Consider the following 57,671-nt stretch of genomic DNA (forward strand, 5'->3'; position numbering starts at 1 on the left):
ACGCTCTTCAAGATACCGTCTGTGGAGCAATTGACGATATCTCTCATCGCCAGGCCGCAGCGTGCTTCACCGCCGCCGGATATGAACCAGACTGATCGGATTATGCTCTAGGAGATTGCCAGACGGCAAGCCATCCCGACCACCGCCGATCATAAGTGGCCAGAGCGTCCGAAGCACCGAAAAAAGGGGAGGCGCATCAATCCGTCAGGCTACGGCGCCGTGAGGAAGATCAAGGCAGGAGGCGTCATATCATCGTAGACACGCAAGATTTGCTGATGAGCGCCATCATCTATGCGGCAGATATTCAGGATCGCGATGGCGGCGTGATGCTGATGAGCACGATGTTCGGCCTGTTTCCATTTCTGGTGAAACTCTATGCCGACGGCGGCTACCAAGGCCCGAAGTTCCAGCAGGGAATGGCGACCGTCTGCCGCCGGATCAACGTGGAGATCGTAAGGCGGTACCGACGTCGGCAAGTTCATCGTGCTCCCCAGGTGCTGGATCGTCGAGAGAAGCATTGCGTAGCTCAACCATTGTCGAAGACCGGGAATGCCTGAACCGAAGCGCACTCGCTTTTATCAACAGGGCTTCCGTGAGGCTGATGGGCAGAAAGCTCTGCCAAACAACAATATGATCCTGGAGAGACTTTCAGAGACGGTTAGGAAATTCGCCATCTGACGCCAAATCGGCCTTACTGAGCGCGCACATAGCATCAGAAAGTAGCGGATTTCCACCATTCCCGTGTTAATGTGGAGGTCCTTCTCCGTGCTCATTTCGGCGTTACCGGCCTTTTCCAAAAGGGCACTCAGGGCTCGACGGATTATTGGACTAGTTTACGGAACGCGTGTAGCAGGTTGTCCTGTCTGGTGTTTATAATGGTTGCAATGACGGGGAGCCGGAGTGAGTATTTTAGTAACTGGCGCTGCTGGCTTTATAGGAGCAAGAGTCTGTCAGGCATTGCTAGAGCAAGATCATGATGTCATTGGAATTGATAATTTAAATAGTTATTATGATGTTTTTTTAAAAAAAGAGCGTCTTTCCAGATTGATTTCAAAAAAAAACTTTATCTTTAAAGAAGTTGATTTTGAATATATTGATCTGATTAGCTTGTTTAGTAGTCGCCAGTTGAATGATGTGACGATTGTGCTGCATTTTGCAGCGCAGGCTGGTGTACGGCACTCGATGGAAGCGCCTATTGATTTCATTAATACTAATATTAAAGGCCATGTTGCAATATTGGAATTCGCTAAAAAACTGGTTAATCTCAGGCATCTGATCTACGCGTCTTCTTCGTCAGTCTATGGCCGTAATGCAGAGTTACCTTTTCGCGAAAGTGACAGGGTGGATCGTCCCGGGTCGGTATATGCCGCCTCAAAGCGCGCTGCTGAACTAATGTCGGATTGTTATCAGCATCTTTATGGTCTCCCACAAACGGGTTTGCGGTTCTTTACGGTATACGGACCATGGGGCAGGCCTGATATGGCGTATTTTAAATTTGCCCGGGCAATTATGCGAGGTGAGACACTTACTTTATACGAAGGTAAAGATCTTGCCCGTGACTTTACTTACATTGATGACGTTGTTGACGCTGTATTGAAGATATTGGCTGTCCCTCCTCCTTCTGATCGGTCCCGAATTCTGAATGTTGGCAACAGTTCCCCTGAGGCAGTTTTGCATCTTGTTACTCTCTTAGAGAGGTTCCTGAACCGCAAAGCATCTGTTTCCGTGACGTCGCGGCCTGCTGCGGATGTAGAGACAACATGGGCATCCATTGATGCAATTGAACAACTTGTGGGCTGGAAGCCAAAAATTACTCTGGAAGAAGGAATAAATCGTTTTTCAGGGTGGTTTCTGGGTTGTAAATATACATGAATTTATAATTCTATTGTATGTTGTTTTCCGTTTTTAAATCTGTAGGGTTCTAAAAACCCCTTGGTTTTGAGGCACACTCTGTGATTCCATTTTTCCGGTTCTGATTGGAGGAATGGCGGTATGAAACGGCCCGGTTTCTTTGACGTTGAAGAGCGTCTGTCTCGCCTGAGTGGTCTTGGCGATCAGCTTGAAGCATTTTCCCGGACTGTGGGTTTTGAAGTGTTTCGACCTGATCTGGACAAGGCTCTGGCCTATGCGAATGGAAGCAAAAGCGGCCGTCCGCCCTTTGATCCGGACGCTGAACAATCTCTCCGACGAACGGACGGAATACCTGATCAACGACCGCCTGTCTTTTATGCGTTTCCCTGGTCTGGGCCTGTCGGATCGGGTGCCCGATGCCAAAACGATCTGACTGTTTCGTGAGCGTCTGACGCAGGCTGGCGCGATTGAAAGACTGTTCGACCGCTTCGATGCCATACTGCGGAATGCCGGTTATCGGCCGAAGTCAGGCCAGATCCTGGACGCAACCCTGGTGGCGCCTCCAAAGCAGCGCAATACCAATGGGGAAAAGGCGGATCTCCGGGCAGGGCGTATTCCCGAAGACTGGAAAGACAGGCCGGTAAAAGTGTCGCACAGGGACAGGCATGCGCGATGGACGCTGAAGCTCACCAAAGCGAAGCGGCAGGATGATGGAACGATCCCGTCAACGGAGCTCGCCATCCCGTTCTGTGGCTATAGATCGCATATTTCCATCGACCGGAAGTTCCGGTTGATCCGGAAGTGGAAAGCGACAGATGCAGCGGCCAGCAATGGTGCGAGATTGAGAGAAGGGCAGCTCGACCGCAGCAATACCGCGTCTGATGTCTGGGCCGATACGGCCTGTCGGTCAAAAGCCAATGAAGCCTTCATGGAAAAGCATGGCTTTGTCTCAAAGGTTCACAGGAAAAAGCCGCATCTCAAGCCTATGCCGCGGCATATCCAGAGATCAAATGCCGGAAAATCCGTCGTCCGGTCCCGTGTCGGGCATGCCTTTGCTGATCAGCAATCACAGACGGGACTGTTTGTCCGGACAGTGGGCATTGCCCGTGCCACCATGAGGATCGGGCTGGCCAATATCGTCTGCAACATGCGCCGCTTTCTATTCCTGGAGCGGATCAGCGCCGCCGCGTAGAAAACCAGGGCACAATGCCCCCCGCTCTGCCCCAGATGCAGAGCGAAAGTCATCACCCAGAACCATCAATACCTGCTCGTTGCAGTCCAAAATCAGGACACAATGCCTTCAATCAACGGTTCTTCGATCCCTCCAGGTTCAGTTCCAGCACGCAATAGATGCGATAGACGCGCTTGTGGTTCCATGGATGGCCCTTCACGTTGCGCAAATGCAAAAAACACAGGCCAAAGCCCCAGGTCTTTCGGGTCTTGGTCAGCCCAACGAGCAGATCGGAAATCTTCTCATTCTCGTCCTTCAGCTTTGGGCTGTAGCGGTCACAACTCTTGCTGACTTGGTGTTGCGCCACCGCGTTCCTGGCCATCTCGCGCCGTTGAGATGGGCGCGTCATTTTTTCCGAGCCTCTCCTTCAGCAGGTCGGCCGGCATGCTGAGGTCCGCATACATCCGCTTCAGCCGAGGATTCTCATCTCCATGGCCTTCATCTGGCTGACCAGCGAGGCATCCATCCCACCATACTTCGCACGCCATTTGTAAAACGCCGCTCTGCTCATGCCGTGCGCCCGGCACAACTTGGCTACCAGCATCCCACCTTCGGCCTGACACAGGATCTCGAGGATCTACGCTTCAGTATATCGGCTTACTTTCATTCGGAATCTCCTCGTTCATCTTACCGGCCTCGGCGTTATGATCCCGGAGCGCCAACACGACAGGTTACCAGAGATTTTTTCTCCCGGATTGCTCAATACACCATTTTGAGGTCAACTACCGACCGAACAAACCCCCGTTCATGGGGAAAAATATCGAGGAGAAAGAGGCCGTGAGTAGCGCCGAAGACCTGACGTTTACCCACCTTCCACATCCAGATCCGACCTCGCCGGAAAAGCGGGCGGAACTGATGGCTAATCCATCATTCGGGCGTGTTGCCACCGATCACATGGTCATGATTCGCTACAAGGAAGGCAAAGGCTGGTATGACGCTCAGGTTATGCCCCGCGGCCCGCTCACGCTCGATCCATCTGCTGCCGTCCTGCATTATGCTCAGGAAATCTTTGAAGGTTTGAAGGCCTTCCGCACCAGCGAAGGCGGCATTGCCATCTTCCGTCCGGAAGCCAACGCGCAACGCTTTCAGAAATCGGCCGAACGCATGGCCATGCCACAACTTCCCGCCAAACTGTTCATCGAAGCGGTTGATCTATTTGTTAAAGCTGATCAGGATTGGGTGCCTGAAGGTGAGAATGCCAGCCTCTATATTCGCCCTTTTATGTTCGCGAATGATGCCTTTCTCGGCGTGAAGCCAGCCTCCGAATATATTTTTCTCGTCATCGGGGCGCCCGTTGGCGCCTATTTTAGCAGCGGAGCGGTGACCGTCTGGGTATCTGAGACCTACACCCGTGCAGCCCCGGGCGGCACAGGCGCCGCCAAATGCGGAGGCAACTATGCTGGCAGCCTCCTTGCTCAGGCCGAAGCCAAATACAATGGCTGCGATCAGGTTGTGTTTCTCGACGCCGTCAAACATCGTTTTGTCGAGGAAATGGGCGGCATGAATATTTTCTTTGTGTTTGAAGACGGTTCCATCGCCACACCTCCGCTCACAGGAACTATCCTGCCGGGTATCACGCGTGACTCAATTCTGACCATAGCCAGTGAAAACGGCCTTACAGTTCGTGAAGAGCCCTATGCCATCGACCAATGGCTCGAAGATGCAAAATCAGGCCATCTTACCGAGGCTTTCGCCTGCGGGACCGCCGCTGCCATCTCGCCGATCGGCACGGTGAAAACTCGCGAAGGAGAAGTTAAGATCGGTAGTGGCACAAGCGCCGGCCAAGTGACCGGAGCGCTGCGGACTGCCTTGCTTGGCACCCAGCGTGGCCGTGTCCCAGACAGCCATAACTGGGTTCATCGGGTGATCTGAGAGCCTGATTCGAAAGTTTTTGAGCAATACGAGGATGTTGTGATTCATTCGTCTTTGCGAAGAGATGGAGTGAATGGTGACATAAACTGGTATTGCCCGACGCGAGCATAGCCGGGAGGGGCTGCGATATCCATCGGACATGACGGACGCTGAGTGGGCACTGGTGGAGGCATTCGTGCCTCTGGCAAAACGGGGCGACCGTCCCCGGACGACAGATATGCGCGAGGTCGTGAATGCGATACTTTATATTGCGTCAAGTTGGCGTGCATGGTGTCTCCTCCCGAAATATTTTCCACCGGTATCGACCGTTCGACGCTGCTTTTTACGCGTGGCGTGATGCCGGTCTGTTCGAAGCGATGAACACGATGCTGGTCATGAACCTGCGGGAAATCCAGGGGAGCGAAGCCTCTCTCAGTGCGGGAGTGATATTGACAGCCAGATTTCGGGCTATGACGCAGGCAGGAGGGTCAAAGGGCACAAGCGACATATCCTGACCGGATACTTGCGGCTTCCTGATCTTCCTCCGTATCCATACCGCTGACATTCAGGATCGCGACGGTGCCGTCGATGTGCTGGCAGCGATAGGCAGGCGCTTTCCGTGGCCTTCCGGCATATCTTTGCCGATGAGCGGCTACGCAGGCGACACATTGCGCTCTGCCCTCGTCGGCACGGGCGAATGGATTATTGTGAGATCATCAGGTGTTCGGATACTGCCAGGAGGTTCGAGGTTTTGCCCCGCCGGCAGGTTGTGGAACGAACCTTCGCATGGCCCGGTCGCTGCAGACAGCTCGCCAGAGATCGGGAAAAATCCATTGCCTCGTCCGCCGCCTGGACTTTGATCGCCTCAATCCGCATGCTCACCCGCAGAACCGCAAGGCAGTGTAGTGCTGAATAACTTTCGAAGCAGGCTCTGAACCCAACAGAAGGTGGAGAATTTGCCGGAAATCAACTTTCCGGATAATTGTATTCGCACCTTCTCCTATGCTCGGAAAGCCACTTTATAAAAACGGTTCCATTAAGGCGCTTTCGAGCAGGATTTTATAACCCGATATTTTTTAAGTGATGACACATTCTTTCTCTGCCTTCTGGTCATAGGAAGGCAGGACAGAGGCATGGTCACTTCCCGTCACGTAGTCCTGTAATTCCTGTGCCTCATGTTCCGCATTTTCAGCACGTAGTTTTACGATATCTCCAATGCTAACCAGACCGGTTAGTTTACCATCTTCAAGAACCGGTACATGACGGCTACGGGAATAAGTCATCCGGCAGGCAACATCGTAAATACTGTCATCTGACGTGGCAGTCGGTATGCCCGTCAGCATAATGTCCTTTGCAACCAGAGAAGAGATGTCCTTGCCTCGTTTAGACAAGGCACTGACGATAACTCTTTCTGAGATAAGTCCAGCGAGCTTGCCGTCTGAATCGACGACTGGCACGCCACCGATATTGTGCCTGATCAGTGTATCGGCGACGGACAGGACCGGATCGTCCTCTCTCACTGTGATGACCACACGCCCCTTTCGGGCCAGGATATGAAACACCTGAGAAGACATGGGAAAAATCCTTTCTGTGTAATGATGGAGGGAGGGTCACCAAACTGTTTCATGGAGAAATGTCGTGAATGGCATATCTCATAGCTGTGTCGATGTCTGGTGCGATTGTGTTCGCTGAGCGAGGTATAATCGTGACAGGCGCGGGAAGAATCGGACGGATCAGCCTGGCAGGGAAAAGGCCGCCAACAATAACAATTATTGTGAGAACGAGCGCCAGACCCGTGAGTTCCGGATAATTCTTCCTGTTATATGTAACAATTTGAACAATGTCCGGTGTCATCATGGTGCGTATGACATTCAGGTAATAATATAATCCGATGACACTTCCGATGACCAAAGCAGCAAGAAGAAGATCGCGCTGACGTTCGACACTTGCTGCTGCAATTTCAAATTTTGCAAAAAATCCAATCCCGGGCGGAATACCGGCAAGCGAGAGAAGCATGAGTGACATTATGACGGCGAGAAAGGGATGAGAAAAGAAGAGTCCTTTCCAGTCTGCAATACTGGTTCCGTCAGTATCGCCATTTGCCGCGAGTGCGCTAATGACAGAAAAGACACCAAGAGTGCTCGCAGTATAGGCAGCCAGATAGACTACTATAGCGCCGGACTGAAGCTGACCAGGTGAAAGAAAAGCCATCAGGAGATAACCCACATGAGCGATGGATGAACATGCCATGAGACGGGTGAGACTGGTCTGCCGCAGAGCCAGAAGGTTGCCTCCCAGGATAGTCAGAATGATGACGGCAGTCATCGTGTCATTCAGAAAAGGTTGCATCTCTCCCGCACTGAAATACCGGACAAGAGAAGAAAAAATCGCGATTTTTGATACAACTGCTATGAAAGCTGCAACCGGGGTGGAGGCACCTTCCATAACATCCGGAATCCACATGTGGAACGGAACAGCTGAGAGTTTGAAGAAAATTCCGACAAGAATCATGGTTGCGGCAGCTATAGGTATTCCGTGGCTGATACCGTCTGTCGCAACCGGGGGAGAAAAGTAAAGAGAACCGGTTGCGGCGTAAGCCAGTCCGATACCAAAAAGAAGAATTGCGGAAGAAATACCGGACAAAATGAGATACTTCATCGAGGCTTCACTTGATGCAGTGAGGTGATGATGACGTGCGGCGACAAGGCCAATCAGGGAAATTCCCAGGATTTCCAGCCCGAGAAAAAAAGGAATGTAGTTCGCACTGAAAACCATGGAAGTCGCGCCAAGCGTGCCAAGCAAAAGAAGCAGAGGATATTCATCTGTCGGATGCGCTGTATCGTGTAACAGATTTCGCCAGGACAGGCCAAGGATACAGATAGAGGAGAGCAGGATCAGCGCGGTCGTATAGTCTGCCCAGCGGTCCTGGATGAAGAGTGTCGCTACGCCATGCTGACCTGTCGTCAGATGATGATCTGTCCCGGCAAGCGCAAGCAGCAAGGTAAGAAGGCCAATCGAGAGACTAAGCGTAATGGATCGTCGCCAGGCGATGGAAACAAGCATGAGCATCGTTCCGGACGAGAGAACGAGCAGTGGTGATGGAACAAAGAGATCATGAGCGATCATGGAGGGCTCTCCACTTTGTCTGGTTCGGCTGTGATGGAGAGTGGAGAGGGCGTGGAAAATGTCATGAAAGGCTGCGGATAAAGACCCAGCACGACAAGGAAAATCATGATGCTACCCAGAATAATCATGTGTCTCGCCGGGAAATCCGTCACAGGCTGCTGGTCTGCACGCTCCGGTGCAAGAAAAATCCGGTTCACCATTCTCAGTGAGTAAATGGCGGCGAGTACCAGACCTGCAGTGGTAAGGACGGCAGCAGCCGGACTGACATGCCAGGTCGCAATCAGGACAAGAAATTCTCCCGCAAAATTCCCCAGTCCAGGCATTCCAAGTGAGGCGACCGCAAAAAACAGACCTGCTCCGGAAAGACGTGGCATGGAGGTCCATAGCCCCCCGATCTGGTGCATATCCCGTGTGTGCAGACGATCCTGAATTGATCCGGCAATGAGAAAAAGTGCGCCTGTGCTGAGACCATGAGCGATCATCTGAATGATCGCCCCCTGCATTCCGGTTCGTGACCCGCTGAAGATGCCGAGCAACACGAAGCCAAGATGACTGATACTACTATAGGCTATCAGGCGTTTAACGTCGTTCTGCGCGCAGGACATCCATGCACCGTAAAGGATACCGGCAACACCCAGAGCCATGGCGATCGGGGCGAAGCGTTCCGCAGCCTCCGGAAATAGCATGATATTAAAACGAATCATCCCGTAACCACCGGTTTTCAGAAGGATTCCTGCGAGCAGAACGCTGCCAGCCGTCGGAGCCTGCGTATGGGCATCAGGCAACCAGACATGCACCGGCACAACAGGAAGCTTCACAGCAAAAGCTATGAAGAATCCCAGCATCAGCACCATGGAGAGAGATGGAGACAGCCTCGTGGCAGCGAGAGTAAAGTAATCGAAGGTCAGAACACCGGTCTCATGAAAATGTGCAACAACGAGTCCAAGGATGGACAAAAGCATGAGCAGCCCACTTCCCTGGGTAAAGAGGAAGAACTTTATTGCGGCCCGATGTCTGCCTTCATGACCCCAGGCTGAAATCAGAACAAACATCGGGACCAGCATCAGTTCCCAGAAAAAGAAAAACAGAAACAGATCGGTGGCAAGAAATGTTCCGATAATGCCAGTTATCGTAGCGAGAAGCAGGAAATGGAATGCGCCGGCATTAACCCTGATCTGTCGCGTCGCGAGGAGAACACAGGGAAATGACAGAATGATAGTCAGCCATAGCAGAGACAGCGACAGACCATCCATATCGAGCCGGATCGAGATCCCCATTGAAGGAATCCAGGGCGCGGTAAAATGATCCAGCCATGGTCCCGGATGAGCTGGCCGCCTGAACGTCGCCAGTACAAGAATCAATGTTTCCAGAACAAGGGCCATGAGAGTAACGCGCCATGATGCATCCGTTATTTTACGCGCACCTACAAATCGAGGGCGGTCGACAAGCCACGCAATGGCTCCTCCCAGAGCAGGAACAAGGACGAGAGCCGGAAGCGGACTCATGACAGCACCGCAGAGGCCAGAGCCACACAGAGACCGGTAACGATCCAGGCTGCATACCAGCGGACGCGACCGTTCTGCATCCGTGCGAGGAGAACATTGCCTTCACGGGTCATCACAATCGTCCTTTCGGATACATAACTGAGAATGCCGGTTCTGAACCGTACCAGGAAAGCATTCGTGCGGCGTGTCGCGCTGGCAGCACCGCTGCTCATGCGGTCGAGGATATCGTGCCTGCCGAGCCAGTTGAGAAAGCGAAAAGGCCGAACGAGAACGAAATCATACAGTATATCAAATCCCCAGCCGCTTTCAGTAAGCCTGATGATGATCGTTTGTCCGGGAATTTCCTGAATGACAGAACTGGTCCGTCCCCACAGTAGCCAGGCTACAGAAAGACCGACGAGCGGCGCTGCCGCGCCGGCATAGAGAAGCCAGGCCGGATCTTCAGTGTGAGTAAAAAATCCTGATGGATTAAGCATCTGTGTGAATAGATGAACGGGTGCAAGCGTGTCGGGTATTTCCACAACTCCTCCGAACACGGAAAGGAAGGAGATGCAGGCAAGCGGGATGGCCATGAGGAGTGGCGTGTGGCCGGATGCATCCTTTTTTAATGGTCCGAAAAAGACAATGAAAAAGCAGCGGAAAATGTAGAGTGATGTCAGGAAAGCACCCACGACAGCGATAGCCCACAGCACATGTCCGGAGAGACTAAACCTGGAAGAGATAGGAAAATTGGCGTGCCAGACGCTCGAAAGAATCAGTTCCTTACTATAGAAACCGGCAGTGATGAGAGGCAGGCCGGCCAGAGCGGAAGCTCCTGCCAGAAATGAACCCGCGATGCCAGGCATGGTACGAAGCAGGCCGCCCATGCGAAAAATATTCTGCTCATGATGGACGCGTTCGATAATAGCGCCGGCAGTCAGGAACAGCAGCGCTTTGAAAAAGGCATGTGTCATTAAATGAAAGAGTGCCGCCTGCCATACACCGGTTCCAAGGGCGAGAAACATATAGCCCAACTGACTGATCGTGGACCAGGCAAGGATACGCTTGAGATCGGCCTGCACCAGGGCGCTGCAGGCTGCCATAAGAAGCGTGAGCGTTCCAATCACCGCCATGACAGTCATAGCAACTGTGGCGGCAGTAAACAGAATGTGCAGTCGCGCAATCAGATAGACACCCGCCGTTACCATTGTCGCGGCATGAATGAGGGCAGACGTCGGTGTAGGACCCGCCATGGCATCGGGGAGCCATGTCTGAAATGGAATCTGTGCTGATTTGGCGAGTGCTCCGACAAGCAGAAACAGTGCGGTCCCCGTGACTGCCGTTGGCGTGATCTGACCTGCTGTAACGGCTTCCGTAAGCGTGTCGATCTGAAGCGTGCCAACGGTGGCGGCCAGAAGGAGTAGACCACAAAGCATCGCAGCGTCTCCGATCCGCGTGATGTAGAAGGCCTTGCGGGCAGCAGCCGTATTGGCGGGGTTTGTGTACCAGAATCCAATGAGAAGATAAGAACAGAGGCCCACGCCTTCCCAGCCGATGAACAGGCAGAGAAGGTCGGAGGAGAGCACCAGCACAAGCATGGCGGCGATGAAAAGAGTCATGCTGCCGAAGAAGCGCGCAATGCCAGGATCACCTCTCATATAATCGACAGCGTAGAGATGAATCAGAAATCCGATTACAGTAACAACCAGAATCATAACCAGAGAAAGTGGATCAAGTTCAAACGCGATATGTGCCGAAAATACCGGTGTATGCATCCACTCCCAGAGCGTGACGCGGATTGGCTCCGCCGACGGCGCGGACAACAAAAGAACAGCCAGAATGACGCTGATGATAGCAGAAAGTCCGACAGATCCGGTCGCCAGAAGACCCACATAACGCGCAGGCATCCGCCCCGCTGACAGAAACAGAATAATCGCTGCGGAAAACGGACTGAGAACAATCAGAGGCAGCAGGAATTCCGGCATATTCTTATCCTCGCAGGAGATTGCCGGTATCGGCATCAAGCGACGGGCGCCCCCTGGCGTGGAGCCGAAGAATAATGGCAAGTCCGACAGCCGTTTCCGTCGCAGCGAGAGCGAGGATCATCAGGAACATCACCTGCCCGGACGCATCATGCCATCTCGCACCCGCAGCGACGAAGACGAGTGCCGCGGCATTCAGCATGATATCGAGCGACATCAGCATGAACAGAAGATTGCGTCGAACGAGCACACCGGTCAGACCTGTCGCAAAGAGCAGAACGGCCACCAGCAATGCATCATTGAAGGAAAAGACAGGCATGTCAGCGGTCCTCCATCCGATATCGTCCGATATGAAAAGCCGTTACAAGACCAGCCAGAAGCAGAAAAGAAACCAGTTCTACCATCATCACATAGGGACCGAACAGCATCAGTCCGACATCTCGCGGGGTAATCATCGAGATGGGGCCAGCATCGGGCATGTCACGAAGACCAAAAAACAGCTCTCCGCACAGAACGGCAGCAAGCACAGCCGGTCCGAACCACGCGCGGGGCCTGAGCCATTCTTTCTCCCGATCGCTGTCCGGCTGGCCCAGGTTGAGCATCATGATAACGAAAACAAAAAGAACCATGATAGCACCAGCATAGATAATAACGTCAAGCGCAGCAGCAAATGGCGCGCCGAGGAGAGAGAGCACGCTGGCAAGCGACAAAAGCGTTACGACAAGATAGAGTACAGCATGCACAGCAATACTCCGCGTGATGACCATAATGGCACCGACGACTGTAATACTGGCGGACAGAATGGCGAGGATATGCATGGCGGCGCCGTCATGGCAGCAGAGTGCGGAGATCGACAGGAGGTCGCTCATGTTCAGACTCACCCCAATCTTTACCGGCAATACGCACCCCCGCGACGCGGTAAAAGCTGTAGTCGGGATATTTTCCGGTCCCGCTGATCAGTAAATCCTCTTTTTCGTAAACAAGAGTCTGCCGCACATATTCGCCCATTTCGAAATCAGGCGTGAGCTGAATGGCATATGTCGGACAGGCTTCTTCGCAAAATCCACAGAAAATACAACGGGAAAAATTTATACGAAAATATTCCGGATACCATCTTCCTTCCACCTCAGCCTTTTGCAGGCTGATACAGTCAACAGGACAGGCAACGGCACAAAGGTTGCATGAGACACAACGTTCCTCTCCGTCCGGGTCACGTGAAAGAATAATCCGGCCGCGATAGCGTGGCGGCAGATAAGGTTTCTCCTCCGGATATTGTATAGTGACCCGATGACGAAAGGCATGAAGGAAAGTGAGGAACAATGTGCGCATCGTGTCGAGCATGAGACTTGCCTTTCCATTCGCTGAACTATTCCGGTGCGCGCAGCATCAGGATGGTTCCGGTGGCGGCGATATTGAGAAGAGAAAGAGGTAGCAGGACTTTCCAGCCGAGCGTCATTAGCTGATCGTAGCGCGGACGGGGAAGGGCGGCCCTGAGTAAAATAAAGAAAGCGACCAGAGTGCCGGTCTTGAGGACAAACCAGACAGCCGCAGGTAAAAACGGCCCCAGCCAGCCGCCGAGATAGAGTGTCGTGACAAGCGCTGAGACAAGCACGATCCCGGCATACTCGGCGAGAAAAAACATACCGAATTTCATGCCAGAGTATTCGGTGTGGAATCCCGCACCAAGTTCATTCTCACCTTCGGGAAGATCGAAGGGTAGCCGGTGTGTTTCCGCGATGCCTGCCAGAAGAAACACGATAAACCCCAGACACTGAGGTACAATGAACCATAAGCCGGATTGAGCTGCCACAATGTCATACAGGCTGAAAGAACCGGTAATCATCACGACACCCATCAGTGAGAGGCCCATGAACACCTCATAACTGATCATCTGTGCGGCCGCCCTCATGCCCCCCAGCAGGGCGTATTTACTGTTCGATGCCCAGCCTGCGAGAACAACCGCGTAAACGCCAAGTCCCATCATGGCCAGAATGAACAGTAAGCCGACATTCAGGTTTCCCGCAATGCTACGAAGGGATGTTGCAGGAATGACAGCAAAGGATAGTAAAACTGTCATCATGCCAATGGCTGGTGCAAGAACGAACACACCTTTGTCCGCAAAGGGCGGTATCCAGTCCTGCTTGAAAAGCATTTTGATACCGTCAGCGACAGCCTGAAGCATTCCACCCGGACCCACGCGGTTGGGTCCATACCTGTCCTGCCATAATCCCAGAAGACGCCGCTCAACCCATGTCAGCAGTGTGGCAAGTCCCAGAATCAGGAGTGGTGTGAGGATAATGGCGAGAAAAGGCGGCTGTCTCATGTCCGCTTCCCCTTGCCATCAGCGGTTGAGAGACTTGCCTGACACGGAAAAACAAAAGCACGGGACACCATGTGTGGCGGGCACAGAGCAATACCTTCCGGCAGACCGGCAATCTCCTGCACAGGCAGATCATGTACACCACCATTCAGGTGAAGCGTCACACGGCCAGGCGGAACATCCCCTGCGGGCAGACCCAGGGCAGGAGCAGCAGAACGGGCAGCGACCGGCGGTGAGTGCAAACTGAGTTCCTCACTCCCAAACAGTCTGCCTTCGGGAAGCAACAACACTTTGTCGCTCTGTGGTCTGAAAGCTGCCGGAATATCCAGGCTGTAAGAATAGAGCGGTTGCCTGTTGTCCTGCTGATCAGAGGACAGATCAGCAAATAGCCGGACGCCAGGATCACCACCTCGCATGGCTCCCCCAATCTCCTGCTGGAAACGGCTGAGTGACTGAACCGAATTCCACGCCGGCGTCCGAAAATACGGGACCAGTGCCGCAGGCATATCCGGTCCGTAAGCGCCTTCCATGGAATTGCTGAAGGGAGTATCCGGGCTGGCTGGCGGCGGTTGGTCACGAACACTGATGTGGGAACGGATAACGGTCCGCCCGCTGGCACGGTGAGGCTCGTTGCGGGGTCTCTGTTCTTCAAGACGATAATCCGCGCCCGGAGCGGCACCCACCGCTGCAGCAAGAACAGGGATGTCCCGGGCCAGCGCCAACGTAACGTCATCCATCCGCCTCCAGTCCGTAAGGCCGGTTGCACGGATCTCAGCTGACGCGGCTTCATCTTCAACGATGATATGCTGCCCTAAAGCCTGCACCCACCGCCATCCCGACTGAATCGGCGCAGATGGAAAGACTACCGGGAAATAGCGCTGGGCTCTGCCTTCCTGACTGACAATCGTGCCACTGCATTCTGTGAATGGTGCGGCAGGCAGAACCAGGCAGGCCGTTTCACATAACGGGGTCATGGTATGATCGATTATGACAATGCCAGGAACGGCCTCTGTCAGTTTTGCAAGTACAGCCGGATCAAGGTGGCGACTAAGGTCATTTTCCAGAATGACAAGGGTTGCAATTTCCCCTGCCTCAGCTTTCTCAAGCACAGCATCGAGAGAAAGCCCTCCCACCATGGCAAGACCCATGCTGTTACAGTCCGGGAAAACCAGAGACAGGGCCGCTACGGGCGTTTTCGTGGCGAGAGCAGCGGCAATACCGGCAGCAGCGCGCATCAGTGCAGGCGAACCATATTGCATGCCCGAAACAACAAGTGGTTTTTTAGCGGCAACGAGTGCCATAGCAATGCGGTCAGCCAGCGCCGCCTGTGATTCCACAAGATCGGAGACCGCCGGAGCAGCCGGATCTATCCGGTGTGCAATGGCGAAACCCAGACGGGCAATGTCGTCCGGAGCCGCGTGGAAAGTCTCCTGCGCAATACTGTCCAGATCAGTAGGTGCAGGCGTAGCGATAAACAACGCCGACGAACATTCGGACCCCAGCGTACGGACAGCCGCATCCATCCAGCGTGGCACCTTCGCGGCGTCTGCGGCACGAAAAGAAGCCTGCCTGACTGACTGGCGCAACGAAAGGCCGAGCCGCGGTGCCGTGGCAGATACGTCCTCACCAAGCACCAGAACGGCATCCGCGCTTTCCATGTCGTGCAGAGCTGGAATCAGTCCGGGATGAGTGCGAAGAAGGGACAAACCGAGTTCTGCACAGTCCTGTTCCTGTCGACTTTGTCCGGTCGAGAACCGGTCAGCCCCAACAAGAACACGCAGGCTGAAACAGGATTCCAGCGACGCACGGGAAGACGCAATGCCCACGACCGGCCCGCGTGCAGCCATGCGGGAAAATTGCGCCATCGCATCCTGTGTGGAAACAGGAACCAGCTGTCCGTTGATGCGCCGGAGCGGAGTCCGAATGCGTGAGGCAGCATTGACAAAACCATGTCCAAACCGGCCACGATCGCAAAGGACATATCGGTTGACCTCGCCATTATAACGATTGAGTACACGTCGGACCGTCTCCTGACGGGCATTGACAATCGTGTTGCAACCAACCGCGCAATGGACACAAACAGAAGGAGCGCCACGCATATCCCATTTACGGCTATAAGCGCCCGAGAATGGCTTGTCTGTGAAAACTCCCGTCGGGCAGATTTCCACCAGATTGCCACTAAAAGCGTTTTCCAGAGTGCCATCAGCAGCACGACCGAAATAAACATTGTCATGGGAAGCAAACGCGGCCAGATCGTCGCCACCCGCATAATCGCGATAAAATCGCACGCAGCGATAGCAGGCGATACAGCGATTCATTTCATGCTTTACAAATGGACCAAGATCCTGACTGCGATGTGTGCGTTTCGTGAACCGATAGCGCCGGGTGTTATGCCCGGTCATGACAGTCATATCCTGAAGATGACATTCACTACCCTCTTCGCAGACCGGACAGTCATGAGGATGATTAACCATCATCCATTCAATGACGCCTTCACGAAATTCCCTGGCCTCAGCATCATCGATCGACACAATGGTACCGTCCGTCACCGGGGTCATGCAGGCCATCACGATGCGACCTGTTTTATCATCAGCGCCGCTGAATTGTCTGACCGCGCACTGGCGACACGCGCCTACTGAGCCAAGCTCCGGATGCCAGCAGAAATAGGGGAGACTGGCACCGGCTTCCAGACAGGCCTGCAACAGGTTGATGTCCGGGCGGGTCGGGCAGGTTCTGCCGTCAATATGAATGCTGGTCATCCCGGCCCCTTTCCAGACTCCTCGCCGCGTGCTGCAGCGGACAACCGTGCTGGGTAATGTGTTCAGCGAAATCTTCCCGAAAGAGTTTCAGGCCACTGGCGAGAGGTGCCATCGCACCAGGGGCATGCGCACAGAAAGTACGACCGGGCGTACCCAGCATCCGCGCGTGCCGGTCGAGCTGTTCGAGATCCTCTTCCTCGCCGGTCCCGGCTTCAATGGCCATGAGCAGGCGTTCCACCCAGGGCAGCCCGTCACGGCAGGGCGTGCACCATCCGCAGGATTCCTGGGCAAAGAAGTGCTCCAGATTGTGAATCATACCGACAGGGCAGGTCCTGTCATCAAGGATAATCGCCATGCCGGTTCCCAGACGGCTTCCGGCTTTTTCCACCGAGCCATAATCCATCGCGACATCAAGCGCCGTGACATCCAGAAACGCAGTCGAAGCTCCACCAGGCAAAAGAGCCCGCAGACCATAACCCGGCAACATGCCGCCAGCATGATCTTCGATGATCTCACGTAACGATGTGCCAATCGGTAACTCCCAGGTCCCCGGTCGGCAGACGCGGCCGCTCACACCGTAAAGCTTGGTGCCCCCGTCCGTTCCGGTACCAAGCGCAAGAAACCACTCGGGACCGTTGGTAATAATATGAGGAAGGTTGCAGAGTGTCTCAACATTGTTCACGACGCTCGGTGTTCCCCAGAGACCACCTGTCTGCGGGAACGGAGGCTTACTGCGCGGCGTGGCGCGTCGGCCTTCCAGAGCGGTCAGAAGTGCCGTTTCCTCGCCGCAGATATAACGCCCCGCACTGGAGTGAACGTGGATATCAAAACTGAAACCGGAACCGAGAATATTCTCTCCGAGCCATCCCTCGTGGCGCGCTTCCGCAATGGCCTGATCCAGTCTTTTGCAGGCAAGATGATATTCTCCGCGCAGAAAAATAATGCCGTGCCCGGCCTGAATGGCATAGGCGGCCAGGATCATACCTTCCACAAGCTGAAGCGGGTTGCCCTCCAGTAGCAGCCGGTCCTTGAAGGTTCCCGGCTCCATTTCATCAGCATTGGCAATGAGATATTTCCGTCGTTCGGAGGCTGGCTCTTTTGGCACGAAACTCCATTTCTGACCCGTCCCGAACCCGGCGCCCCCACGCCCACGCAGCTTCGAACGTGTAACGGTGTCAACGACCTCAGCAGGCGTCAGATTTTTCAGCGCCCTGCGCACCGCCTCCCATCCGCCGGCCCGCTCATAAGCCATGCAGTCCGGCGGCCCCGCCGCGACATCAATCATGGCAGTCAGCGGGCGGTCGGGGAAACTCATCGGAGCGTCCCCCTCAGCGTGTCGGTCAGCCGATCGAGGGACGCTATGTCCACATTCCCGTGCAGCGTCTCGTTGACCAGCAGTGCCGGCGCATGATCGCAGTGCCCAAGACAGACGATCGGGAGAAGCGTGATGGCCCCGTCTTCCGTAGTCTCTCCGGGGCGGATGCCGAGAGTCCGGCAGAGATGGGCACACAGATGTTCACGGCCCATGATCCAGCAGGAGACGCTGTCGCAAAGCATGATCACGTGTTGCCCGACCGGTTTGCGAAACAGAAGATTGAAATAGGTTGCGATCCCGTCGAGATCCTCCACGGACATCCTGAGAAGCTCTGCGACCTCACGGAGATGCGCAGTGCTGATCCAGCGGAACCGGGCCTGCACCAGACGCAAAGCCGCGACACTGGCGCCACGCGGATGCAGTTCCTCACGGACAAGTGCGGCAATATCCGCCCGCAGATCGTCAGGCAGGGGATGTTCAGCGGTCGACATCGGCCATAACAAAATCAATGCTGCCGATAATCGCGATCAGATCGGCGATCATAACACCGCGGCTCAGCAGCGGGATCATCTGCAGATGCGCGAAAGACGGCGTGCGGATGCGTGTCCGGTAAGACATCGTGTCGCCATCGCTGATCAGGGAATAGCTGTTCAGTCCTTTCGTGGCTTCAATACAGGCATGAGCCTCTCCCGGAGGAATGACCGGCCCCCAGCTTACACTGAGAAAGTGATGAATAAGCGTCTCGATGTCGTGCATGGTCCGGGCTTTCGGCGGCGGTGCTGTCAGCGGATGGTCCGCCTTCACCGGGCCTTCCGGCATATTGTCGATGCACTGGCGGATGATGCGCAGGCTCTGCCGGATTTCCTCGATATGAACAGCAATCCGGTCATAACAATCGCCGTTAGAACCGGTCGGAATATCAAATTCGAGCTGGTCGTAGCAGGCATAGGGCGCCTGCCTGCGATAATCCCATTCCAGTCCGCAGGCGCGCAGGCCCGGTCCCGTCACACCCCATTCCACGGCTTCAGCTGTTGTATAAGCGCCAACACCTCTGGTCCGCGCACGAAAGATCGGATTTCGCATGACCATACCGTCATATTCATCAAGCCGCTTTGGAAGATCGTCTATGAAAGCGCGTATCAGCCCGTTCCAGCCTACAGGCAGATCCATGGCCACGCCCCCAATGCGAAACCACGCCGGATGCATACGAAAGCCGCAGATAGCTTCGATAATCCCGAACACACGTTCCCGATCGGTAAACATATAGAATACCGGAGAAAGTTGCCCGACATCCTGTGCCATGGTCCCGTAGAAAACGAGATGACTGGCAATACGGAACAGCTCTGCCAGCATCACCCGGATCATCTGCGCCCGTGGCGGCACAGTGATTCCGGCCAGTGTTTCGACAGCCATCACATAAGGGAAATTGTTCATGACCCCGCCGAGATAGTCCACGCGGTCAGTATAAGGAATATAGGTATGCCAGGACTGGCGTTCTCCCATCTTTTCCGCGCCACGATGGTGAAAACCGATATCGGGCACAGCATCGACAATGCGTTCTCCCTCCAGTTGCAGCACGATCCGGAAGACCCCGTGAACACTCGGATGATTGGGTCCAAGATTGAGGAACATGAAATCGCTATGATCGCTGTGCCGCTTCATGCCCCACAGTGAAGGATTGAAACGCAGCGCCTCCTGCTCACGCATCTCCTGATCTTCGGTCAGACTATAAGGTGGCATTTCCGTAGCCCGGGCATGGTGATCCTTACGGAGAGGATGGTCCGTCCATGTCGGAGGTGTGAGAATGCGGCGGAGGAAAGGGTGGCCCTCAAACCGGATGCCAAACAGATCCCATATCTCCCGCTCATACCAGTTGGCATTAGCCCACAGATCGGTGATGCTCGGTACGACAGGATTATCGCCCGTCAGTGCCACCTTGATCCGCACTTCATCCAGACACGCTCCCAGCGACATCAGATGATACACCACCGTGAAAGACGCATCCGGCTGATCCTCCCGATGGATGCGTCCGCGCTCATCAATTGCTGTAAGATCAAACAGCATAAGTGATGCGTTAGCGGAATTTTTCAGCGCTGCGAGAACAACCCGAAGATCGGCGGAGGTGACCCAGACGGTAGATACCCCGTCCCGTGTGGACTGGCTGGCGAGCACGAAAGACGAACGACCGGAAACTTCCGTGTGCAGATCGAAAATTCTGTCCAGCAGGCTCCTTGAGCGGATCGGCTCAATCAATGCGGATGCTGCGGCGCTCATGACATCAGATCCCGTCCGGCGAACGAAGATCGCGCGCGCTCTGGCGCACTTCCCGTTTCGCATCGCGCTGACCCGGTGGTGTGATCAACTCCACTCCCTGCGATCCGACCATCCAGCTCAGCGGGCGTCTCTGCGAGCCAATCGACTGCTGCAACAGCATCAGTCCCTCAAGCAGTGCTTCGGGGCGGGGCGGGCAGCCAGGAACGTAAACATCGACCGGCAGAAAGCTGTCCACGCCCTGCACGACACTGTAAATATCGTACATGCCACCTGAATTGGCGCAGGAACCCATGGAAATAACCCATCGCGGTTCCAGCATCTGATCATAAAGATATTTTATAATCGGGGCCATTTTCACAAAGACTGTGCCCGAGATCACAATCAGATCCGCTTCACGTGGCGTGGCGCGCAAAACCTCCGACCCGAAGCGGGCAATGTCGAATTTGCTGGTAAAAGCTGTCGCCATTTCCACATAGCAGCATGACAGGCCGAAATTCAGTGGCCAGATTGAATTTTTCTGTCCCCATGAGACGAAATCCTGGAGCCGTCCCATAACGAGATTGCGCCGGACCGTTTCGGTGAAGTTCGGTGATTCACCGGACGATCGCACCGCCGGTGAATCCGTAGCGGAAGAGAGCGACCAGGTCATAATACATGGCCCTTTCCGCTATCTGTCGCCGGGATGACACGGGGGCGCGGTCCCCAGTCGAGAGCGCCTGCTCGCCAGAGATAAGCGAGAGAGACAGCAAGGAAGACGATAAATACGAGAGCCGCGCCATAACCGACCCACCCGGTATCCGTGACGACCGTTGCCCAGGAAAACAGAAAGGCGGCTTCGACATCAAAAATCACGAAAAACATGGCGACAAGATAATACTGAACTGGCAGCCGCAGATGTCCCGAACCAGTCGGAATAATACCGGATTCAAATGGCATCGACATGGAGCGGCCCATCGCAGCTCCGTTTCGGCGGGTTCCGGTCACGGCGGAAAGACCCATCATGCACGCAAGAAGGACTGCCACCACGGCCGCGTAGACAAACAAAGATCGAATATCGGAGAAATCCATCATCTCAGGTTCTTCCGTTTGTTTGTGTTTTTATTTGTCTTAACGAAGATATTTTATGTAATGATATCTATAGTGCCGGCAGAAACCTGTCCGATTTTCGGAAGACGTACGATACAGATTCTGTCCCGTGCATGCACCGTTTTCGGAAAGCAGTGGTAGTCCCTTCAGGCGATACGTTCTCCGGAAAAGGAAGTTCCGGAACAAATATGCCCCGAGGCCTCTTTTTCTTTGATCTTCATTTGTACAGGGAGACGAATGATGCGGAGCAGGGAACCGTGCGTTTATGAATGGATATTTGCGAAGTTCGTGTCCGGGGTGTCCGGTTCGCCAGTAAAGCCGGTAACGGCAATAACCGCCGCGCACAGATCAGTTAACCCGCCCGTTCGCCATCATCACTCTCGCTCCACGTCTGAACAGCACGGCATCCCTCCGGAACATGATCGCGAAGAAACAGCGCAAACTCCGTAAAAGCCGGGCCACGGGGATCGGACGTGCGCCACACGAGACCAATCGTGCGCCCCGCATCCGCGACCGGGACCACAGAAATCAGGTCGTCCCACTCCCCACGGTTTCTGAGCGCAAGACGAGGGATGAGCGAATATCCTTCACCGGCGCCGATCATGTGCCAGAGCATCTCAAGGCTCGTCGCTAGGCGTTGCTGGTCGCGCTGCGGAGGTATGCCGCAGAGAGCAAGCGCCTGGTCACGGAGACAATGACCTTCCTCAAGAAGCAAAAGATCCGGGCCTTCCAGATCATGCATCAGCAGCGCTTTCTCTTTGGCAAGAGGATGACTGACCGGTAGCGCAGCCAGAAATGGTTCCTGAAAAATCGGTACGAAACGGAACATATCGCCCGCAACCGGCAGAGCAGCAAAAATGAGATCGAGATCGTCCTGTTGCAACATGCGCAGCATCGGAGCAGTGAGACTGTCAGTCAGCTGTAACTTCAGCTCCGGATACGCACGCCTCAGCAATGGCAGCAGACTCGGAACATAATAAGGTCCAAGAGTCGCGATCACCCCGATGCGCAACACTCCCTCAAGCGGACCCGAGCGTATATGTGCCGCTTCAATCATGGCACGTGCCGCCGCGATAACGTCCCGACCCATCGCAATCAGTCGGGTGCCATCAGGCGTCGGGACCACATGCCGCCGTGTGCGCTCGAAAAGAACGACACCCAGCAACGCTTCCAGCTTGCGTACCTGTTCGGACAGCCCGGCCTGACTAACGCCGCATCGCTCAGCCGCCCGTGAGAAATTACGCAGATCATCGACCGCCACGACGTATTCGATGTCCCGGAGCGACAGACCGGAGAGGGGAACATAGCTCATGGATATAGATAAGCCCGATTCAGGTTCACTTATAAAAAGGTTTTACCTATAACAGCCATCGACAGAAACTGTTTCCACAGGGTTTGCGCCTGTGGGAGAAGGTCTCCGTCACCAAAAGACAAACGACAAAAGGGGATACGTCTTATGACGACGATTAATTCCGAGCTGAAGCCTTTCGAGACCGATGCCTTCCATGATGGCAAGTTCATCAAGGTGTCTGACACAGACGTGAAAGGCAAATGGGCGGTTTTCTTCTTCTATCCGGCCGATTTCACGTTCGTCTGCCCGACGGAACTCGAAGACCTCGCCGATAATTACGCGACGTTCCAGAAGCTGGGTGTGGAAATCTATTCGGTCTCGACCGACAAGCATTTTACACACAAAGCCTGGCACGACACCTCGCCGGCTATCGGCAAGATCCAATATGTCATGCTGGGTGACCCGACCGGCCACATCTCACGTAATTTCGGTGTGCTCATCGAAGAAGCCGGTCTTGCAAACCGGGGCACCTTCCTGATCGACCCGGAAGGGAAGATCCAGTACATCGAGATCACAGCCGGTGGAGTTGGTCGCAGCGCTGCCGAACTGATCGATAAAATCCAGGCCGCTCAGTACGTCGCGTCCCACCCCGGCGAAGTCTGCCCGGCAAAGTGGAAAGAAGGCGCCGAGACCCTGACCCCGTCGCTGGACCTCGTCGGCAAGATCTGACCAGGCGCAGTCCGGTCCTTCGGGGCCGGACTCTCCAGTCCCGTATCTGCCGAAAACCGGAGTTCTCCGCAATGCTGCAAGACACCATCAAAACGCAACTCAAAGGCTATCTCGCGAACCTCGCACACCCCGTCGTGCTTGAGGCATCGCTTGGTGACAGCCCGAAATCGCGCGAGATGCACGAGCTTCTGCATGAGATCGCCGCTCTTTCGGATAAGGTCAGCGTCTCCGAACAGGGAACCGACGCGCGACGCCCATCCTTCGTCATCCGGCGTGGAGACGCGAAAACCGGCATTACCTTCGCAGCCATCCCGATGGGCCACGAGTTTACCTCTCTCATTCTGGCGCTGCTCCAGGTCGGTGGCCATCCGCCGAAACTGTCGGATGATCTCATCGCGCAGATCAAAGCCCTGCCTGGACACTATAATTTCGAAACATACGTCTCGCTGTCCTGTCAGAACTGCCCGGATGTCGTACAGGCGCTCAACGCGATGAGTGTGCTGAATCCCAATATCCACAACACCACGATCGACGGCGCATTGTTTCAGGACGAAGTCGCGGCAAAGAACATCATGTCGGTCCCCCAGGTCTATCTGAACGGTGAACCGTTCGGTTCCGGCCGTATGGACGCGGAACAGATCCTGGCGAAGCTTGACGCAGACGCCCCGAAACGCGCCGCCGAAAAGCTGAAAGACATCGCGCCGTTCGATATGCTGATCATTGGCAGTGGGCCGGCTGGCGCGTCAGCCGCAATCTACGCTGCCCGAAAAGGTCTGCGCACCGGCCTCATCGCCGATCGTTTTGGCGGCCAGGTCATGGACACCGAAGGTATCGAAAACTTTATCTCTGTAATAGAGACGACCGGCCCGAAACTCTCCGCTGCGCTGGAAGCCCATGTGCGCCAGTACGACATTGACGTCATTTCCTCCCAGCGTGCGAAAGAACTGTTCCCGGCTGCACAGCCTGGTGGCCTGCATGGTGTCGCCCTGGAAAGCGGCGCCATTCTGCACGCCCGCACCGTCATCATCGCAACCGGCGCGCACTGGCGGCATCTTGGCGTCCCCGGCGAGGAAGAATATCGCAACAAAGGTGTCGCTTATTGTCCGCATTGCGATGGTCCCTTCTATAAAGGTAAGCCCGTGGCCGTCGCTGGTGGCGGTAATAGCGGTGTCGAAGCCACAATCGACCTCGCGGGGATCGTCTCACATGTCACCCTGCTTCAGCGCGGCTCAAAGCTGAAGGCTGACAAAGTGCTGCAGGACAAATTATACAGCCTGAAAAACGTCACCGTTCTGACCGAGGCACTGACAACGGACATTGAAGGCAATGGCACCAAAGTCACCGGCCTGACTTATCGTGGTGGCGATGGTGCCGATCATCATATCAATGTTGATGGCGTCTTCGTGCAGATCGGTCTGCTCCCCAACACGGACTGGCTCCGCGGCACCATGAAACTCAACGATTTTGGTGAGATCGTTGTGGACAGCCACGGCGCCACATCTGTGCCAGGTGTTTTCGCCGCCGGAGACGCCACGACAACACCGTTCAAGCAGATCGTGATCGCCACAGGTGATGGCGCAAAAGCCTCTCTCTCCGCTTTTGATTACCTCATCCGGATGCCGGTATCTGACGAAAAACGGGTCGCGGCATAAATTCCGGGAACTGAGCCTTGCCCCATTCTGAAACACCCCGTTCCGGCAGAAAACTGGCGCAACGGGGCATGGATCAGCTAAAGCAGCTCTGAAAATCGTAAGAGGTTGTTTCAAAAGCCTCTAAGCGGTGTTCGTCGTGACGGCTCCCTTATCTCACTGTGCTGACGGACAGGCCTGCCTGCATAAGGGGCCGGTTCTTTCATGACCAAACCTCCTCTCAATCTTCACGGCACAGAAGAGGGACGGGGAGCATGAACAAAAAACGGCGTCACCCAGAGGAAACCGAATGCCTGAGCAGACCATTGTAACGAAAGAGTTTTGAGAACTGCCCGAATGGTTTAAGGCGATAATCTGCGTCAGCCGGATACTGTTCACGCGGCCACAGGGAAGGGATACGGTTTTGCCTCATCCGATCGTTCGCCTCCGGCGCGCGACAACCGTCCTCGCCAGCGTGGTCACAGTCGGCCTCTCGGGCCAGCCAGCTATTGCAGCCGCTGAAAACACAGAAGTAGTGCCAGCCAGAAAAGCCGAGCGTCGCGCGTCCGAAATATCCCATAAAGCGATTGCAGCCAGAACCTCCGAAACCATCCTGGTCAAAGGCAATGCGGATGCCGTCCTGGGCCGACAGCCCGGCGGCGGCCTGATCCGTCCCCATGATGAGGTCCGTTCGGTCAGCACTGTCGATCGCGATTACATCAGCAAACAGGCCCCCATGGCGAACGCGTTTCAGCTCGCCTCCGTGCTGCCCGGCGCCAACGTCTCCACCACAGATCCGTTCGGCTTTTCCCCGTCAACCAACATAAGCGTGCGTGGCCTGAACGGAGATGCCCTCGGATACATCCTCGAAGGCATGCCGCTTAACGACATTGCCTACTATGCGGGTTACCCCGCGCAGTTCGCCGATAGTGAAAACTATCAGGAAGTCGCCCTCGCCCAGGGCTCCGCCGACCTGGACAGCCCGGTGCTCAATGCCGCCGGTGGTCTGATGAACCTGTCCTTCATCGACCCCTCTGAAAAACCTGGCGGATACGCCAGCGTCTCCTACGGCTCATACAACACCAACCGGGAATTTATCCGCTTCGAGACCGGAGAAATCGGTCATTCAGGTGTTCGGGGCTTCGTCTCTTATTCGCATGGCGCTACCGATAACTGGCGCGGTCCCGGTCGCGACAACCGACATCATGTTGATTTCAAATTCGTCAAAGCATGGGGGCAGGGAAACCACGCCGCCATCCTTGGCTCCTGGACCAGTATCATCACCAGCTACTACCCACAGGTTTCACTCGAAAGCTGGAAACAGGACGGCATCGGCGGTGCAAATAACCTCGTCGGACGTTACAACCGTAACAACGATGCCGCGGGCACTGATTACTGGCGCCTGTGGCGAGCCCCCGAACGCACGCTCTATGTCGGCGCCCCCGTGCATCTGCATCTCACAGATCGCCTCGCTCTGGACGTCACGCCCTACAGCCAGCTTGCCTACGGAAACGTCCCGGGTGGCTCCACATTGTCGGAAACCGGCCTCTATAACGGCACGCAGCCTCTTCCGGACGTTCTGAACCTCCCGGGCGCCCAGGACGGTGAAGCCACTGTCCGCGCCAATTACACCCAGCGCAGCTACCGCTCAGGCTTCAACACGGCCCTGCATTACAAACTCGCCTGGAACGATTTCGTCCTCGGTTACTGGTATGATTACACAGACGATACAGAGCAGCAGAGTTTCACCACCGTCAGTGAGAACGGCTACGCGAGCAACATCTGGGCTGAAAAACAATCCGCCCTGATTCGCGTCTCCGACGGCCAGCCTTTGCTGGCCGGCAGCGATCACACCATTTCACAGACAAACGCTCTTTATGCAGGCGACCATATGTCCTTTCTGCACGACCGGCTGGTTGTCGACGCCGGATTCAAAATGGTCATGCTCACCCGCAACGGCACCAACGACGTCCCCGGCCCTCAATACCGCTCCAATGCCAGCTATGCCGAACCGCTGCCCCGCCTCGGCATGCGCTGGCGCATCAATGATGCGAATCAGATCTTCCTCAACGCCACAACAAACTTTCGCGCTCCCGATGAGACTGCCTTCTACAACACCTATGACCCGTCGAGCGGCGCCATCAGCGTTGCCGCCACGCCCGACACCAGGCCGGAATATTCAATCTCCGAAGAACTGGGCTATCGCCGGACCGGAACCTGGATCATCGGCAGTCTCACCCTGTTCAACTATAATTTTACAAACCGCCAGATTTCCACACTCGTTTCGCAAAATGGCGCCATCATCCAGTCCACCATCAACGGTGGCGGTCAGACCTCGCGCGGCGTGGACGTTGAAATAGGCACCCGTCCCTGGCACCATCTAAGCCCCTACGTCTCAGGTGAATATCTGCACGCCACGATTGACAACGATATCGCGTCAGGCGGTGACCTTCTCCCCACCAGAGGTAAAATCGCTGTCCGAAGCCCTTCGCTCCAGGCTGCCGCAGGCCTCAGTTACGATGATGGACATTTTTTCGGCGTCGCGACACTCCATTACACCGGCCATCAGTTCGCAACGTTCATGAATGACGAACGCATATCCGATCATACAACGGGCGATCTTGCCATCGGATACCGCTTCTCCGACGCCGTGCATCTGCACGCCCCGACCCTGCGCATGAACTTCGTCAACATCACCAACGAACACTACCTGTCCGGCGTGGCCAGCCCCACCATGAACGCCCGTGATACAACAGGCCGCTACGGCACGACAATCTCAGGCAGTGCACCTGATTATTACGTCGGAGGCGGGTTCGCCGCCCTGTTCACGGCCTCCACTGGCTTCTGAATGCTCCTCATCCCTCGCCCGGACAGATTTCATGCTTCTCCTTCTCCCGGACCACAATTCTCTCCAACCGGAAGAGGTGACCACGCACCGAATCATCTTCGGTAACCCGACATGAGCAATACCCATTACGCACATGGTCTGGGCAACGAACTGAAACTCCCGGACTGGCCCGGAATCCGAATGCCTGAGCTGCAACGTGTTCTCGCACAATTCCCGACAGCCGGGGTGCCGCAACACATTCTCTGGCATAGCCCCCGTCCGTTCTCCGCAGCCGCCGAGGTCAGAACGACCCGCGGCATCCTCTTCGTAAAACGCCACCACCAGAGTGTCCGCAGCATCAGCGATCTCGCCGAAGAACATAAATTCATCGACCATCTCCGGAAAAAACACCTGCCTGTTGCAGATATTCTCAAAACACAGGACGGTGAAACATCCGTTGCCGACGATATCTGGACCTATGAAGTCCATCAGGCGGGCAGGGGTCTCGATCTTTACCGCGACAGTCCCTCCTGGACCGCTTTCCGCTGTCCCGCCCACGCTTTTGCCGCCGGCACAATGCTGGCAAATCTGCATAAAGCAGCCGCAGATTTTCACGCTCCGCCACGTCACACCAGACTGCTCGTTGCCAATTACCGCATCTTCGGAACAGCCACCCCGCTGGACACTCTCGCAGCAGAACTCCAGGGCCGGCCAGCTCTGGCCCGTTTCCTCACTGGCCGTCCCTGGAAAGCCGACATCCGCGAACGACTGATCGATCCGTTCCACCCGAAAGCATTCGCTTTGCTCCGGAACGAACCATCACTCCGGACCCACGGTGACTGGCACGCCTCAAACCTGCTCTGGTCCTCACCCGGAGAAGCCAGCACCGTCACGACAATCCTGGATTTCGGTCTTTCCGACCAGACTTTCGCCCTTTTTGATCTTGCAACAGCGATCGAACGGAATCTGATTTCCTGGCTTGATGCCGAACGCGGGACGCCACCAGTCTGTAACCTCGAACAACTCGATGCCCTTCTGCATGGATACTCGTCCGTCACTCCTCTCAGTAATGAAGCACTCAATAAAGTAAGTGCCCTGCTCCCACTGGTTCACGCTGATTTTGCGCTGAGCGAAATCGAATATTTCGCCGGAATCCTGTCGAATGAAACTGATGCTCTCATCGCTTACGACCTCTATCTTCTCGGCCACGCTGACTGGTTCCGCCAGGAAGGCGGTAAAAAATTACTCAGTCATCTCAATGAACTTGCAAGGCAGACAGCTTGAAAAACTCAAAGCAACATCATAAGGCGCAATCCGCATGCGATAAAGGAACGACGTGATCAGGACTACACGCCAGCCAGACGAACCGGCAATTTCAATGACGCAGCAAACATGCAAAGTCAGACGATATGTCTCCCCTTGAAGTTGCCGCTGTTGTTATCAACGTGCTCGGTGTCTGGCTGACCGCGCGCCGCAATATGCTCTGCTGGCCCGTCGGCATCGTAGCCGTCCTGCTTTACGCCCGTCTGTTCTTCGTGTGGAAGCTTTATGACGATATGGTGCTCCAGGGCGTCTACGTCATCGTCCAGATCTACGGCTGGAAAAACTGGACCCGCGCTCGCAGCGAAGGGACGGGGGCAATCCAGGTCATCCCCCTTCCTTCGACCTCCCTGACTACCGGAGTTGCCGCGGCAACACTCTCATCGCTCGCTCTCGGTGCTGCAATGGCTGTCTGGACTGATGATCCCCTGCCATGGATCGACGCCACGCTAACCTGCTTCAGCCTGCTCGCCTCATTCTGGTCGGCCAGGCGTCATATTGAAAACTGGTATCTCTGGATTGCGGTCGATGCCGCCTATACGCTTGTTTTCCTGTATCGTCAGAATGATCTGACTGCAGGTCTGTATGCGATGTTCGACGCCCTGGCTCTCTACGGTGCCCTTAACTGGCGCTCTGTCAGAGAACGACATACAAATAAAAATGGACTTTCCAGGATTCCCTGAGTGATAATCCTGCGCAGAAGATCGGGATGACAGTCACGGTCATGGAGCAAAGCCTATGCGCTGTGTAATCCTGTTCCGAACCCACGTCTGGGATGATTTTGTCTTTCGTCAGTTTATAAAAGCGAGAGATAGCAGTCCGTTTGAGATCGTGATTCTCGCCAATAACACAAACGGATTATGCCCTCCCATAGACGGCCTGCCATTTGTCACCTTCCAGGTATCAGATTTCAGGAAACTGGGTCTGGCCTCAGGCATAGAAGGTGACAGCACCTGGTATAATGCTGACTATCCGCTCTATTATTATACCAGCCTGTTCCCGGATTATGACTATTACATTCTCTGGGAATACGATGTCGTCGTGCAGGCCGATCTCCCGGCTCTGATGCTGGAGGTCGCGCAGGAAAAAAAGGATGTCATAGCAAAGACAGTTGATGATCCTTTTCATGATTGTGATTATCTCTACAGTATTGAGGGTGTATATTTAAAAGAAGATGTCGAAAAGACATATTTTCCATTTTCTATATTCTCCCGAAGAGCAGTTGCGGAACTCTTCTCACGCCGGCTGTTCCTCTCCGACAGGCTGAATTTTGGCGATATAAAGGTCTGGCCGCACGCAGAACTCTTTATGGGGACCGAACTTCGTGCAAGTGATCTCTCGCTTGCACAGCTCTCCCGCTACGGTAAAGCTGATTTTTTCTCGCATTATCCTCCTTTATTCGAAGGAGACATCGACCAGATGAAGGAACAGCAGTTCCTGCATCCGGTTCTTGATGTCGAACGCTATCTGGCAAGCGTCATACGCTACGAAGGACGTCCAGGACGGTTCTTTAACCCGATGAGTAATTTTCATAAAACACTCCGCCGTTTCCCCGCGTCGCTTTACGGGCAGCGTCTTTACGCAGCACTGATCGCCCGGGCCAGAAAGCTGTCCGGACTGCTGGAACAAAAACTGCGCGGTAACCGGCCCAATCCACGCCATTCATAATGGCGGACTGCGACATCGAGTGAGACCAGAAATGAATTCCCGTATGCTCAACCCACGGCTTTATCCGGAACTTCGCCGCGCGACGTCACCAGATGCCTTATTCAGGCATGTTGAAGCCCTGTTCCCCATACTGCGTAGCATCACAGGAGAGGGAATAAGGCAGACGCTTGATTACATCTCTGAAAGAACCAGGGAGTTCATTACTGTTGACATTCCGTCGGGCACTCCGGTTCTGGACTGGAACATCCCCGACGAATGGAACGTAAAAGCGGCCACAATCAGAACATGTAACGGCGATATTGTCGTGGATCTGGCCGCGTCAAATCTGCACATTCTTCAGTATAGCGTACCATTTCACGGTCGGGTCTCAAAGGAGGTTTTGTTCGGGCACCTGTTCAGTCTTCCGGAACAACCGGATCTGATTCCTTATAAAACGAGTTATTACATCCGAAACTGGGGCTTCTGCGTTTCTGAAAATCAGAAAGCCTCTCTTACAGATCCTGAATATGATATTGATATCGATGCTTCACTGGAACCTGGTCACCTCACATATGGTGAAGTGCTTATCGCCGGCCGGTCCGATGAGGAGATATTTTTCTCCGTGCATTGCTGCCATCCATCCCTCGCTAACGATAATCTCAGTTCAATCGCAATCGCAATCGAACTGATCCGTACCCTCCAGGCAACGGATCATCTGCATTTTTCATATCGTTTTGTCTTTGTTCCTGGTACAATCGGAGCGATTGCCTGGCTTGCTAAGAATATTGGCAATACACAAAAAATCCGGAACGGTCTGGTTTTAAGCTGCCTGGGAGACAAAGGAGGGCTGACCTACAAAAAATCCCGTAATGAGGATGCCTCAACCAATCGATATCTGGAATGGCTTATCGAAAAAGAACCGGATGCAAGCGTGCGGGAATTTGAGCCTTATGGATACGACGAAAGACAGTATTGTTCGCCCGGTTTCAATCTGCCAGTGGGATGCCTCATGCGTTCTCCGAACGGCATGTTCCCGGAATATCATACCTCAGCGGACAATCTGGATTTTGTCCAGCCCGTTGCGCTCCTGAAATCCTATAATTTCATCGCCAGATTTATCTCGATGCTGGAGAATGATTTTTACCCTGTCAGCAGATACCCTTTTGGTGAACCGCAGCTGGGGCGTCGCGGCCTTTATCCACTCCCCGCCGCTCCGCCTGATATTACTGAAGATGATGCGGACTGGCCTGATCAGATGAGTATCCTCTGGGTTCTCAATCTCTCCGATGGTCATCACTCTCTTTTTGATATGGCACGACAGTCAGGAAAATCATTGCAGACAATTATACTTGCTACCGGAATACTGGAAAAAGCAGACCTTCTTGATATTCATCAATTCCCGGCGGCAGTCTGAAACACCTCATATGCAACACGCTTATATAGCGTTTTCGTTATGCGCGAGATATCTGCAATCTCAGAGCCTGTCCCGAAAGTTTTTGAACACTATCAACCTGTTGTGATTCATCCGTCTTTGCAGAGAGATTGGAGTGAATGGTGGCATGGACTGGTATTGCCCGCCGCGAACATAGCCGGGAGGGGGACTACGCTATCCAACGGAGATGACGGATGCCGAATGGGCACTGGTTGCTCCCTTCGTGCCTCCGGCAAAACACCCGGACGACAGACAGGCGTGAGGTCGTGAATGCGATGCTCTGTATTGCCTCAGGCGGGTGTGCACGGCATCTGCTGCCGGGATGCTTTCCACCGGTCACGACCATCCGACGCTACTTTTACGCGTGGCGTGATGCCGGGCTGTTCGGGGCACTGAACACAGTGCTGGTCATGAATCTGCGCGGGATCGATGGGCGTGAAGCCTCCCAGGGCGCGGGAGTGATTGACAGCCAGTCGGTAAAAACCACGGAAAGTAGCGGGATTGCAGGCTACGACGCGGGCAGGAATGTCAAAGGGCGCAAGCGCCATTCGTGACCGATACCTGTGGCCTTCTGATCTTCCTTCTGATTCATGCCGCCGACATTCAGGATCGTGGGGGCTGTCGATGTCCTGGCGAAATACACAGACGCTTTCCTTGGCTGCGCCACATTTTCGCCGATGGTGGCTATGCCTGTGATAAACTGCGATCCGCATCCTATCTCTGCTTATAATAAAAAATCAGGGACCTGAACCTGGAACCGCATGATGGTCATTTCCAATGGTCGCCGGACGAATAATATTCAAAACACTTTTAAATTTATTTGCCCACACGTTTTTCTTCTGCACAACAGAGGAACTATAAAATCTTTTCCGGATTAATATCCGTGCCACTCGTAGTGGAGAAAATGCAGTTAAAAGACACCATATGGTAATCATTATCCGAAATGAAAAAGTTTCAAAACTCGGGCAGAAAGGAATTTTCAACGCATTTATTAATGCCTGGCCCATGCTATCATTTTTCAGGGGGTGCAGCGACGGTGTCAGTCGCATTGATGCAATTCTTAATTGCAACAGATGGCTTCCACGAAACAGAATATCAATTTTCGGAACTGTCTGGTTTACTATAACACAGGCTCTCTGCACGGATTCAAATCGCTTTATAGCCCTTCCGACTTCGCGACTGTAAACACTGTCAGAAATCGTCATATTGCTGTCGTTAGAACCATGCATACGATAAAGTACAAGGGGTATTGCAATTGTAACAACGTCGCCAAAATAGGGTGCCATGGCGATACATGTAGAATCCGTGGAGGAATCGCATTCGTCACCAAGCGGGAATATCTGATCAAGAAATTTTCGCGACCAGGCATTTCCCGAACCTGGCGGAGTCGGATATTCAAGAAATTTCTGACTCCACGTGTGGATCTGGGTCGGATGAAGCATCCCGTTGATTTTAGGCATTATATTGCCAGCGGGAAGACCATTCCTGTTGGCGCGTTGAACAAGAACCTGAATTTTACTAACATTCCCATTCCATGCGGCGACAATCTCACTTAAAAATCCCGGCAAAAGAATATCATCGGCATCCAGAAATACTATTATATCTCCATGCGATAAAGAAAACCCCAAATTATTAGCACATCTTTGACCATGGTTTTCCGTGAAAACAGCAAGAATTTCATCACCAAAAAACATTATCTTTGAGCGTGAATCATCTGTCGATCCGTCATCAATCACTATTATTTCTTTTAACGGCCAGTCTTGCCAGAGAACGCTTTCTATAGCCTCTCTTATAAACTCTCCGTAGTTATAATTCGCTATTATAATGGAAATCATAGGTGGGGGCATGTTCGTTTCTCTCTTTTCTGGTTTCGGAGCTGAATCATCCGACCACCGGAAACACGGCTAAATCTAAAGAAGTAACGTCGCTGAATATAAAATCGTTCAGACCGAAAATGTGGGTAAACCCGATTTTGTCAGTATGATTAATCTTATGGTCGTGGTCTGTAGTGCCTGTAGGTTCGCAACAGTCCTGGAAGAGCCTGTCGAGTAATGTTCTTGATTCCGAGGTCGGCTCCGCTAAGTCTCATACAGTAGTTGCGTATCATATTTTTCATAACATCTTCCGGATACTGGTCACGGAAGAACTTCATACCACCGGTCTGTTCAATAATTTCTGCAAAAAAACTGCCACGAGGAGGAGCGATCTCTTTCCAGAGACCAATTTTCGTTAAAATATTATTGAAAAGATGTATTGTCTCTGCATGTGAAGTCTTTCGATGACACCACTCCAAAAATTCAGGAAGGAAAATTTTATAAATATCAGTGTGGTCAATGGGGTAGAATGAGGAGGCCTCCGAAAGCTCTATATCCTCATGAAACTTCCTGATCATTTTATCGAGCAAAAGCGGTCCTGTTTCTCCCCATCGAAGATTTTTATCCATCAGGAGTGTTGTTTCCGAAATCAGGTACTCCAGTATATTTTTCGATGATATGTATAATATCGCACCGTTAATCCCCCCACCTTCTTCTTTTACGACAATATTATTTTTCCAGTTTCCCTGAATTTTCTTCAGAGCCACCATGTCAAGGTCTATCCACGTCATGTCGGTTCTGAGAATCATGTTGTAACGGAAGTAATCGGAAAAATGACCAGGATGAGGCGAGCCATTCAGAATAAATCGTGATGTCATATGCCGTGGAACTATCTTCTCAGCATCCCTGATCTCAATACCATCCGGTATATTGTCGATCGCATTATATGAAAATAATGTCAGTGGCACTCCTTGCCTGACCAGTGAATGTGCACAGGCACATTCGACCGCACTCAGTCGGCCTCCATACCAGAGAGTGCCAAAACGTCTGACCTCGAAATTGTTTTCGCTCACGTCACACCTGATTTTCCGAAAGAGAAAGAGAATGCCAGAACATACGGTTCTATTATTTCAAATAGTTACCGAACAATCAGAGGATATTGATAATTACGTAAATTTTACGCAGTTCATTCATATATTTTTGCGGATATCAATATCTACAAAACGTGCAGATCTGGAATCGGCAAAACAAAACGTCCTCCCCATTCGCGAATATAAGCAAGCTGCGGCATAATCTCGTCTTTCAGATTCCATGGAAGGATAACCACAGCATCCGGTCGGCTATGTCGTATTTCCTCGGGTGGCATGATCGGAATTCTGGAACCTGGAAGTAACATTTGCTGCTTATGGGGGTTCATATCGGTCGTAAAAGAAATAAATTCCGGACCAATTCCACAGAAATTCAAAAGCGTATTACCCTTTGCCGGAGCGCCATACGCGACGATTTTCTGACCCGCCCGTTTAGCATTGATCAGAAACTCTACGAGATTTTCCTTAATCTGCACGACCCGTTCAGCAAAATCTTTATATGTTTTCATATCTTCAAGTCCTGCGGCAAGTTCGCGATGCAGCAATTCGCCAACAGAGATCTGAGTCGGGTGTTTTTCACTTTCATCATGCGTTGCGTACACTCTGAGTGAACCTCCGTGGGTCGGCAATTCTTCAACGTCGAAGACTCTCAGGCCATGCTGCTGAAGAGCCTGGCTTACCGTTCGCAGGGAAAGATAGGAAAAGTGCTCATGATAAATCGTATCAAATTGTGTTTCCTGCAATAACCGCATCAGATGCGGGAACTCAAACGTCACAACACCATCCTTCTTCAGAAGGACATAAAATCCCTGAAGAAAGTCATGAAGGTCGGGAACATGCGCCAGGACGTTGTTTGCTACCATCAGATCGGCCTGAACACCGCAATCCTTCAGGCGCTCAGCTGTTTCTTCGCCAAAAAAAGCAATTTCAGTTCTGATTCCTTTTCCTATTGCTACTTCGGCTACGGTTGACGCCGGTTCTATACCAAGAACCTTTACACCTCTCTCCTGTGCATACTGAAGGAGGTAACCGTCATTGCTGGCTATTTCCACTATGAGCGACGAAGCATCAAGATTAAAACGTGTTATTTGCTGCGCAACATAGGCTTCTGCATGCTTCAGCCAGCTTGTGGAATAAGAAGAGTAATAAAGGTAATCGCGAAATATCTCCTGTGGCGACTCGAATTCTTCAAGCTGAACAAGGTGGCAGGAGTCACAGATCATTGCATGCAGAGGATAGAATGCTTCCATCCTGTTCCTGCTTTTCCGGCTGATGAACGCGTTCGCCAGCGGCGATACCCCAAGATCCACGACCGTTGTTTTCAGACGTTCTCCACAGAGACGGCAAGGGCCGTGATCCGGTTCTGCATCCTGACTCTGAGCCGTCGCGCAATCCAGTATTTGCGAACTATACATCGCTATTTCCTTATTTTTATGGGTTACACAAAGTCAGATAAGGATTTCAGTCTCCGAAGAAGTTATTCGTATAATTGGGGAAACTCAGATCCCGGTCAGACAGACAAACCGGAGTCAACGGCCATTTTATATCGAAAGTCGGGTCGTCGTAACGCACTCCGCATGCGCTTGCAGGATCGTAACGGGCGGAAATGGAATAATAGACTTCCGAATCAGGTCGGAGCGTCTGATAACCGTGAAGGCAACCTTCGGGGATATAAAGCAGCACATCGTCAGATTCTTCAAGAACGATTTCAGCTTTAGCAAGGTAAGTTGGTGAATTCACCCTCACATCACACACTACGTCATGTATTGCACCACTGATACATTGAACGAGCTTTACTTCCGAAGACGGAGAACGCTGAAGATGCATGCCACGTATCGTTCCCTTTTTTATTGTACGAGAGCTACTGATCTGTAAAAACCGCGCCGTCAGGCCTCTCTCACGAAATATATCTTCACAGAAGATGCGGCCAAACGAGCCGCGTTCATCGGTTTGTCTCTCAATGCGTATTTTCCACATGCCTTCAATCACCGTCGGTTCAAACAGCATGGGCGTTTCCAGAAGCATTCCCTGAAGTGAGAAAGTTGAAAAATACAGAGTTAATCGTCAGATCAGACACTTCACAAATATGCAAAGATCCGTTTTTGTTCAGTAGTTCCCCGGCAGGACGCCAGATAGAAAGCCAGGTAAGGTCTGATTGCGTCGTATTGGGGCAGAACGCAGCAGATCTCATGACAGGATACCTTATTTCAGCCGGAAGGTAGTTCTTCCCCTGTTTCACACATATGCCACATGCCGCCTGATGATCTGCAAGAATTGTCTCTGTCGTCTTTGTCTGATCACGCGAATGTGTAAAGCGATCCCGGTATGTGTCGTGAGATAGATAGGGTGACCTTTCAGAAAAGAAAAACAATGGTGGTCACAATGCTTTTTTTCCAGACCAGAAATATTCTGTTGCTTTTGTAGCAGGATCGTGTGCGCCAATAGTATAAATAATAACGGTTAATCCGTTTTGTTCCTTGCCTCAACAGAGACATCCGGAAAGGGTGCCGCATGCATATCCTGATTCTTGGAAACATGGGTTATGTAGGATCAGCTGTTAGCCAATACATGCGTGACAGGTTCCCTGATGCGCGTTTGTCCGGTTTTGACAGTGCATTATTCGCACATTGTCTGACTGGTAATGGCCGGGTGCCGGAGACGTTTCTTGATGAACAGCTTTTTGGTGATGTACGGGATCTGACGCCTGCATTTTTCGGAGGTGTGGATGCCGTAATTTATCTTGCTGCGATTTCAAACGATCCGATGGGAAAGCAATTTGCTCATCTGACGGATACGGTGAACAGAGCATGCTGCATTCTGGCGGCCGATCTGGCGGCAAAAGCGGGTGTAAAACATTTTGTGCTGGCATCGAGTTGCAGTGTTTATGGCGCGGCGTCAGGTCTCGCCAGAACCGAACATGACGATGTCAATCCTCTGACGGCATACGCCAGATCCAAGGTGGCTGCGGAAGAACAACTGGCGCAGATAAAATCTGAAAAAATGGCCATATCCTGCCTTCGTTTCGCGACGGCATGCGGATTTTCCGGTCGTCTTCGGCTTGACCTTGTGCTGAACGATTTTGTTGCGGCTGCGCTGGGATCGGGCAGGATATCAGTGCTGAGTGACGGAACGCCATGGCGTCCTTTGATTGATGTAAGAGATATGGCTCGCATCATGGAGTGGGCAATAACAAGATCAGGCGAGCATTTTCTTGTAGTAAATGCAGGAATAAATCGTGGGAATTATACGGTAAAAGAGCTTGCAGAAGCCGTGGCCGATGCTGTTCCGGGCACTGAAGTCCATATCAATCATGACGCGCAGCCAGACAAAAGGTCTTACAAGGTCGATTTTTCGCTGCTCGAACGACTGGCACCGGAACATCTTCCGCGGATATCGCTTTCCGAAACAATTAACGGTCTCGTAGATGGAATACGGAAATCCGGCATTCTGCGATCTGGTCAGCCACCAGAAAGTCTGATCAGACTTCGCACTCTCACCGGTTTTATCGGTGCGGGCATACTCGACGAAGAACTGCGATGGACGGCTCCGGACGAGTTCATTCACTAAAACAGCAGTCTTCTCTGCCTGTTATTTGTAATCATAACCAGGGATATCGAGATGAAAGCAGTCATTCTTTCCGGAGGGTATGGTACCCGTCTCATGGAGGAAACTGAAGCACGTCCTAAGCCGATGGTTGAGATCGGCGGAAAGCCAATACTTTGGCATATCATGAAAATCTATGCCAATTACGGTATAAACGACTTTGTTATCCCTCTTGGATACAAAGCAGACATGATAAAACGATATTTTGTAGAATATTATACAAATTCGTCAGATATCGAAGTTGATCTTTCCTCCAATACTGTGACTACACTCAGAAAAAATACAGATCAGTGGAAAGTTACACTTGTTGATACGGGCATCGATACGATGACGGGTGGTCGCCTGTTGCGGCTGAAAGATCATCTCCGGGATGGAGATTTTTGCCTGACCTATGGCGATGGTGTCACTGATCTTAATATTGCCGACACCATTCGTTTTCATCAGTCGCATGGCAAAATCAGTACCGTGACTGCCGTAAGTCCTCCAGCCCGCTTTGGCTCGCTGGACATTCGTGATGGTAAAGTCATGGAATTCCATGAAAAACCTGAAGGGAAAGGACTTGTAAATGGTGGCTTTTTTGTGCTTTCTCCTGGCGTATTCGATTACTTAGAGGACGACACGACAGTTTTTGAACGTGGGCCGCTTGAAAAGCTGGCGGAGGACAAAGAACTGATGGCCATTGCACATGAAGGGTTCTGGTATTCGATGGATACGCTTCGTGATAAACGCCACCTGGATCAGCTCTGGACCGCAGGACAAGCGCCATGGAAGGTATGGTAGCCCGCCGCTGTCTCCATATGTTCCGGCAAGCCGCCTTTGCGGGACACGGTCTGTTCAGAAGGCCGCATGAGTTGGTTTATGTGTTTTCCGGATGGCGCTTCAGAAGTGCAATAACCTCGTCCCATTCCGGAGCTGCCTGAGCCGCTCCCGTGCGTGTTGTCGCAAGTGCTCCGCACGCGGCGGCAATCCGCGTGGCCTCTGCCAGGCTGTGCCCCTGAGCCAGGCCAGTTGCCAGACCAGCATTGAAGCAATCCCCTGCGGCAACGGTGTCGAGAGGGATAACAGGGAAAGGAGAAACGAAACCACCTGTCATTTCATCCTGCCACCAGACACCCTTTGCTCCCATTTTCACCACAGCGGTTTTAACACCACGATTAAGCAATAAAGCTGCTGCCCGGGCAGCGTCTTGCGGAGTTTCCGGATTTACTCCGGTAAGGGCAAATGTCTCACCCTCGTTAGGAGTAATAACGTCAATTAACCCCCACAATTCTTCGGGTAAGTCACCTTCAGGTGCCGGGGCCGGATCAAGCACCACATGCGCTCCGGAATGCCTGGCACGTCTTGCCGCAGCGAGAACAGTTGCCAGCGGGATTTCAAGCTGAAGCAGCAAAACTGATGCTTCTGAAAAGAGATTGTCGGTGCGCACAATATCCGTAGCATCCACGGCCATGTTCGCGCCCCCGGCAACAGTAATGCTATTCTCTCCGGTTTGCTGATCCACTACGATAAGCGCCAGTCCGGTAGGAAAATTCGGATCGTTCAGCAGGCCAGAAAGATCAACTCCAAATCTGGCAAGTTCTTCGCGCGCCTGTGTGCCGAACGCATCAACGCCAACGCGCCCGATCAGGGCCGAACGAAGCGGGAGTGATCGGGCGAGCCGTGCTGCCGCTGCTGCCTGGTTTCCTCCTTTGCCGCCCAGGCCGATGCAGTAACTTTCAGCATGCACAGTCTCGCCTGGAAGCGGAAGATGACGTGCTCGTGCAGTCACATCGACATTTACACTTCCGAATGAAAGTATCAGGGGCAATGCATCCGACATATCCGACCATCCTCGTCATTAAGATAGTCAGTCTCTTATCAGCAAATCTTAGCTGTCAGAACTGTGCCGTCAGTCCACCGGGAAGTCGCTTTTGAATTCTGCGACCTGCTGTTTCGCGGAGTTCAGGATCTGTGCGCAGGTCGCCGCTCTGCAAAGGATGAAACGCTTGTAGAAATGCGGTGCAACATGAGCATTAGAGCGTGATGTGTTGATTCTGAATCCGATGGGTGCAGCGTGTTCGTCGGAGCGGCAGTGTTGCCCCCGATAAAACTGGTGGCAGCAAACCGCGACGGCTTGCTGGTGCGCATCGGGACAGGCTGATCCGGCAATGCGTCACGCACGATTTTACCTTGCGCGGCCTGGTTGGGGAACCGGGCGACCGCGGCCTCAGGGCTGACTACCGCTCAGTCCGGACGTTCGTCCACGACGAGAAGCTCAGCTTCAAAAAACGCTCGGGGCCGCGGAGCAGGATCGTCCGGATGTCGCGCGGCAGCGGACACAATGGCAACGGCACCAACATCTGAAAGGCCGCGCAAAGGAACTCACCATCGGACAGGGCAAACGACTGACCGTCTCATCATGAGCGCAATGTCACGTATAACAGGTCAGCAGTCTCTGTTCTTCAAAGCTATCAGGCCCATCAAATCACGTTCTTTCAGAACGTCAGAAAAGATGCATGCGTTTTCTGCATGCCATGATACTGTTGCTCCCGGGAGGAAATGGATGAACGACGAGACGACAGGCCAGGGCACTCCGCCCCAATCTCACGCTGATGATCATTCCAAAGCGTATAATGACGCCGAAATCAGCGGAAAAACAGCTTCAGTGGCACAGAATGATGCGGCTGTGCTGCCTCACGCGGAAGATGGCCACGCTGACCCGGTTATCCCCGTTGCCCCTGCTCCGGTCACGGTTCAGTCCCCCACCTCTGACAGTAATGTTATGGATCGCTCCGGCGTGAAAGAACTGGTGCAGATGGTGGGTGCGATGACATTTGTCACGCTTCTGATCGCTGTTGGCTGGCATGCCGCTCACTATTCCGGCGCGTGGCCCTACTGAGCCATCAGCGTCACTGGTGCCGTAAGGTCACAACCAGAACATCCCGAAAAGCCGGTCGGGACGGATCGACAGGCTGAATCGATGTCACGCCGTGGAAGACCTGATTGTCATCTACAAAAGCTGCATCCAGAGGCGCTGAGAGCATAAAGCTCCCCACCTCCTTCCCACGCAGATCGTGAATGGTCGTGTCACCACTTGCGACATTCTCACGCCTGACCATCACCACCAGAACCCAGTCCACACCGTCCCGATGTAACCCTTCCGGCGTCGGATGGCCCGCACCATTCTCCCGTGCTTCAATACGAAACTGATGCACCTCGGCATGCCAGATGTCCGGCCGCTCTTTCTCAGGCGTCAGGTCTGTCGCCAGCCGCCGGGTCACAGACAGAACCGCATGCATCACCGGATGCGCGCCAATCCCACGTTCCACGGGCTCAAACCATCGCTCAATACCGCCGTTGAGCGCATTGTAGTCGCGGCTCTGATAATGTGGCTGATGGCGCTTCCGGATGATCGCGTCCTGCGTCAGCGCAAAACTGGCGTAGCGGCGCCGTCGATAACGTCCGCCATCAGCCATGTAGCGGTCTACCCCAAGCCGTTCCCAGCTCGTAGCAAATCCGTCCCAGTCCGACATTCCGAAGGCTTCAAGCAGTGGGCGCATCTGCTCCGAACAGATACGGGCAAAATGAGTCTCGCGGGTCTCGTTCTCAATCGTGTCGAGAACGGAGATCGCAAAAGAATTTTCATTTTCCATCATGCCCGTCTCCCGGCGCTTTTCCGGTAGCCTTATCACCGGATTTATCGCCATCAGCCTGCGCCGCATCCGGCTGTTCCGCAACTGGCGCATCCTCATTCGCAGGCACACCTCCTGGTCCACCATGCGTCTCTGTCGCAACGTTCAGCGCGGTACCCGGAGCCGAGGCCGTGTAAGACGTCGGCGTAAAGAACAGAATACCAGCTTTGGCCATCGGATGAGCAATGCGCTTATAAAATTCGCGCTGAACCTTCCATTTCATCATCGCGGCCGTCCTGATCGATCCAATGATAACGGAGCCGTTGCCATCAGTATTATCCACGCCGAGATCGTTGTAGCCGGAATAGATGATGCCTCTGAACGCCTCTTCACCACGCATCTGATCAACAGCCTCCGACATGATCTTCACAACACGTGACACATCCTCCGACAGATCCACGGTCTGCCTGATAATGATCTGATTGAAGTCCCGTCCGGTATTCGCAATCGATGTCACAGACGAGAACGGAATGATGTGCAGATCGCCGTTGATCGCCCGGACACGGACGGTTCTGATCGACAGATGCTCAACCGTACCTGCTACCCCGCCAGTCGTCACCCAGTCACCAACCTGAATCGCATCTTCAACCAGCATGAAGAAGCCGGTGATGAAATCCTTCACCAGACTCTGCGAACCGAACGCAAGCGCGGCACCCATGATTCCGGCACCGGTCAGCAGCGGCGTGACATTGATTCCAATCTGCGAAAGTGATGTCACCGTCACGATGATGATAATGGCAGCTCTCAGAACCGTGCGGATAATCGGCAGAACCGTCTTCAGTCGCGTCGCTCTCGTTTCCTGTGCGGACGTCGAGTAACGCTCCAGCTGACGATTCAGCATGGCATTGATCACTTCCCAGATCGTGACAGCAACAGTCACCGCAACCGCGACCGTCACAGCTGCTCCGAGCAGACGGGAACCCAGCCGGTTCGAGAAGAAAAAATGGAAGCTGTCGAGACCCCATGCCTCCGTCAACGCAAGAAAACTGACGAAGGTAATGATCGCCGTCAGCGCGCCCCGAACAAACGGGTAATAGACATCCGCGCGCTTCTGAAAATCGGGGCGACGTTTCACCAGTTCCGGATTGAGACGGAACAGCCGATCCTGTGCACCATAGGCCAGTACAGCAAGCAGACGCGACAGGGCAATGATGACAATAGTCAGCGCCGTCGTACGCAAAATCCAGTCATATCCGCCGCGCAGATGCACTGCCCATACAACCCACAGTGCCGCGTCCAGGAACAGAGCCGGAATCCACCAGACACGGGCAAGCGCGAGCATGAAAGACCAGAAGGCACTCTTCGCCGCCTGCCGTTTTGGTTCCAGTGCGCGCGCCACGACGGGACGCAGACGCCAGATAAAGACCGCGATCAGAATGTGCTCGACAAGCACAACCGCCCGGATCATCGCCGCTGTACCGCGGTCAGACAGATCGAACTCACCGCCCAGAACCGACAGGCAGACAACAATCGACGGACCCGCAACAAGAATGTTCCACCAGCGCGTCAGCATCCACGCCGTCGAATCTCCGACAGGCATAAGACGAATTGCGGGGGAGCGTGGTGCAATGCCGGTCTCAAGAAAAATGAACAGGCCCCGCGCAGCCGCATAGGCCAGCGCCAGTGTCTCCGTGACTGTCGCAGCTTCCGTCGTATTCGTCGCAAAAGCCGACCCCGCAAATGCAATGCCGAGGAAGGCTGCTACCGGAAGAAGTTTCAGACCCAGATGCATCAGTGCATAGGGAACACGCGCAAGAAACCGCAGCGTCTCAATCTGCCGCCGCTGATCGTCAGCACGCGTTTCCAGAGTCTCGACCTCTTCCTGCGGTGCCCCGGAAGCCTCAGCAGCTTTCGCATCCTGTGAAGCCGCCTCTGTCGTGGCAGAAGCCGATGTACCGGCATCGGGTGAAATTCCATCCGGCGTCGTCCCGCTGCGGTGCGCCACTCTCCGGGCACCAATGGCTTCTTCGCGAGCAATCGCAGCGTCAGTGACGCGATGAAGCAGCTTGCGGAGAAAAAGGGCCACACCCCATTCCGCAAGCATCGCCGCGCCGACAATCATGAGAGCCCGTGTAAAGGCTCCGATCAGCACATCACGTGTTTGCGGGTTATTGATCTCATGCTGAAACCAGGTGCCGACCGTGCGAAGATCCTTAAACAGAGCAAGGAAATTCTGGAGATAGCTGGCCACATCGGTTCTTATGGCGGACAGCCCGGAAGAAAAATCGCTGTGCAGAACGACCGTGTTCGGAGCGATCGCAGCTTTTGCCGGCGCAGCAGCAGGCGCGGGAGCCGCCGGCGTGGCCTGCATTCCACGTGCCATAAGCGACAGATCATGCGTAAATGTCTCGCGCTGCTTCGGATCATTCAGAACATTGAGAAGTTCCTGAGCCTCTTTTGGGGACAGAGCAGATGTCCCCGCAGCCGGTGTATCCGCGCCCCGTGCGCTTCCGCATCCCCCGGCAAGCGACAGCAGAACAAAGCCCGAAAGCACCCAGATGGCAGCAAGACGCCGACACCACCCCCGGGAATGCGCATCAGAAAACACAGCGCCTCCTTTTGATGATGTTGTCCGGCCTGTCCTGTTCATCGTCATCTCGTCTGCTCCGTCCTCAGTTCTTCCCATCACAGGGATTCCTCCCGCCACTCAGAGGATATGCCGGGAAACTGTCTGGTTTTGTTCGATATTAAAGCCCTCCGGGACGCCGTGAAGGCCGGAAGGCGTGAGACGTTCCGCTCAGTAGCGCCGGTTAAATTGCACAATCCGCTGCCGCCGCACCACCAGAGTGCTGGCAACCATGTCATGCAATCCCTGCTTTTTTGGTGTGAAAGCCACCATCAGAACGCCAATCAGCAGAAATGGAAAGGAAATATAGGATTTAACAACGTTGCGTACCAGAGACCGCAGAAGCGAGATCCGCCTGCCATCAAGGTCGCAGACCTGCAATCCCAGAATCCATTTGCCGATCGTGCCACGCAATGTCGATGCCTCAAGTAAAATCGAATATGCCAGCGGCAACAAAAGGAATAACGGACTGCTGCCCGAAGTATCGATATGAGGATGAGGGAAGGGAACGGAATAAAAGAAATCCGTCGTGCGATACGCCACCTCATAAGACGGCGTGTCCCCCCCAGGAACCTCGATTGTATCGAACCTCACGGAAGGAACAGCCAGCACCTGCAGAAGAAAACCTGCCACAGTCACCAGCATCCCGTCGATCAGCGCCGCTGCGGTCCGGACCCAGAATCCCGCATACCCCAGAACACGCTGCTCATCGCCAGACCAGGCGCCACCCGGCTGCCTGCCCGGATCACCCGACCAGCCACTCTGGCCCCAGCCCGGAGGGAGGGAATTCGACATTACGCATAATCCTTCCGGCAAACCACAGCCGCGTCAGTCACCGAAAACCATCAGCTCCGGTATGAGCCGTTAATGTCGATGTAACCATGTGTCAGGTCACAGCTCCACATCGTGGCCTTCCCGTCGTCCAGTCCGAGATCAACCGAAACGTCAATTTCGCGTCCCTTCATATGCTCAACAACAGGCGCCTCGTCATACCCTTCGACAACCGTGCCATCCCGCGCAATCGTCACACCGCCGATCGCCACCGCCAGCCGGTCGCGATCCGCCGGCTCACCACTTTTGCCGACAGCCATCACAACCCGGCCCCAGTTCGCATCCTCACCAGCGACAGCCGTCTTGACCAGAGGGGAATTGGCAATCGCCTTCGCCACTTCACGTGCCGACGCATCCGAAACCGCCCCGTTCACCGTGATTTTAATCTGCTTGCTGGCCCCTTCACCATCGCGCACCACCATCAGCGCCAGATCAAGCAGCAGCGCGTTCAGTGCGTTGCGGAATTCCGCCAGCGCCGGATCATCAGCATTGCTGATAGTCCGGTTGCCAGCGTAGCCCGTCGCAAACAGCAAAACCATGTCGGACGTCGAGGTATCGGAATCTACCGTGATCGCATTGAAGCTGCCCGAGACTCCCTTCGTCAGCAGCGCCTGAAGCACGGAAGCCGGAAGCGCCGCATCCGTCGCCACAAACCCCAGCATCGTCGCCATGTCCGGCGCAATCATGCCGCTGCCTTTGGCGATGCCCTGAATCGTTACGGACACACCGTCAATTTCAACCTTCCGCACCGCCGCCTTGGGAAACGTGTCCGTGGTCATGATGCCGCGTGCGGCGTCTTCCCAGCCCGTCTCCGACAATGACGCATGCAGCGCCGGCAAGGCTTTCGTAATCAGGTCCGCTGACAGCACCTCACCAATCACACCCGTCGAAGCCAGAAAAACCTCCTGCGGAGCACAGCCCGCAAGCCCGGCTTCCGCATCGGCCGTGAGGCGACATGTTTCCACTCCGGCCCGTCCGGTGAAGACATTCGCATTGCCCGCATTCACCACCAGCGCCCTCGCCGATCCGCCTTTCAGCGCGGCACGTGACCAGTCAACCGGCGCACCCGGACATTTTGACTGCGTGAACACGCCCGCCACGGTCGTGCCCTCCACAAATTCCGCAACAACAAGATCGGTGCGTCCCTGATAACGAATGCCAGCCGCTACAGCGCCGAGGCGCACGCCGGGGACGACGCCAAGCGCCGGAAGCGGGGAGGCGAGGGGAGAAACAGGCAGCGATTTAGCCATCGGTGCAGACTTCTTTCATGTTGTTGCGGGAAGCAATTGCCGGATGAAGTATGGCGATCCCGAAACCTGCTTCGTCCAATACAGGAAAAGGGGCGCCGTAACGACGCCCCTCATCCATGATCTGTCCAGGGACAGAGGCCGCGACAGCACGCCGTGGCAGACTCTCCGGAGTCTTACTTCTTCGGCGCGGCAGCCGGTGCGCCGGGCATCGCTGGCTGAGCATTATCCGGAATTGCCTTGCCGTCAGGCCCGTAGCGGACGATCTTCACCTGAGACGTCGCCTTTTCCACTGCTGCACGGACATCCTGCTGGATCAGTTGCTGGCGGATCTTGTCCTTGACCTCGTCTTCCTTCGGAACCGCAGCCGTCCGGATGTCCAGAACCTGAATGACATGATAGCCGAACTGGCTTTTCACCGGCGTTTCGCTGAACGTATTCGGCTTCATCGCAAAGGCTGCGTCCGAGAAGACCGGAACCATGTCACCTTTCTTGAACCAGCCCAGATCACCGCCATTGTTCCTGGCGCTGCCCTTGTCGATCGACAGCTTTTCCGCCAGCGGGCCAAAAGCATCGCCAGCCTTGAGTTTTTTGATCACGTCCTGAGCTTCGGCCTCGGTCTTTACGAGGATATGGCGAGCATGGACTTCCTTCTCAGGCGCCTTGTTCGCATAGTTCTTCAGGTAGTAATCATGGATGGCCGCATCGGTAAGTTGCGGCGTCACCTGGCGTGACAGCCATGCTGTCTGCAAAGCATTATTCGCCGCCGTATCCATCGCTGCTTTTACCTCAGGGTCTGCCTGGAGATTAGCCTTATGCGCAACGATCTGAATCGCCTTCTGGTCGACTGCCTGATTGACCAGCATCGGGAAAATCATGTTCGGGGGCAGCTGACGAAGCTGAGCAGGCATGTTCGATGCTGACTGGCGAATCTCGCCAAGCGTGATCTTGCCACCATCAACCGTCGCCACCACAAGGTTCGGATCAGCCGGAGCCTCCGCCGCAGGTGCGCCTGCGGGTGCCGCCGCGCTCGCCACAGGCGCGGACGCCGCAGGCGCTGCAAACGCACCGGAGGAAGAAAGGAGAGTCGATGTAAGCAGGGCCGCCGTCGCGAGGATGGAAGCCGGGCTGGTAAACCGCATGAGAAATAAACCCTGAGTTTCTGAGCGGGGCGCATCATGGCTGACACATCAAACGCCCGCAAGGGCTGGCGCGCAGCAATTCGTCCGCCGAAATCCGCTTCATATGCGTCAGGCAGAATCAGCAGATGGCAGCCGTTTTGGGCTGTGTCGGTTGACCCGGAGCATCGCCGGCCTTATCTCAGTCACCGCACGCGACCGGTTTTTGTCCTTCCGGCCTGAGTCTCTCCTGACCTCGGCCGATGTCTCCGGGTAAGGGAGGCATTAGTGGAGTCAGGCGCCGGTCAGGGAGCGTGCTGTTCCGGAAAGGTATTCATGCTCGCCTCGCTCGCCCGCGCCCTGTTCGGCACCTCCAATGACCGTTCGCTCAAGGCCTTCCAGCGCCGCGTGCCCCAGATTAATGCGCTTGAGCCTGCGGTCGCCGCACTCGATGACACCGCGCTCGCGCATAAAACAATCGAATTCCGCGAGCGTCTGGCAAAGGGTGAAACCCTCGACGGGTTGCTTCCCGAAGCTTTCGCCGTCTGCCGCGAAGCCTCAAAGCGTGTCCTGGGCATGCGCCATTTTGACGTCCAGCTCATCGGTGGAATGGTGCTTCACGCCGGAAAGATCGCTGAAATGCGAACGGGCGAAGGCAAAACCCTCGTCGCAACTCTGGCCGTGTATCTGAATGCACTCTCCCGCAAAGGCGTGCACGTCGTCACAGTGAACGATTATCTTGCTCGCCGTGACGCCGAAGAAATGAGCAGGCTCTACAGTTTCCTCGGTCTGACCACCGGCGTAATCGTGCCAAATCTGCCGGACGAAGCCCGCCGCGCGGCCTATGCCGCCGATATAACCTACGGCACGAACAACGAATTCGGCTTCGATTATCTGCGCGACAACATGAAATACCGCCTGGATGAGATGGTCCAGCGGCCTTTCAGTCACGCCATCGTCGATGAAGTCGATTCGATCCTGATCGATGAAGCCCGCACGCCGCTTATCATCTCCGGACCGGCAGAAGGCGACACGGAACTCTATAACAGCGTTGATGCCGTCGTTGCCGAACTGGTCAAAGATCCGTCGAACTACGACAAGGACGAAAAACTCCGCACCGTTATCCTCACAGAGGAAGGGTCGGACCATGTCGAGGAACTGCTCCGCAACGCCGGCCTGCTGGAAAACGGAGGCCTCTATGACGTGCATAACGTGGCCGCTGTTCACCACGTCCAGCAATCCCTTCGTGCTCACACTCTGTTCGCACGGGACGTGGATTACATCGTCCGGAACGAAAAGGTCGTTATTATCGACGAATTCACCGGGCGCATGATGGATGGCCGGCGTTATTCCGATGGCCTCCACCAGGCTCTGGAAGCCAAGGAACATGTCGAGGTTCAGCAGGAAAACCAGACGCTGGCATCGATTACCTTCCAGAATTATTTCCGCCTCTACCCCAAGCTGTCCGGCATGACCGGCACGGCCATGACCGAAGCCGACGAGTTTGCGGAAATCTATAAGCTCGACGTCATCGAAATCCCGACAAATCTCCCGGTCGCCCGTAAAGATGAGGACGACGAGATTTACCTGAACGAAGAACAGAAATTTCAGGCTGTCGGAACGCTCGTTGAGGAAATACACAAAAACGGCCAGCCAATTCTTGTAGGCACAACATCGGTCGAAAAAAGCGAGGCCCTCTCGGCAGCGCTCAGGGCACGTGGAATCCCGCACAACGTGCTGAACGCCCGCTTCCATGAAATGGAAGCCACCATCGTCGCCCAGGCCGGTGCCCCCGGCGCGATCACGATCGCCACAAACATGGCCGGACGTGGCACCGACATCAAACTCGGTGGCAACGTCGAGATGCGCATCCAGCAGGAACTGGCTCACATCACCGATCCCGCCGAACGTGAAGCCGCCGAAGCCGCGATGCGTGAGGAAGTGGCCCGCAATCAGGTCATCGTCAAAGCCGCTGGCGGCCTCTACGTCATTGGCACCGAACGTCACGAGAGCCGCCGCATCGACAATCAGCTCCGTGGCCGCGCCGGTCGGCAGGGCGACCCGGGTAATTCACGCTTTTTCGTCTCGCTTCAGGATGATCTGATGCGCATTTTCGGGTCCGAACGGATGACCGGAATGCTACAGAAGATGGGCATGCAGGACGGCGAGGCCATCGTTCACCCCTGGCTGAACAAGGCTCTGGAACGCGCCCAGAAAAAAGTCGAATCCCGCAACTTCGACATGCGCAAGAACACACTGAAATATGACGATGTCATGAATGATCAGCGCAAGGAGGTTTACGCCCAGCGCCGTGAATTCATGACCGAGGACGATGTTGCCGCTATCGTCAACGACATGCGCGAAGAACTGATCCTCGCTCTCGTCGATCAGCGTATCCCCGAAAAAGCCTTCGCCGAACAATGGCTGAGTGCCGAACTGAGTGAAGATCTCCATCGCGTGCTGAACCTCGATCTGCCGATCGCGGAGTGGGCAAAAGAAGACGGGATGGACCGTGAACAGGTTGCCGCCCGCATCGAGGACGCCGCTGCCCAGGCCCAGGCCGTGCGTACAGCCAATTTCGGCCCGGACATGATGCGGTATCTCGAAAAGCAGATCCTGCTCACCACGTTCGATTCAGTCTGGAAAGAACATCTCCACGCGCTCGATCAGCTCCGCCAGGGTATCGGCCTGCGTGCATACGGTCAGAAAGATCCGCTGAACGAGTACAAGCACGAAGCTTTCCAGCTCTTCAATGTGATGCTGGGCGAAATGCGCGAGCGTGTCGTTTCCACGCTTACCCGCGTCGAGGTCGCTCCGCCTCTCGAATTCAATCCGTTCGAAGGCGTCGGTGAATTCCACCCCGATCCGGGAGTGCCCGGCCTCGCCTCCGAGCCGGCACATTATACGCAGACACCCGTTTCCGTTTCTTCCGAACCTGTCAGCTCCGGCGCCATTCTGCCGGATGATCCGTCAAGCTGGGGTGAGACCCCGCGTAACGCGGCCTGTCCATGCGGGTCCGGAAAAAAATTCAAACATTGTCATGGCAGCCACACCTGACCGGAACGGCCTGGAAACCGGCACCGGAAAGGAATGACCCAGGCAGTCGCGGACAAGACATAAGGGAGCTGCCCGGAAAAGTCCGGGCTCCCGGCTTTATCCGGGCGGCGGGTTCTTCGCCGCCCTGTTGCATCATGCAGAGTCCGGTCCCGCACCGGCGCAGAACAGAGAGATAACGAGGGCGGCATGGCTGGCCATTCACAGTTTAAAAACATCATGCACCGCAAAGGTGCCCAGGACGCCAAACGCGCGAAGCAGTTCGCCAAGGTGATCCGCGAAATCACCGTGTCCGCACGATCCGGTCTTCCTGATCCGACGGCAAATCCCCGTCTCCGCGCCGCGATCTCGGCCGCCCGCGAAGTCAATATGCCAAAAGACACGGTCGAGCGCGCCATTAAAAAGGCAACCGGCACAGCCGGCGGTGATGACTACTCAGAAGTCCGTTACGAAGGATACGGTCCGGCCGGCGTTGCCGTAATTGTTGAGGCCCTGACCGATAACCGTAATCGTACAGCGTCTGACGTAAGGGCAGCTTTCTCGAAATATGGTGGTTCCCTTGGGGAGACGAATTCTGTTTCCTTCATGTTCAGCCGCGTCGGCGTCATCACTTATCCCGCCAGAACGGCCTCAGAAGACGACATGCTGGAAGCAGCGATCGAGGCAGGCGCCGAAAACGTCGTTTCTACAGATGAAACTCACGAAATCACCTGTGCAGTGGAGTCCTTCTTCGCCGTTCGGGATGCTCTCGAAAGCCATTTCGGCGAGCCCGAAAGTGCTAAACTTGACTGGCGTCCGGAAAACACCGTTCCGCTCGACGAAGACAAGGCCCGCACAGTGCTGAAACTTCTTGACGTGCTGGAAGACAGTGATGACGTCCAGAATGTCTATGCCAATTTCGATCTGCCGGAAGACGTCGCCGCCGCTCTTTCAGCATAAAAAGCCTTCAGCTCTCCGGAAAACCGGAGGGCTGATCATGTTGCCGGGAATAAACTCAGATCTTGTAAAATTATTGCCGGACGTTCAGAGCATCGGCTGAACGCGCGATCTTTCTTCAGGGTCGCCGCGCGGTCAGCAGCAGATGCAGCCCGCAATCCGACATCACCTCATGAGCCGCAATCGTCGCATCGCGTTCCAGAAATGCCTCCTCATCGCGTTTCATCGCCTCTTCACACCCGGTTCTTCCCAGCACTGCCCCGCTTGCGACCAGGCCCCGGCAGGCAATATCTACAAATCCCGCTTGCGAAAACGCATCCATCAGGCTCCGACGATCATATAAATGCAGCCGTGTGGTCACTCCACCAGACGTAAATGATCCCTCTCTGGTCTCAAGAACCTGCTCCGCCTTTTCCTCCTGTTGTGTCTGGAGAAATTCCGAAACGAGAGCGAGCAGAGAGTCGACCATCACTGCAATCTGCCCCTCTGGCGTAAGCCAGTCGAAGAAACGCGAGATCATCCTTTCCTGATTCACACAGTACTGGAGAGACCCGATCGCAATCACCAGATCTGCCGATCCTGCCGGCACGAAGACATCCTCCATATTTCCCGGAACAGTCGTGAACCGTGATCCCAGATCCTTCGCCTCAAGGCAGGCAAGCATTCCCGGCGCATTTTCAATGCCTTTGACATCGTGACCAGCAGCAAGAAAACGCTCACACCAGCGTCCTGTCCCGCAACCCGCATCAATGATTCGGGTCCGCTCAGGTAATGTCAGGCTGCTGACTGCCCGCCAGCCAAGAATGTCATATGCCCGGCGACACGGACTTGAGAGAAAACTCTCATCGAAAGCCCGTGCTTCTTTCGAGTAGCTTTTCTTCTGCAATGCATCACGCAGCATCGGAGTCTATCTCCTCCCGCACTCCGGCAAGATGCGCCAGCATCCGCCGAATGAGCATCAGACCCACATCGTTCTGCCAGAGCCAGAGTCCATTGACCTGTCCCGAAAAGCTGCGTTCGCCGCCCATTTCAGCCGGTGGTCGGTAACCACAGGCCAGACCGATCCCAAAAAGCCCCGGAATCTCTCTGCCAGAGGCATCCATGACTCCGCACGACCCGTTCACCAGCGGCCCGTCATCTTCGAAACCGGCAAGCGGAATGACCGCTCCGGTCTGATCACGAACAGTCACGCCAGCGGGGCGATAGCCGAGACACGCAATGACAAGATCGGCTTCTTCAAGAAGCTGCCACGCCTTTTCATCCTGCGCGTCATCCAGACGATGCAGGGTCACACGTGGCTCCGGCTCTGCATCTCCCACACCAAGCAACCGCCGCGCCAGCATGCGGGACTCAAAACGAAACCCGCCAAATCGATGCACAAACCCGCTCAGTGGACAGATATCCGTATCGTCGAACACATCATAACCATCCTCAAGCGCCGCATCCCGGCCCGGATAAAACAGAGTGACCGGACGTCTGTGCAGAATAACAATCTCCACCGGCGGATCATGATCTTCCAGCGCGATCAGAATCTGCCGGGCGCAGGACATCGCACTCGTCGAGCCACCGGCAATTACGACGCGTGGTCTCTCAGACTTTTCCAGAACCCCGATCGTGCGGGCGAAACCTGCATGGCTGAGAAATTCATCCGACTGAATCAGCTTTGCATCGCAACGCGGCAAAAGTGCCTCGCCGCCAACCGGAATGCCGAGCAGGCGCTCACGCTTCTGCGTCGCACCCGTTGCCACCAGAACACTGCCGGCCCGGACAGCTTCTGCCTCACCAGTCTGCCTGTCGCGCAGCCCGGCGCACCATGAACCGCCCACATCTTTCCTGAGCCACTCAACCTCGGTGTTCATCGCCACACGACCACCCGGCGTTCGGGCGATCAACTCCGCCATCACAGCTCCGACCTCAGCCATAAGCCGCCCCGCCAGTTCCAGCGAAACACAGTCCGGCCCGCGAGCGCTGATTTCCTGCGCCAGAGGCGTCTCTGCCAGTGCGACCAGTTCCGGCACCGGAGACTCCCGCACACAGGATAGAAACGTATCCGCCGAACTGTCCGAGGAAATCACGTAATTCCCCAGCCGCCCCGCGCCCGGCACGTAATCACGATCAACAAGCAGCACCCCGGCCGCAAGCACCTCAGGAAGCAGGCCGTTCTTCGCTGCGGCCAGTAATGGAGCAAGCCCGGCAGGTCCGGCCCCGATGATCACCAGGCCGAACTCAGCCTTTGCGACGCCGGCCATCAGGCTGCCACCCGCGACATCGAAGCGGGGACCAGCACATTCTCCAGAGCCTGGCACACCGTCCCGACCATCTCCATCGTCATGTCGGTCCAGAGCGGCAGTGACATGACGCGTCGCGACACATTCTCCGTGACAGTCAGGTCATCCGCTTCACAAAGCCCCGAAAAATAGGGCTGCTCCATCAGATGAGGAGAAAAATACGCTCCCGTTCCGATCCCCTGCGACGAAAGCTGTTCCCGGACCGCATTACGGCAACATCCCTCCGGAAGCAGAACCGGCATAAACTGATAGGAACGCCGATGCCCGCGCGGTTTCTGCATTTCAAAATCGATCGGAAGAGTGCGGAAATAACAGTCCGCAAGCGCGGACCGCCGCGTCGCTACATCCTCCATTGTCGTCAGGCAGGCCAGAGCGATTGCCGCCGAAAACTCCGTCATCTTGGAATTGAGTCCAGGAATCGTCGCAGTGCGCGGCTCACCGAAACCAAAATTACCCATCACACGAAGCACAGCAATATGGTCAGGATTGCCACTGTATATCACGCCACCTTCGCCAATCCCGAAAGTTTTGGTGGCATGCATCGAAAATACGATCGGATGCGCAAAACCTGACCCGAAGCCAATGCCATTTTCATCAAGCGCACCAAGAGACGCCGCCGCATCCACCACGATTCCGGCCCCGGTCTCCTCATGCAGTGCCGCATAGTGCGCGAGATCAATGCTGTTTCCAAACGTGGCGTAGGGTACGATCAGATCAATTGAATCACCGTATTTTTCAATCATTCTGCGTTCGGAAACCGGACAGGCTGCCCATGTCGCCGGGTCGATGTCACAAAACAGAGGTGTATAACCCGCCCAGATCGCCGCGTGAGCCGCCGCCGCGAAAGTAAAGGCCGGCATGAGTGCATACCTTTGCGAAACAGAGCAGGTTCTTCTCCTTCCGGCCATTTTCATCGCAATCATCAGACCAATGGTCGCATTGCAGACGGTCAGGCATGATCCCTGACCACCAAAATACAAACCCTGCAATCTGTCCTCGAAAAGGGTATTTTTCGGTCCATAATTACTATGGATTCCCATTTGTTCGATTTCGAGAAAACTATCCATAAGTGTCAGACAGGAAGGTGTCTTCACAGAAATAAACGGTATCATGCCTGCGACATCCTTATTGCCGCTACGATTACTGAAAATCAGAGCGGACATGACTTAAAGCTGATAAAAACCGGGGAATATTTCAATAGATGACACTCTATAAAACAAAACCGATGAGGGATTCAAAAAGTAACAAATATGTGAATAATGAGACACATATGCTTAAAAGTTACACAATATTAATGTTTAAACGAGGCATTCTCACGTTTGGGGCCTCAGTCAGCCCCGGTCACCTCGCACAAGAAATTGTCGCGCCCCTGAAACGACCCCTTATTGAAGAATACTCTGGATTGATTCGCAAAAAATGCCGTGCTCCCATGCATTGGAACGCATCGCACTCATACACTTCAGACAGGATGAAGCCGGACCATGAAATACGCTGTCATTTTCAAGGTCTGGCGATGGGATTCCGCGGTCGAAAATAATTTTCGGCTGTGCCGGAACTTTTCCGCAGGAGCCGATTTCTTCATCCTTTATGACCGGACCAATGGAATGGACGACATTCCGGAAAATATCCGTTCCGAAGAGCGTATTTTTTTCGTCAGTTCAGAAGATGCAACCGATCTCGGTCTTTCAGGCAGTCATGAAGGAGGCGTGAATCTGTTCTGGTATAATGCGGATTACCAGCACAGCCTCTTCTGTCTGAAATATCCTGATTATGACTTCATGTGTTTCGTCGAAAGCGATGTCGCCGTTTTCACACCTCTTCACGCAATCCTCAAAAAGATGTCAAAGCAATGTATCGACGTCATTTTTCAGCCCCAGACACAGCCTGCGGCATTGTGGAGCCATGCCGACAGCTGTGCCGGTTACTACAATCCGGAAACTTACATTAATAAAGGCCTGTTCTGCATATCGTTCTTCTCCCGGCGAGCCGTGCTGCATATCTTTAGAAGACGCCTGAACATGACAGTGCAGCAGCGACGCGAAAACCTCAGTTCCTGGCCTGTCTCCGAGGCCGCGATGGCGCACGAACCGATCATGGCGGGAATGCGCACCGCCTCTCTCGGTACGTTCTGTCCGGCCCTGTCCCATTACGACTGGTCGCCGCCATACGCGGTTTCCGAGCTCGGTGGCATGCAGGGTGACAATATCGTTCATCCTGTGACCGAAATAAATAAAAATTTCATGGAAAAGAACTTTCGTCAGGATTACCACTCTCTCTGGTCCGGAGAGGAAGTGGAAACCGGTCTTTCCCGCCAGCGTGCCAGTGAAATACGCGATTTTGAAGTCTGGTCCCGCCTGTTCAACTCCCCCCATGTCCGACATCCCGGCACGCAGGCCACACTCATACTCCAGGATGTATTGTCATTGGCCGGACACCCGGTCACCGGGATTCTGCACGGCCAGAACAGCCTCGCACATGACCGGATTCAGGCTCGCCACACCACACAGGCAGGTTTTCCGAAGAATTTCTTTTCAGATCTGCCTGGCTGGGACGATAACCATGCCTATGAAATGGGTATGGCCGATGTTGTCACCCTCACAGGCCCGTTCGCAGAAGGAGCGCGTGTTCTGATCGGCGCCCGGGATAACAGTATTCTTCAGAAATTGCATATCGACGTGAAAGGCAGGAGTTGTGGACTATCTCATCCCGTTCCGGTGTATGTTTTTCGGGGCATGATTTTTTACGGATTCGATGTTCCGGCATCCTGCGAGACCATCAGGATCATCGCTCTGCATCATCTGAGATTGTTCAGCCTCCGCGTCAGTGACGGAAGCTGGCCCGATGAAATCACGTCCACAAACACAGCCCGCCAGTCTGTAGCCCGCCAGTCTGCCCGCATCAGAGCGGTATAAAGCCGTGTGTCGCCCGGATCGCACGTCTCCGGATACGGATCTGCCTTTCAGAATTTCTCCCCTGGACAGTCACCGCCCGGAAAGGTCTTGTCATGTTGCAGGTTGCCTCAGTTCATATCTATCCGGTCAAAAGCCTGCACGGCATCTCGCCGGAACGCATCACATTCGACCCATGGGGACCACGAGGCGATCGCCGCTGGCTGGTGATCACGCCAGATGGCGATTTTATCACGCAGCGCAATGCTCCCGTCATGGCGACCATCGCCATCACTCCGACAAAGACCGGTCTTGTCCTGCACCACACCAGCGCCAGCGATCACGCTGTTCCATTTCCATCGCAGTCCGTCCGCACCGTCCAGGTATGGGGCGACTCTCTCTCCGGGGCCGATG

46 protein-coding genes and 5 pseudogenes (1 of these 51 running past the window's edge) are annotated in these 57,671 nt (G+C 54.4%); 21 read left to right on the plus strand and 30 right to left on the minus strand.

Translation table 11 applies throughout. From position 1 onward, the window contains the following. The first annotated feature begins 155 nt into the window (after positions 1-155). The 3 genes and pseudogenes from GOB85_RS10195 (at position 156) to GOB85_RS10205 (ending at position 3,043) form a co-directional block, all read left to right on the plus strand. Positions 156-557, plus strand: a complete 402-nt coding sequence (locus GOB85_RS10195; protein WP_173578187.1) for a transposase — start codon at positions 156-158, stop codon at positions 555-557. Positions 558-900: 343 nt separating this feature from the next. Next, positions 901-1,872 carry an NAD-dependent epimerase/dehydratase family protein gene (locus tag GOB85_RS10200; RefSeq protein ID WP_173578186.1) on the plus strand — a complete coding sequence of 324 codons (972 nt, stop codon included), beginning with the start codon at positions 901-903 and terminating at the stop codon, positions 1,870-1,872. A 120-nt stretch (positions 1,873-1,992) separates the two neighbouring features. After that, a pseudogene (locus tag GOB85_RS10205) lies at positions 1,993-3,043 on the plus strand (transposase). 133 nt (positions 3,044-3,176) lie between these two features. On the opposite strand, the pseudogene GOB85_RS10210 reads toward GOB85_RS10205, so the two are convergent. Then, positions 3,177-3,659, minus strand: a pseudogene (locus GOB85_RS10210) (transposase); the annotation flags it as partial. Between the two features lie 200 nt (positions 3,660-3,859). On the opposite strand from GOB85_RS10210, the gene GOB85_RS10215 reads away from it, so the two are divergent. Beyond that, positions 3,860-4,954 carry a branched-chain amino acid aminotransferase gene (locus GOB85_RS10215; RefSeq protein WP_173578185.1) on the plus strand — a complete coding sequence of 365 codons (1,095 nt, stop codon included), beginning with the start codon at positions 3,860-3,862 and terminating at the stop codon, positions 4,952-4,954. Positions 4,955-5,093: 139 nt separating this feature from the next. After that, positions 5,094-5,849 (plus strand): annotated as a pseudogene (locus GOB85_RS10220) (IS5 family transposase). Between the two features lie 160 nt (positions 5,850-6,009). Here the strand turns inward: GOB85_RS10220 and GOB85_RS10225 are convergent. From GOB85_RS10225 to GOB85_RS10295, 15 genes are all read right to left on the minus strand, one after another. Then, complete coding sequence (locus GOB85_RS10225; RefSeq protein WP_173578184.1) at positions 6,010-6,507, minus strand: CBS domain-containing protein; 498 nt, start codon at positions 6,505-6,507, stop codon at positions 6,010-6,012. A 49-nt stretch (positions 6,508-6,556) separates the two neighbouring features. Next, positions 6,557-8,059: an NADH-quinone oxidoreductase subunit N gene (locus GOB85_RS10230; RefSeq protein ID WP_173578183.1), complete on the minus strand. Its 1,503-nt coding sequence runs from the start codon at positions 8,057-8,059 to the stop codon at positions 6,557-6,559. Continuing rightward, positions 8,056-9,564 (minus strand): complex I subunit 4 family protein, encoded by a 1,509-nt coding sequence (locus GOB85_RS10235; RefSeq protein WP_173578182.1) that lies wholly within the window; start codon positions 9,562-9,564, stop codon positions 8,056-8,058. Before GOB85_RS10235 ends, GOB85_RS10230 begins: the two co-directional genes overlap by 4 nt. Beyond that, positions 9,561-11,528, minus strand: coding sequence for an NADH-quinone oxidoreductase subunit L (gene nuoL / locus GOB85_RS10240; protein WP_173578181.1), 1,968 nt, complete (start codon positions 11,526-11,528; stop codon positions 9,561-9,563). The genes GOB85_RS10235 and nuoL overlap by 4 nt, the downstream gene beginning before the upstream one ends. A gap of 4 nt (positions 11,529-11,532) precedes the next feature. After that, a complete protein-coding gene (gene nuoK / locus GOB85_RS10245) occupies positions 11,533-11,844 on the minus strand; it encodes an NADH-quinone oxidoreductase subunit NuoK (RefSeq protein ID WP_173578180.1) in 312 nt (103 codons plus the stop codon). Position 11,845: 1 nt separating this feature from the next. Then, positions 11,846-12,343: an NADH-quinone oxidoreductase subunit J gene (nuoJ, locus tag GOB85_RS10250; protein ID WP_173578191.1), complete on the minus strand. Its 498-nt coding sequence runs from the start codon at positions 12,341-12,343 to the stop codon at positions 11,846-11,848. Positions 12,344-12,353: 10 nt separating this feature from the next. Further along, positions 12,354-12,866, minus strand: coding sequence for an NADH-quinone oxidoreductase subunit NuoI (gene nuoI / locus GOB85_RS10255; protein WP_173578179.1), 513 nt, complete (start codon positions 12,864-12,866; stop codon positions 12,354-12,356). 25 nt (positions 12,867-12,891) lie between these two features. Continuing rightward, positions 12,892-13,848: an NADH-quinone oxidoreductase subunit NuoH gene (gene nuoH, locus GOB85_RS10260; protein WP_173578178.1), complete on the minus strand. Its 957-nt coding sequence runs from the start codon at positions 13,846-13,848 to the stop codon at positions 12,892-12,894. Next, entirely contained in the window at positions 13,845-16,604 is a 2,760-nt protein-coding gene (gene nuoG, locus GOB85_RS10265; protein ID WP_173578177.1) for an NADH-quinone oxidoreductase subunit NuoG, read from the minus strand. The genes nuoH and nuoG overlap by 4 nt, the downstream gene beginning before the upstream one ends. After that, positions 16,585-17,919 carry an NADH-quinone oxidoreductase subunit NuoF gene (gene nuoF / locus GOB85_RS10270; protein WP_173578176.1) on the minus strand — a complete coding sequence of 445 codons (1,335 nt, stop codon included), beginning with the start codon at positions 17,917-17,919 and terminating at the stop codon, positions 16,585-16,587. Before nuoF ends, nuoG begins: the two co-directional genes overlap by 20 nt. After that, positions 17,916-18,410 (minus strand): NADH-quinone oxidoreductase subunit NuoE, encoded by a 495-nt coding sequence (gene nuoE / locus GOB85_RS10275; protein ID WP_173578175.1) that lies wholly within the window; start codon positions 18,408-18,410, stop codon positions 17,916-17,918. Before nuoE ends, nuoF begins: the two co-directional genes overlap by 4 nt. Further along, on the minus strand, positions 18,397-20,193 hold the full coding sequence (gene nuoC, locus GOB85_RS10280) for an NADH-quinone oxidoreductase subunit C/D (protein ID WP_173578174.1): 1,797 nt from the start codon (positions 20,191-20,193) through the stop codon (positions 18,397-18,399). Before nuoC ends, nuoE begins: the two co-directional genes overlap by 14 nt. 4 nt (positions 20,194-20,197) lie before the next feature. Further along, positions 20,198-20,842: an NADH-quinone oxidoreductase subunit B gene (locus GOB85_RS10285; protein ID WP_194298797.1), complete on the minus strand. Its 645-nt coding sequence runs from the start codon at positions 20,840-20,842 to the stop codon at positions 20,198-20,200. Continuing rightward, entirely contained in the window at positions 20,839-21,264 is a 426-nt protein-coding gene (locus tag GOB85_RS10290) for an NADH-quinone oxidoreductase subunit A (RefSeq protein ID WP_173578173.1), read from the minus strand. Before GOB85_RS10290 ends, GOB85_RS10285 begins: the two co-directional genes overlap by 4 nt. Before the next feature lie 367 nt (positions 21,265-21,631). Next, positions 21,632-22,591 (minus strand): hydrogen peroxide-inducible genes activator, encoded by a 960-nt coding sequence (locus GOB85_RS10295; RefSeq protein ID WP_173578172.1) that lies wholly within the window; start codon positions 22,589-22,591, stop codon positions 21,632-21,634. Positions 22,592-22,735: 144 nt separating this feature from the next. Here GOB85_RS10295 and ahpC point away from each other — a divergent pair, with 144 nt between their 5' ends. The 8 genes and pseudogenes from ahpC to GOB85_RS10335 all read left to right on the plus strand — a co-directional run. Then, the gene (gene ahpC / locus GOB85_RS10300; protein WP_173578171.1) at positions 22,736-23,299 is read left to right on the plus strand and encodes an alkyl hydroperoxide reductase subunit C; all 564 of its coding nucleotides are present in this window, start codon (positions 22,736-22,738) and stop codon (positions 23,297-23,299) included. A 71-nt stretch (positions 23,300-23,370) separates the two neighbouring features. Then, positions 23,371-24,951 carry an alkyl hydroperoxide reductase subunit F gene (gene ahpF, locus GOB85_RS10305; RefSeq protein ID WP_173578170.1) on the plus strand — a complete coding sequence of 527 codons (1,581 nt, stop codon included), beginning with the start codon at positions 23,371-23,373 and terminating at the stop codon, positions 24,949-24,951. 562 nt (positions 24,952-25,513) lie between these two features. Then, a complete protein-coding gene (locus tag GOB85_RS10310) occupies positions 25,514-27,775 on the plus strand; it encodes a TonB-dependent receptor (protein ID WP_338421755.1) in 2,262 nt (753 codons plus the stop codon). A gap of 111 nt (positions 27,776-27,886) precedes the next feature. Beyond that, positions 27,887-29,038, plus strand: a complete 1,152-nt coding sequence (locus GOB85_RS10315) for a phosphotransferase enzyme family protein (RefSeq protein ID WP_173578169.1) — start codon at positions 27,887-27,889, stop codon at positions 29,036-29,038. A 125-nt stretch (positions 29,039-29,163) separates the two neighbouring features. Further along, positions 29,164-29,757 carry a nicotinamide riboside transporter PnuC gene (pnuC, locus tag GOB85_RS10320; protein WP_173578168.1) on the plus strand — a complete coding sequence of 198 codons (594 nt, stop codon included), beginning with the start codon at positions 29,164-29,166 and terminating at the stop codon, positions 29,755-29,757. A 55-nt stretch (positions 29,758-29,812) separates the two neighbouring features. Beyond that, on the plus strand, positions 29,813-30,742 hold the full coding sequence (locus GOB85_RS10325) for a hypothetical protein (RefSeq protein ID WP_173578167.1): 930 nt from the start codon (positions 29,813-29,815) through the stop codon (positions 30,740-30,742). Positions 30,743-30,773: 31 nt separating this feature from the next. Next, complete coding sequence (locus tag GOB85_RS10330; RefSeq protein ID WP_242011438.1) at positions 30,774-32,135, plus strand: DUF4910 domain-containing protein; 1,362 nt, start codon at positions 30,774-30,776, stop codon at positions 32,133-32,135. Between the two features lie 137 nt (positions 32,136-32,272). After that, positions 32,273-32,865 (plus strand): annotated as a pseudogene (locus GOB85_RS10335) (IS5 family transposase); the annotation flags it as partial. 25 nt (positions 32,866-32,890) lie between these two features. Here GOB85_RS10335 and GOB85_RS10340 read toward each other — a convergent pair. From GOB85_RS10340 to GOB85_RS10355, 4 genes are all read right to left on the minus strand, one after another. Then, positions 32,891-34,000, minus strand: coding sequence for a glycosyltransferase family 2 protein (locus GOB85_RS10340; RefSeq protein WP_173578166.1), 1,110 nt, complete (start codon positions 33,998-34,000; stop codon positions 32,891-32,893). A 143-nt stretch (positions 34,001-34,143) separates the two neighbouring features. Next, a complete protein-coding gene (locus GOB85_RS10345; RefSeq protein WP_173578993.1) occupies positions 34,144-35,040 on the minus strand; it encodes a hypothetical protein in 897 nt (298 codons plus the stop codon). 143 nt (positions 35,041-35,183) lie between these two features. Beyond that, positions 35,184-36,470 carry a class I SAM-dependent methyltransferase gene (locus GOB85_RS10350; RefSeq protein ID WP_173578051.1) on the minus strand — a complete coding sequence of 429 codons (1,287 nt, stop codon included), beginning with the start codon at positions 36,468-36,470 and terminating at the stop codon, positions 35,184-35,186. Positions 36,471-36,516: 46 nt separating this feature from the next. Beyond that, positions 36,517-37,062, minus strand: coding sequence for a dTDP-4-dehydrorhamnose 3,5-epimerase family protein (locus GOB85_RS10355; RefSeq protein ID WP_173578052.1), 546 nt, complete (start codon positions 37,060-37,062; stop codon positions 36,517-36,519). 504 nt (positions 37,063-37,566) lie between these two features. On the opposite strand from GOB85_RS10355, the gene GOB85_RS10360 reads away from it, so the two are divergent. Continuing rightward, positions 37,567-38,622, plus strand: a complete 1,056-nt coding sequence (locus tag GOB85_RS10360; protein ID WP_173578053.1) for an NAD-dependent epimerase/dehydratase family protein — start codon at positions 37,567-37,569, stop codon at positions 38,620-38,622. Between the two features lie 51 nt (positions 38,623-38,673). After that, positions 38,674-39,438: a glucose-1-phosphate cytidylyltransferase gene (rfbF, locus tag GOB85_RS10365; protein WP_173578054.1), complete on the plus strand. Its 765-nt coding sequence runs from the start codon at positions 38,674-38,676 to the stop codon at positions 39,436-39,438. Positions 39,439-39,514: 76 nt separating this feature from the next. Here the strand turns inward: rfbF and GOB85_RS10370 are convergent, their stop codons facing one another. Further along, a complete protein-coding gene (locus GOB85_RS10370) occupies positions 39,515-40,477 on the minus strand; it encodes a ribokinase (protein WP_173578055.1) in 963 nt (320 codons plus the stop codon). Between the two features lie 218 nt (positions 40,478-40,695). On the opposite strand from GOB85_RS10370, the pseudogene GOB85_RS10375 reads away from it, so the two are divergent. Both GOB85_RS10375 and GOB85_RS10380 read left to right on the plus strand, forming a co-directional pair. Next, positions 40,696-41,033: pseudogene (locus GOB85_RS10375) on the plus strand (IS630 family transposase); the annotation flags it as partial. A gap of 167 nt (positions 41,034-41,200) precedes the next feature. Beyond that, positions 41,201-41,536: a hypothetical protein gene (locus tag GOB85_RS10380; protein ID WP_173578049.1), complete on the plus strand. Its 336-nt coding sequence runs from the start codon at positions 41,201-41,203 to the stop codon at positions 41,534-41,536. A 10-nt stretch (positions 41,537-41,546) separates the two neighbouring features. Here GOB85_RS10380 and GOB85_RS10385 read toward each other — a convergent pair whose 3' ends face one another. From GOB85_RS10385 to GOB85_RS10405, 6 genes are all read right to left on the minus strand, one after another. Next, the gene (locus GOB85_RS10385) at positions 41,547-42,293 is read right to left on the minus strand and encodes a 2OG-Fe dioxygenase family protein (protein WP_173578057.1); all 747 of its coding nucleotides are present in this window, start codon (positions 42,291-42,293) and stop codon (positions 41,547-41,549) included. Next, positions 42,280-44,955 (minus strand): mechanosensitive ion channel domain-containing protein, encoded by a 2,676-nt coding sequence (locus GOB85_RS10390; RefSeq protein ID WP_242011442.1) that lies wholly within the window; start codon positions 44,953-44,955, stop codon positions 42,280-42,282. The genes GOB85_RS10385 and GOB85_RS10390 overlap by 14 nt, the downstream gene beginning before the upstream one ends. Before the next feature lie 111 nt (positions 44,956-45,066). Further along, positions 45,067-45,690, minus strand: coding sequence for an RDD family protein (locus tag GOB85_RS10395; protein WP_173578058.1), 624 nt, complete (start codon positions 45,688-45,690; stop codon positions 45,067-45,069). A gap of 50 nt (positions 45,691-45,740) precedes the next feature. Then, complete coding sequence (gene argJ, locus GOB85_RS10400) at positions 45,741-46,976, minus strand: bifunctional glutamate N-acetyltransferase/amino-acid acetyltransferase ArgJ (RefSeq protein ID WP_173578059.1); 1,236 nt, start codon at positions 46,974-46,976, stop codon at positions 45,741-45,743. Continuing rightward, complete coding sequence (locus GOB85_RS19600) at positions 46,969-47,094, minus strand: hypothetical protein (protein ID WP_277875905.1); 126 nt, start codon at positions 47,092-47,094, stop codon at positions 46,969-46,971. The genes argJ and GOB85_RS19600 overlap by 8 nt, the downstream gene beginning before the upstream one ends. Before the next feature lie 55 nt (positions 47,095-47,149). After that, positions 47,150-48,115, minus strand: coding sequence for a peptidylprolyl isomerase (locus GOB85_RS10405; protein ID WP_173578060.1), 966 nt, complete (start codon positions 48,113-48,115; stop codon positions 47,150-47,152). Between the two features lie 312 nt (positions 48,116-48,427). On the opposite strand from GOB85_RS10405, the gene secA reads away from it, so the two are divergent. Together secA and GOB85_RS10415 are read left to right on the plus strand one after the other, a co-directional pair. Then, on the plus strand, positions 48,428-51,148 hold the full coding sequence (secA, locus tag GOB85_RS10410) for a preprotein translocase subunit SecA (protein WP_173578061.1): 2,721 nt from the start codon (positions 48,428-48,430) through the stop codon (positions 51,146-51,148). Positions 51,149-51,334: 186 nt separating this feature from the next. Further along, positions 51,335-52,084: a YebC/PmpR family DNA-binding transcriptional regulator gene (locus GOB85_RS10415; protein WP_173578062.1), complete on the plus strand. Its 750-nt coding sequence runs from the start codon at positions 51,335-51,337 to the stop codon at positions 52,082-52,084. Positions 52,085-52,199: 115 nt separating this feature from the next. Here the strand turns inward: GOB85_RS10415 and GOB85_RS10420 are convergent, their stop codons facing one another. Genes GOB85_RS10420 through GOB85_RS10430 form a run of 3 tightly spaced genes read right to left on the minus strand, consistent with a single transcriptional unit; the run spans position 52,200 to position 55,481 of the window. Next, positions 52,200-52,982: a class I SAM-dependent methyltransferase gene (locus GOB85_RS10420; RefSeq protein ID WP_173578063.1), complete on the minus strand. Its 783-nt coding sequence runs from the start codon at positions 52,980-52,982 to the stop codon at positions 52,200-52,202. Further along, complete coding sequence (locus GOB85_RS10425; protein WP_173578064.1) at positions 52,972-54,387, minus strand: FAD-dependent oxidoreductase; 1,416 nt, start codon at positions 54,385-54,387, stop codon at positions 52,972-52,974. Before GOB85_RS10425 ends, GOB85_RS10420 begins: the two co-directional genes overlap by 11 nt. Further along, positions 54,330-55,481, minus strand: a complete 1,152-nt coding sequence (locus GOB85_RS10430) for a DegT/DnrJ/EryC1/StrS family aminotransferase (protein ID WP_173578065.1) — start codon at positions 55,479-55,481, stop codon at positions 54,330-54,332. Before GOB85_RS10430 ends, GOB85_RS10425 begins: the two co-directional genes overlap by 58 nt. A 369-nt stretch (positions 55,482-55,850) precedes the next feature. On the opposite strand from GOB85_RS10430, the gene GOB85_RS10435 reads away from it, so the two are divergent. Then, entirely contained in the window at positions 55,851-57,281 is a 1,431-nt protein-coding gene (locus GOB85_RS10435) for a hypothetical protein (protein ID WP_173578066.1), read from the plus strand. A 92-nt stretch (positions 57,282-57,373) separates the two neighbouring features. Further along, positions 57,374-57,671: the 5' portion of an MOSC domain-containing protein gene (locus GOB85_RS10440; protein WP_173578067.1), read on the plus strand. 506 nt of this gene lie beyond the right edge of the window; 298 of the gene's 804 nt are visible here — the first part of the coding sequence; it begins with the start codon at positions 57,374-57,376; its stop codon lies off the right edge, out of view.

The sequence above is a fragment of the Acetobacter fallax genome (assembly GCF_011516735.1).
Classification (GTDB): Bacteria; Pseudomonadota; Alphaproteobacteria; order Acetobacterales; family Acetobacteraceae; genus Acetobacter; species Acetobacter fallax.

Bases quoted from the DNA above. Each gene is read 5' to 3' on its own strand.
- GOB85_RS10225 (WP_173578184.1), bottom strand. From the start codon at position 6,507: ATGTCTTCTCAGGTGTTTCATATCCTGGCCCGAAAGGGGCGTGTGGTC.
- GOB85_RS10230 (WP_173578183.1), bottom strand. From the start codon at position 8,059: ATGATCGCTCATGATCTCTTTGTTCCATCACCACTGCTCGTTCTCTCG.
- GOB85_RS10235 (WP_173578182.1), bottom strand. From the start codon at position 9,564: ATGAGTCCGCTTCCGGCTCTCGTCCTTGTTCCTGCTCTGGGAGGAGCC.
- nuoL (WP_173578181.1), bottom strand. From the start codon at position 11,528: ATGCCGGAATTCCTGCTGCCTCTGATTGTTCTCAGTCCGTTTTCCGCA.
- nuoK (WP_173578180.1), bottom strand. From the start codon at position 11,844: ATGCCTGTCTTTTCCTTCAATGATGCATTGCTGGTGGCCGTTCTGCTC.
- nuoJ (WP_173578191.1), bottom strand. From the start codon at position 12,343: ATGCATATCCTCGCCATTCTGTCCGCCAGTATTACAGTCGTCGGTGCC.
- nuoI (WP_173578179.1), bottom strand. From the start codon at position 12,866: ATGCTCGACACGATGCGCACATTGTTCCTCACTTTCCTTCATGCCTTT.
- nuoH (WP_173578178.1), bottom strand. From the start codon at position 13,848: ATGAGACAGCCGCCTTTTCTCGCCATTATCCTCACACCACTCCTGATT.
- nuoG (WP_173578177.1), bottom strand. From the start codon at position 16,604: ATGACCAGCATTCATATTGACGGCAGAACCTGCCCGACCCGCCCGGAC.
- nuoF (WP_173578176.1), bottom strand. From the start codon at position 17,919: ATGAGTTTCCCCGACCGCCCGCTGACTGCCATGATTGATGTCGCGGCG.
- nuoE (WP_173578175.1), bottom strand. From the start codon at position 18,410: ATGTCGACCGCTGAACATCCCCTGCCTGACGATCTGCGGGCGGATATT.
- nuoC (WP_173578174.1), bottom strand. From the start codon at position 20,193: ATGAGCGCCGCAGCATCCGCATTGATTGAGCCGATCCGCTCAAGGAGC.
- GOB85_RS10285 (WP_194298797.1), bottom strand. From the start codon at position 20,842: ATGACCTGGTCGCTCTCTTCCGCTACGGATTCACCGGCGGTGCGATCG.
- GOB85_RS10290 (WP_173578173.1), bottom strand. From the start codon at position 21,264: ATGATGGATTTCTCCGATATTCGATCTTTGTTTGTCTACGCGGCCGTG.
- GOB85_RS10295 (WP_173578172.1), bottom strand. From the start codon at position 22,591: ATGAGCTATGTTCCCCTCTCCGGTCTGTCGCTCCGGGACATCGAATAC.
- ahpC (WP_173578171.1), top strand. From the start codon at position 22,736: ATGACGACGATTAATTCCGAGCTGAAGCCTTTCGAGACCGATGCCTTC.
- ahpF (WP_173578170.1), top strand. From the start codon at position 23,371: ATGCTGCAAGACACCATCAAAACGCAACTCAAAGGCTATCTCGCGAAC.
- GOB85_RS10315 (WP_173578169.1), top strand. From the start codon at position 27,887: ATGAGCAATACCCATTACGCACATGGTCTGGGCAACGAACTGAAACTC.
- pnuC (WP_173578168.1), top strand. From the start codon at position 29,164: ATGTCTCCCCTTGAAGTTGCCGCTGTTGTTATCAACGTGCTCGGTGTC.
- GOB85_RS10325 (WP_173578167.1), top strand. From the start codon at position 29,813: ATGCGCTGTGTAATCCTGTTCCGAACCCACGTCTGGGATGATTTTGTC.
- GOB85_RS10330 (WP_242011438.1), top strand. From the start codon at position 30,774: ATGAATTCCCGTATGCTCAACCCACGGCTTTATCCGGAACTTCGCCGC.
- GOB85_RS10340 (WP_173578166.1), bottom strand. From the start codon at position 34,000: ATGCCCCCACCTATGATTTCCATTATAATAGCGAATTATAACTACGGA.
- GOB85_RS10350 (WP_173578051.1), bottom strand. From the start codon at position 36,470: ATGTATAGTTCGCAAATACTGGATTGCGCGACGGCTCAGAGTCAGGAT.
- GOB85_RS10355 (WP_173578052.1), bottom strand. From the start codon at position 37,062: ATGCTGTTTGAACCGACGGTGATTGAAGGCATGTGGAAAATACGCATT.
- GOB85_RS10360 (WP_173578053.1), top strand. From the start codon at position 37,567: ATGCATATCCTGATTCTTGGAAACATGGGTTATGTAGGATCAGCTGTT.
- rfbF (WP_173578054.1), top strand. From the start codon at position 38,674: ATGAAAGCAGTCATTCTTTCCGGAGGGTATGGTACCCGTCTCATGGAG.
- GOB85_RS10370 (WP_173578055.1), bottom strand. From the start codon at position 40,477: ATGTCGGATGCATTGCCCCTGATACTTTCATTCGGAAGTGTAAATGTC.
- GOB85_RS10380 (WP_173578049.1), top strand. From the start codon at position 41,201: ATGAACGACGAGACGACAGGCCAGGGCACTCCGCCCCAATCTCACGCT.
- GOB85_RS10385 (WP_173578057.1), bottom strand. From the start codon at position 42,293: ATGATGGAAAATGAAAATTCTTTTGCGATCTCCGTTCTCGACACGATT.
- GOB85_RS10390 (WP_242011442.1), bottom strand. From the start codon at position 44,955: ATGGGAAGAACTGAGGACGGAGCAGACGAGATGACGATGAACAGGACA.
- GOB85_RS10395 (WP_173578058.1), bottom strand. From the start codon at position 45,690: ATGTCGAATTCCCTCCCTCCGGGCTGGGGCCAGAGTGGCTGGTCGGGT.
- argJ (WP_173578059.1), bottom strand. From the start codon at position 46,976: ATGGCTAAATCGCTGCCTGTTTCTCCCCTCGCCTCCCCGCTTCCGGCG.
- GOB85_RS19600 (WP_277875905.1), bottom strand. From the start codon at position 47,094: ATGGATGAGGGGCGTCGTTACGGCGCCCCTTTTCCTGTATTGGACGAA.
- GOB85_RS10405 (WP_173578060.1), bottom strand. From the start codon at position 48,115: ATGCGGTTTACCAGCCCGGCTTCCATCCTCGCGACGGCGGCCCTGCTT.
- secA (WP_173578061.1), top strand. From the start codon at position 48,428: ATGCTCGCCTCGCTCGCCCGCGCCCTGTTCGGCACCTCCAATGACCGT.
- GOB85_RS10415 (WP_173578062.1), top strand. From the start codon at position 51,335: ATGGCTGGCCATTCACAGTTTAAAAACATCATGCACCGCAAAGGTGCC.
- GOB85_RS10420 (WP_173578063.1), bottom strand. From the start codon at position 52,982: ATGCTGCGTGATGCATTGCAGAAGAAAAGCTACTCGAAAGAAGCACGG.
- GOB85_RS10430 (WP_173578065.1), bottom strand. From the start codon at position 55,481: ATGATACCGTTTATTTCTGTGAAGACACCTTCCTGTCTGACACTTATG.
- GOB85_RS10435 (WP_173578066.1), top strand. From the start codon at position 55,851: ATGAAATACGCTGTCATTTTCAAGGTCTGGCGATGGGATTCCGCGGTC.